Source organism: Cedecea neteri (genome assembly GCF_000758325.1).
In the GTDB taxonomy this organism is placed as follows: Bacteria; Pseudomonadota; Gammaproteobacteria; order Enterobacterales; family Enterobacteriaceae; genus Cedecea; species Cedecea neteri_B.
In genome coordinates this window covers 973,412-1,031,082 of the sequence record NZ_CP009459.1, presented here as the reverse complement: position 1 = coordinate 1,031,082, position 57,671 = coordinate 973,412, and the positions used below count along the sequence as shown (strand labels likewise).

Annotated in this window: 46 protein-coding genes (2 of these 46 running past the window's edge); 21 read left to right on the top strand and 25 right to left on the bottom strand. The window is 55.5% G+C overall.

Annotation, left to right across the window (positions count from 1 at the left end; genetic code table 11):
- Nucleotides 1-791 carry the 5' portion of an acyltransferase gene (locus tag LH86_RS04870; protein ID WP_039298898.1) on the bottom strand. The gene continues 205 nt to the left of window position 1, outside the view, so 791 of the gene's 996 nt are visible here — the first part of the coding sequence; it begins with the start codon at nucleotides 789-791; the stop codon falls past the left edge of the window.
- Between the two features lie 148 nt (nucleotides 792-939).
- On the opposite strand from LH86_RS04870, the gene LH86_RS04865 reads away from it, so the two are divergent.
- From LH86_RS04865 to tcp, 4 genes are all read left to right on the top strand, one after another.
- A complete protein-coding gene (locus LH86_RS04865) occupies nucleotides 940-1,278 on the top strand; it encodes a YsaB family lipoprotein (RefSeq protein WP_081943043.1) in 339 nt (112 codons plus the stop codon).
- A gap of 108 nt (nucleotides 1,279-1,386) precedes the next feature.
- Nucleotides 1,387-2,298, top strand: coding sequence for a glycine--tRNA ligase subunit alpha (gene glyQ, locus LH86_RS04860; RefSeq protein WP_039298895.1), 912 nt, complete (start codon nucleotides 1,387-1,389; stop codon nucleotides 2,296-2,298).
- Nucleotides 2,299-2,307: 9 nt separating this feature from the next.
- On the top strand, nucleotides 2,308-4,377 hold the full coding sequence (gene glyS / locus LH86_RS04855) for a glycine--tRNA ligase subunit beta (RefSeq protein ID WP_039298892.1): 2,070 nt from the start codon (nucleotides 2,308-2,310) through the stop codon (nucleotides 4,375-4,377).
- A 181-nt stretch (nucleotides 4,378-4,558) separates the two neighbouring features.
- Nucleotides 4,559-6,220 carry a methyl-accepting chemotaxis citrate transducer gene (gene tcp / locus LH86_RS04850; RefSeq protein WP_039298889.1) on the top strand — a complete coding sequence of 554 codons (1,662 nt, stop codon included), beginning with the start codon at nucleotides 4,559-4,561 and terminating at the stop codon, nucleotides 6,218-6,220.
- 92 nt (nucleotides 6,221-6,312) lie between these two features.
- Here tcp and LH86_RS04845 read toward each other — a convergent pair whose 3' ends face one another.
- Nucleotides 6,313-7,059 (bottom strand): helix-turn-helix domain-containing protein, encoded by a 747-nt coding sequence (locus LH86_RS04845; RefSeq protein WP_039298886.1) that lies wholly within the window; start codon nucleotides 7,057-7,059, stop codon nucleotides 6,313-6,315.
- A 92-nt stretch (nucleotides 7,060-7,151) separates the two neighbouring features.
- On the opposite strand from LH86_RS04845, the gene LH86_RS04840 reads away from it, so the two are divergent.
- Nucleotides 7,152-7,544, top strand: coding sequence for a nuclear transport factor 2 family protein (locus LH86_RS04840; RefSeq protein ID WP_039298885.1), 393 nt, complete (start codon nucleotides 7,152-7,154; stop codon nucleotides 7,542-7,544).
- A gap of 90 nt (nucleotides 7,545-7,634) precedes the next feature.
- Here the strand turns inward: LH86_RS04840 and LH86_RS04835 are convergent, their stop codons facing one another.
- Nucleotides 7,635-7,922: an HTH-type transcriptional regulator gene (locus LH86_RS04835; RefSeq protein WP_039298882.1), complete on the bottom strand. Its 288-nt coding sequence runs from the start codon at nucleotides 7,920-7,922 to the stop codon at nucleotides 7,635-7,637.
- A 525-nt stretch (nucleotides 7,923-8,447) separates the two neighbouring features.
- Between LH86_RS04835 and LH86_RS04830 the strand changes: the two genes are divergently transcribed.
- Both LH86_RS04830 and LH86_RS04825 read left to right on the top strand, forming a co-directional pair.
- Nucleotides 8,448-9,263, top strand: a complete 816-nt coding sequence (locus LH86_RS04830) for a MipA/OmpV family protein (RefSeq protein ID WP_156107009.1) — start codon at nucleotides 8,448-8,450, stop codon at nucleotides 9,261-9,263.
- 291 nt (nucleotides 9,264-9,554) lie between these two features.
- The gene (locus LH86_RS04825; protein WP_039296391.1) at nucleotides 9,555-10,265 is read left to right on the top strand and encodes a DUF3053 domain-containing protein; all 711 of its coding nucleotides are present in this window, start codon (nucleotides 9,555-9,557) and stop codon (nucleotides 10,263-10,265) included.
- 69 nt (nucleotides 10,266-10,334) lie between these two features.
- Here LH86_RS04825 and ghrB read toward each other — a convergent pair whose 3' ends face one another.
- From ghrB to LH86_RS04750, 15 genes are all read right to left on the bottom strand, one after another.
- The gene (gene ghrB / locus LH86_RS04820) at nucleotides 10,335-11,309 is read right to left on the bottom strand and encodes a glyoxylate/hydroxypyruvate reductase GhrB (RefSeq protein ID WP_039298876.1); all 975 of its coding nucleotides are present in this window, start codon (nucleotides 11,307-11,309) and stop codon (nucleotides 10,335-10,337) included.
- 56 nt (nucleotides 11,310-11,365) lie between these two features.
- Nucleotides 11,366-12,649: an MFS transporter gene (locus LH86_RS04815; RefSeq protein ID WP_039298872.1), complete on the bottom strand. Its 1,284-nt coding sequence runs from the start codon at nucleotides 12,647-12,649 to the stop codon at nucleotides 11,366-11,368.
- A 68-nt stretch (nucleotides 12,650-12,717) separates the two neighbouring features.
- A complete protein-coding gene (locus LH86_RS04810; RefSeq protein WP_039298870.1) occupies nucleotides 12,718-13,653 on the bottom strand; it encodes a sugar kinase in 936 nt (311 codons plus the stop codon).
- Nucleotides 13,654-13,655: 2 nt separating this feature from the next.
- On the bottom strand, nucleotides 13,656-14,405 hold the full coding sequence (locus tag LH86_RS04805; RefSeq protein ID WP_039298867.1) for a sugar phosphate isomerase/epimerase family protein: 750 nt from the start codon (nucleotides 14,403-14,405) through the stop codon (nucleotides 13,656-13,658).
- A gap of 113 nt (nucleotides 14,406-14,518) precedes the next feature.
- A complete protein-coding gene (locus tag LH86_RS04800; RefSeq protein WP_039298864.1) occupies nucleotides 14,519-15,538 on the bottom strand; it encodes a LacI family DNA-binding transcriptional regulator in 1,020 nt (339 codons plus the stop codon).
- A gap of 79 nt (nucleotides 15,539-15,617) precedes the next feature.
- Nucleotides 15,618-16,511, bottom strand: a complete 894-nt coding sequence (locus LH86_RS04795; RefSeq protein WP_039298861.1) for a LysR family transcriptional regulator — start codon at nucleotides 16,509-16,511, stop codon at nucleotides 15,618-15,620.
- A 58-nt stretch (nucleotides 16,512-16,569) separates the two neighbouring features.
- A complete protein-coding gene (locus LH86_RS04790; RefSeq protein WP_039288986.1) occupies nucleotides 16,570-17,757 on the bottom strand; it encodes an MFS transporter in 1,188 nt (395 codons plus the stop codon).
- 201 nt (nucleotides 17,758-17,958) lie between these two features.
- Nucleotides 17,959-18,966: a dipeptide ABC transporter ATP-binding subunit DppF gene (gene dppF, locus LH86_RS04785; RefSeq protein WP_039298858.1), complete on the bottom strand. Its 1,008-nt coding sequence runs from the start codon at nucleotides 18,964-18,966 to the stop codon at nucleotides 17,959-17,961.
- Entirely contained in the window at nucleotides 18,963-19,946 is a 984-nt protein-coding gene (dppD, locus tag LH86_RS04780; RefSeq protein WP_039298855.1) for a dipeptide ABC transporter ATP-binding protein, read from the bottom strand. The genes dppF and dppD overlap by 4 nt, the downstream gene beginning before the upstream one ends.
- 10 nt (nucleotides 19,947-19,956) lie before the next feature.
- Nucleotides 19,957-20,859, bottom strand: coding sequence for a dipeptide ABC transporter permease DppC (gene dppC / locus LH86_RS04775; protein ID WP_039288982.1), 903 nt, complete (start codon nucleotides 20,857-20,859; stop codon nucleotides 19,957-19,959).
- A 9-nt stretch (nucleotides 20,860-20,868) separates the two neighbouring features.
- Nucleotides 20,869-21,888 carry a dipeptide ABC transporter permease DppB gene (gene dppB / locus LH86_RS04770; RefSeq protein WP_008457609.1) on the bottom strand — a complete coding sequence of 340 codons (1,020 nt, stop codon included), beginning with the start codon at nucleotides 21,886-21,888 and terminating at the stop codon, nucleotides 20,869-20,871.
- Between the two features lie 174 nt (nucleotides 21,889-22,062).
- Nucleotides 22,063-23,670 (bottom strand): dipeptide ABC transporter periplasmic-binding protein DppA, encoded by a 1,608-nt coding sequence (gene dppA / locus LH86_RS04765; RefSeq protein WP_039288980.1) that lies wholly within the window; start codon nucleotides 23,668-23,670, stop codon nucleotides 22,063-22,065.
- Between the two features lie 618 nt (nucleotides 23,671-24,288).
- Nucleotides 24,289-25,971, bottom strand: a complete 1,683-nt coding sequence (eptB, locus tag LH86_RS04760) for a kdo(2)-lipid A phosphoethanolamine 7''-transferase (RefSeq protein WP_039298853.1) — start codon at nucleotides 25,969-25,971, stop codon at nucleotides 24,289-24,291.
- 186 nt (nucleotides 25,972-26,157) lie between these two features.
- Nucleotides 26,158-27,834, bottom strand: coding sequence for an LTA synthase family protein (locus LH86_RS04755; RefSeq protein WP_039298849.1), 1,677 nt, complete (start codon nucleotides 27,832-27,834; stop codon nucleotides 26,158-26,160).
- A 275-nt stretch (nucleotides 27,835-28,109) separates the two neighbouring features.
- Nucleotides 28,110-29,318: an MFS transporter gene (locus tag LH86_RS04750; protein WP_039298846.1), complete on the bottom strand. Its 1,209-nt coding sequence runs from the start codon at nucleotides 29,316-29,318 to the stop codon at nucleotides 28,110-28,112.
- 360 nt (nucleotides 29,319-29,678) lie between these two features.
- On the opposite strand from LH86_RS04750, the gene LH86_RS04745 reads away from it, so the two are divergent.
- Both LH86_RS04745 and LH86_RS04740 read left to right on the top strand, forming a co-directional pair.
- The gene (locus tag LH86_RS04745) at nucleotides 29,679-30,242 is read left to right on the top strand and encodes a DNA-3-methyladenine glycosylase I (protein WP_039298842.1); all 564 of its coding nucleotides are present in this window, start codon (nucleotides 29,679-29,681) and stop codon (nucleotides 30,240-30,242) included.
- Entirely contained in the window at nucleotides 30,239-30,700 is a 462-nt protein-coding gene (locus tag LH86_RS04740; protein ID WP_039298839.1) for an N-acetyltransferase, read from the top strand. Before LH86_RS04745 ends, LH86_RS04740 begins: the two co-directional genes overlap by 4 nt.
- Here LH86_RS04740 and LH86_RS04735 read toward each other — a convergent pair.
- Nucleotides 30,648-32,978 (bottom strand): molybdopterin guanine dinucleotide-containing S/N-oxide reductase, encoded by a 2,331-nt coding sequence (locus LH86_RS04735; protein WP_039298836.1) that lies wholly within the window; start codon nucleotides 32,976-32,978, stop codon nucleotides 30,648-30,650. The two genes, LH86_RS04740 and LH86_RS04735, sit on opposite strands and share 53 nt — an antisense overlap.
- Before the next feature lie 154 nt (nucleotides 32,979-33,132).
- On the opposite strand from LH86_RS04735, the gene LH86_RS04730 reads away from it, so the two are divergent.
- Nucleotides 33,133-33,795: an OmpA family lipoprotein gene (locus LH86_RS04730; protein ID WP_039298832.1), complete on the top strand. Its 663-nt coding sequence runs from the start codon at nucleotides 33,133-33,135 to the stop codon at nucleotides 33,793-33,795.
- Between the two features lie 51 nt (nucleotides 33,796-33,846).
- Here LH86_RS04730 and LH86_RS04725 read toward each other — a convergent pair whose 3' ends face one another.
- The 5 genes from LH86_RS04725 to bcsE all read right to left on the bottom strand — a co-directional run bounded on the left by LH86_RS04725 (nucleotide 33,847) and on the right by bcsE (nucleotide 38,029).
- Nucleotides 33,847-34,101 (bottom strand): Txe/YoeB family addiction module toxin, encoded by a 255-nt coding sequence (locus tag LH86_RS04725; protein ID WP_039298829.1) that lies wholly within the window; start codon nucleotides 34,099-34,101, stop codon nucleotides 33,847-33,849.
- A complete protein-coding gene (yefM, locus tag LH86_RS04720) occupies nucleotides 34,098-34,349 on the bottom strand; it encodes a YoeB-YefM toxin-antitoxin system antitoxin YefM (RefSeq protein WP_039298826.1) in 252 nt (83 codons plus the stop codon). Before yefM ends, LH86_RS04725 begins: the two co-directional genes overlap by 4 nt.
- A gap of 251 nt (nucleotides 34,350-34,600) precedes the next feature.
- The gene (gene bcsG, locus LH86_RS04715; RefSeq protein ID WP_039298822.1) at nucleotides 34,601-36,283 is read right to left on the bottom strand and encodes a cellulose biosynthesis protein BcsG; all 1,683 of its coding nucleotides are present in this window, start codon (nucleotides 36,281-36,283) and stop codon (nucleotides 34,601-34,603) included.
- Nucleotides 36,276-36,467, bottom strand: coding sequence for a cellulose biosynthesis protein BcsF (bcsF, locus tag LH86_RS04710; RefSeq protein ID WP_192810982.1), 192 nt, complete (start codon nucleotides 36,465-36,467; stop codon nucleotides 36,276-36,278). Before bcsF ends, bcsG begins: the two co-directional genes overlap by 8 nt.
- Entirely contained in the window at nucleotides 36,467-38,029 is a 1,563-nt protein-coding gene (gene bcsE / locus LH86_RS04705; RefSeq protein WP_039298818.1) for a cellulose biosynthesis protein BcsE, read from the bottom strand. Before bcsE ends, bcsF begins: the two co-directional genes overlap by 1 nt.
- A gap of 173 nt (nucleotides 38,030-38,202) precedes the next feature.
- On the opposite strand from bcsE, the gene bcsR reads away from it, so the two are divergent.
- From bcsR to LH86_RS04660, 9 genes are all read left to right on the top strand, one after another.
- Entirely contained in the window at nucleotides 38,203-38,388 is a 186-nt protein-coding gene (gene bcsR, locus LH86_RS04700; RefSeq protein ID WP_038483072.1) for a cellulose biosynthesis protein BcsR, read from the top strand.
- Nucleotides 38,389-38,400: 12 nt separating this feature from the next.
- The gene (bcsQ, locus tag LH86_RS04695; RefSeq protein ID WP_039298815.1) at nucleotides 38,401-39,135 is read left to right on the top strand and encodes a cellulose biosynthesis protein BcsQ; all 735 of its coding nucleotides are present in this window, start codon (nucleotides 38,401-38,403) and stop codon (nucleotides 39,133-39,135) included.
- Entirely contained in the window at nucleotides 39,132-41,741 is a 2,610-nt protein-coding gene (gene bcsA, locus LH86_RS04690; RefSeq protein ID WP_039298812.1) for a UDP-forming cellulose synthase catalytic subunit, read from the top strand. The genes bcsQ and bcsA overlap by 4 nt, the downstream gene beginning before the upstream one ends.
- Nucleotides 41,742-41,880: 139 nt before the next feature.
- Entirely contained in the window at nucleotides 41,881-44,274 is a 2,394-nt protein-coding gene (gene bcsB / locus LH86_RS04685; RefSeq protein WP_039298809.1) for a cellulose biosynthesis cyclic di-GMP-binding regulatory protein BcsB, read from the top strand.
- A gap of 5 nt (nucleotides 44,275-44,279) precedes the next feature.
- Nucleotides 44,280-45,386: a cellulose synthase complex periplasmic endoglucanase BcsZ gene (bcsZ, locus tag LH86_RS04680; protein WP_039298805.1), complete on the top strand. Its 1,107-nt coding sequence runs from the start codon at nucleotides 44,280-44,282 to the stop codon at nucleotides 45,384-45,386.
- Nucleotides 45,368-48,865: a cellulose synthase complex outer membrane protein BcsC gene (bcsC, locus tag LH86_RS04675; protein WP_039298802.1), complete on the top strand. Its 3,498-nt coding sequence runs from the start codon at nucleotides 45,368-45,370 to the stop codon at nucleotides 48,863-48,865. Before bcsZ ends, bcsC begins: the two co-directional genes overlap by 19 nt.
- 202 nt (nucleotides 48,866-49,067) lie before the next feature.
- Nucleotides 49,068-51,053 carry a biofilm formation regulator HmsP gene (hmsP, locus tag LH86_RS04670; protein WP_039298799.1) on the top strand — a complete coding sequence of 662 codons (1,986 nt, stop codon included), beginning with the start codon at nucleotides 49,068-49,070 and terminating at the stop codon, nucleotides 51,051-51,053.
- A 181-nt stretch (nucleotides 51,054-51,234) separates the two neighbouring features.
- A complete protein-coding gene (locus LH86_RS04665; protein WP_008460613.1) occupies nucleotides 51,235-52,521 on the top strand; it encodes a dicarboxylate/amino acid:cation symporter in 1,287 nt (428 codons plus the stop codon).
- A 217-nt stretch (nucleotides 52,522-52,738) separates the two neighbouring features.
- Nucleotides 52,739-54,223: a M16 family metallopeptidase gene (locus tag LH86_RS04660; protein WP_039298796.1), complete on the top strand. Its 1,485-nt coding sequence runs from the start codon at nucleotides 52,739-52,741 to the stop codon at nucleotides 54,221-54,223.
- Nucleotides 54,224-54,389: 166 nt separating this feature from the next.
- On the opposite strand, the gene LH86_RS04655 is transcribed toward LH86_RS04660, so the two are convergent.
- Nucleotides 54,390-55,322, bottom strand: a complete 933-nt coding sequence (locus LH86_RS04655; RefSeq protein ID WP_039305927.1) for a sugar kinase — start codon at nucleotides 55,320-55,322, stop codon at nucleotides 54,390-54,392.
- Nucleotides 55,323-55,564: 242 nt separating this feature from the next.
- On the opposite strand from LH86_RS04655, the gene pdeH reads away from it, so the two are divergent.
- Together pdeH and LH86_RS04645 are read left to right on the top strand one after the other, a co-directional pair.
- Nucleotides 55,565-56,338, top strand: a complete 774-nt coding sequence (gene pdeH / locus LH86_RS04650) for a cyclic-guanylate-specific phosphodiesterase (RefSeq protein ID WP_039298792.1) — start codon at nucleotides 55,565-55,567, stop codon at nucleotides 56,336-56,338.
- 65 nt (nucleotides 56,339-56,403) lie between these two features.
- Nucleotides 56,404-57,671: the 5' portion of an AsmA family protein gene (locus tag LH86_RS04645; protein ID WP_039298789.1), read on the top strand. It continues 799 nt past the right edge of the window; the window shows 1,268 of its 2,067 coding nt (coding positions 1-1,268); its start codon is at nucleotides 56,404-56,406; its stop codon lies off the right edge, out of view.

Sequence of the window (57,671 nt, the reverse complement as noted above, 5' to 3'; positions counted from 1 at the left end):
AGCGGGCGCTGGTTCAGGCAGTTTTTGGCGATGACCAGCAGGCTGATGGCGGCGATAAACACCAGCGGGCCGCAGTAGACGTAGAAGGTTTCGGCGAAGTTTTTGTTAATTTCCAACTGCCGATGCGTGCCCAGCGCAATAGAGATGACGCAAATCACAAACAGACCGCCCGCCATGCCGCTGACCCCTTTTCTTTGGGTATCTAGCATCCCAATCGCCCGGCCAAGCAGCCCGTAAAGCACGTAATAGAAGGTGTCGCCGTTGATGTAGAGGTTAACGGGCAGCCAGCGCATGTTGCCCACCGTCTGCGGTACCGTGTTGGGGTTGGCCACCACGCCGAGCAGCACCATCAGCCCCAGAATTGTCACGGCACTGACTTTCTTCACCTGTATCAGCGGTGAAAGCAGGTAAATCACCATGATCGCGAAGAAGAACCACAGGTGATAGAACACTGGCTTGACCAGAATGTAACGTAGGGCAAGGCCGGTGCTGATAGGGGTAAACAGCCAGATATACAGCAGCGCAATGGCGCTATAAAACAGCAGGCAGCTGGCTATCCGCAGAAAATGGCGCTGCTGCGCGCTGCGCTCACCAAAAAACAGGTAGCCGGAAATCATGAAAAACAGCGGGACGCTGACGCGAGAAGCCGAGTTCAGAACGTTTGAAAAGTCCCAGCTAAACGCGGTGACGGTATGTGGATTCGTGATGTACCAGGTTGTGGTGTGGATCATGACCACCATCAGGCAGGCGATGCCCCGAAGGTTGTCTATCCAGTTTATTTTTTGCTGCATTCGTCCCTCTGAACCCGCTTGCTTACCCGTGTCCGGAAATATCTGAGTTTGCCCGGCGCATCTTGCTATCCCCGTGGCGGCTTCGCAAAATGCCTGCTGCACGAGGAGTTGATATAAGAAACCGAGTTTAACGTACTGGTAGCGAATGATGATGGCAGAAAGAAAAAATAGGCTCCTCTTAAGCGCTTTTCTGGCGTTAATGCTCAGCGCCTGCAGTTCGACGCCGCAGGAAGGCCAGGCCGCGCAGAAGTTGCGCCCGGTGGTTCACACCGAAGCGATGGAGCTTGCCTGTAAAAATCAGGCCGCTTATCGCTACAACACCCAGCCGCAGCGCATTGATCTGTCAGACTTCAAGCAGTATCAGGCCAGCTACGAAATGATGGGTAGTACCGCCCGCAAAGAGGGGTTTACCTGTTCATTTGACGAAACTGGTCAATTTTCACACCTTTCCAGCCGCGAAAACTTCAACCAACGCGCAACAACCTGACGCCTTTCTCCCTCACGGCCGTTCCGTTGCCGTGTTGATACAACTCGACCGCGTTTGCGTATATACTGGCCGCTTCTCTTAAATCCACCGAACGCGTGCGAATTCAACATGCAAAAGTTTGATACCAAGACCTTTCAAGGCCTGATCCTGACTTTACAGGACTACTGGGCTCGCCAGGGCTGCACCATTGTTCAACCTTTGGACATGGAAGTGGGCGCAGGCACCTCTCACCCGATGACCTGCCTGCGTGCCTTAGGGCCGGAGCCAATGGCCACCGCTTATGTGCAGCCGTCCCGCCGTCCTACCGATGGCCGCTACGGCGAAAACCCGAACCGTTTACAGCACTACTACCAGTTCCAGGTAGTGATTAAGCCTTCTCCGGACAACATTCAGGAGCTGTACCTCGGGTCGCTGAAAGAGCTGGGTATGGATCCGGAGATCCATGACATTCGTTTCGTGGAAGATAACTGGGAAAACCCAACGCTTGGCGCGTGGGGCCTGGGCTGGGAAGTCTGGCTCAACGGCATGGAAGTAACGCAGTTCACCTACTTCCAGCAGGTTGGCGGCCTGGAGTGTAAGCCGGTAACCGGCGAAATCACCTACGGTTTAGAGCGCCTGGCCATGTACATTCAGGGCGTAGACAGCGTTTACGACCTCGTGTGGAGCGACGGCCCGCTGGGGAAAACCACCTACGGCGACGTGTTTCACCAGAACGAAGTGGAGCAGTCCACCTATAACTTCGAATACGCCGACGTGGACTTCCTGTTCACCTGCTTCGAGCAGTACGAGAAAGAAGCGCAGCAGCTGCTGGCGCTGGAAACTCCGCTGCCGCTCCCGGCCTACGAACGTATTCTGAAAGCCGCTCACAGCTTTAACCTGCTGGATGCGCGCAAGGCCATTTCCGTGACCGAGCGCCAGCGCTACATTCTGCGCATTCGCACCCTGACCAAAGCCGTGGCCGAAGCCTACTACGCTTCTCGTGAAGCGCTTGGCTTCCCGATGTGCAATAAGAAAAACTAAGAGGCCGCCATGTCTGAAAAAACTTTTCTGGTGGAGATCGGCACTGAAGAGCTGCCACCAAAAGCCCTGCGCAGCCTGGCTGAATCCTTCGCTGCCAATGTTACCGCCGAGCTGGATGCGGCCAATATCGCCCACGGCGAAGTAAAATGGTTTGCTGCCCCGCGTCGCCTGGCGCTGAAAATCGCAAATCTGGCGGCTTCACAGCCGGATCGCGAAGTTGAAAAACGCGGCCCTGCGGTGTCTGCGGCGTTCGATGCTGAAGGCAAACCAAGCAAAGCCGCCGAAGGCTGGGCTCGTGGCTGCGGGATCACCGTTGACCAGGCCGAGCGTCTGGCTACCGACAAAGGCGAGTGGCTGATGTACCGCGCCCACGTGAAGGGCGAAAGCGTGCAGGCTCTGCTGCCGAACATGATTGCCACTTCTCTGGCGAAGCTGCCGATTCCTAAGCTGATGCGCTGGGGCGCGTCCGATATCCAGTTCGTGCGCCCGATTCATACCGTGACGCTGCTGCTGGGTGACGAACTGATCCCTGCCACTATTCTGGGCATTCAGTCGGCCCGCGTCATTCGCGGCCACCGCTTTATGGGCGAGCCGGAATTCACCATCGACAATGCCGACCAGTACCCGCAGATCCTGCTGGAGCGCGGGAAGGTCATTGCTGATTACGAAGCGCGTAAAGCCGTCATCAAACGTGATGCCGAAGAAGCTGCCCGTAAAATCGGCGGTCAGGCTGACCTGAGCGAAAGCCTGCTGGAAGAAGTTACCTCGCTGGTGGAATGGCCGGTGGTGCTGACCGCGAAGTTCGAAGAGAAATTCCTGGCCGTGCCTGCCGAAGCGCTGGTTTACACCATGAAGGGTGACCAGAAGTACTTCCCGGTCTACGCGGCTGACGGCAAACTGCTGCCGAACTTCATCTTCGTAGCGAACATCGAGTCCAAAGACCCGGTGCAGATCATCTCCGGTAACGAGAAGGTGGTTCGCCCGCGCCTCGCAGATGCCGAGTTCTTCTTCAACACCGACCGCAAAAAACGTCTGGAAGATAACCTGCCGCGTCTGGAAACCGTATTGTTCCAGAAAGAACTGGGTACCCTGCGCGACAAAACCAACCGTATCGAAGCCCTTTCCGGCTGGATTGCGGGCCAGATTGGCGCCGACGTGAACCACGCGACCCGCGCTGGCCTGCTGTCCAAGTGTGACCTGATGACCAACATGGTGTTCGAGTTTACCGACACCCAGGGCGTGATGGGCATGCACTACGCGCGCCACGACGGCGAAGCGGAAGATGTTGCGGTTGCGCTGAACGAGCAGTACCAGCCACGCTTTGCGGGTGATGCTCTGCCGTCTAACCTGGTGGCCTGTGCGGTGGCGATTGCCGACAAGATGGACACCCTTGCGGGCATCTTCGGCATTGGCCAGCATCCGAAAGGCGATAAAGACCCGTTCGCACTGCGCCGTGCCGCGCTGGGCGTGCTGCGTATTATCGTTGAGAAAAACCTGCCGCTGGATCTGCAGACCCTGACCGAAGAAGCGGTTCGCCTCTACGGCAGCAAGCTGACCAACACCAACGTGGTGGATGAGGTTATCGACTTTATGCTGGGTCGCTTCCGCACCTGGTATCAGGAAGAAGGCCATGCGGTTGACACCATCCAGGCGGTACTGGCGCGTCGTCCAACCAAACCGGCTGATTTCGATGCCCGCATGAAGGCGGTTTCCCACTTCCGTACTCTGGAAGCGGCGGCGTCCCTGGCTGCGGCTAACAAGCGTGTTTCCAACATTCTTGCCAAGTCTGACGAAGTGCTGAACGACTCCGTGCAGGCCACCGTGCTGAAAGAAGCCGAAGAAATTCGCCTGGCGACTAACGTCGTCGTGCTGCGCGATAAACTGCAGCCGTACTTCGCCGAAGGCCGTTACCAGGAAGCCCTGGAAGAGCTGGCCAACCTGCGCGAGCCGGTGGATGAGTTCTTCGACAAGGTGATGGTAAACGCGGAAGACAAAGATCTGCGTATTAACCGCCTGACGCTGCTGACCAAGCTGCGTGAGCTGTTCCTGCAGGTGGCGGACATCTCCCTGCTGCAGTAATTGCGTTGTGTTGTGAAGAAATCCCAAAACCCGCTTCGGCGGGTTTTTTTATTAATTTTATTAATTTTTTTACTTTCAAATATCAATGAATTAACAAAAAGTCCCGCCAGGGGCGGTAAGGGAAATCTGCGCCGAACCGATATATCTCATATCGGCCATTACCTCAGGAACGTTGGGCGCTATGAAAAATATCAAAGTTATCACCGGAATCGTCACCACGCTGGGGATCTTCAGCGTGCTCTTGCTGGTGACCGGGGCTCTGTACTACTCCTCCGTCAGCAGCGATCGCCTGAACTTCCAGAATACCGGCCTGCTGAACTACCAGCAGCAGCAGCTGGGCGGCAGCTTCCAGACGCTGGTTGAAACTCGCGTCACCATCAACCGCGTGGCGATTCGCGTGCTGAAAAATCAGCGCGATCCTGCCTCGCTGGAGGCGATGAACAAGCTGCTGGCGAATGCCGGTGTGCTGCTGGCCGACGCGCAAAAACAATTCTCCAGCTACATGGATTCCGATGATGTGCCGGGCCAGGATAAAGCCCTCGACGACAAAGCGGCGGCCAGCTTCAAGCAAATGCACGACGTTATGGCCCAGTCCATTGAGTTTCTGAAGGCCGATAACTACCAGGCTTATGGTAATCTCGACGCCCAGCAGGCTCAGGACGATTTCAAAGCCGTTTATAGCCAGTGGCTGACGCAGAACACCCGGCTGTTGAAGGCCGCCAGCGAACACAATCAAAGTAGCTACACCGGTATGCTCTGGACGCTGGGTACCATTTTACTGATTGTCATCGCGGCGCTGGTGGTTATCTGGCTGGGCCTGCAGCGCGTGCTGCTGCGTCCGCTAAAAAACGTGATGGGGCATATTCAGGCGATCTCCGAGGGGGATTTAACCCGTGCGATCGACGCCGAAGGGCGCAGCGAAATGAGCCGCCTGTCTGCCGGGCTTAAAACCATGCAGCAGTCGCTGGCGAAGACCGTGAGCGTGGTGCGCGACAATGCGGATTCTATTTACACCGGTGCCAGCGAAATCTCTGCCGGCAGCAGCGATCTTTCTTCCCGTACTGAGCAGCAGGCGGCAGCGCTGGAAGAAACGGCGGCCAGCATGGAGCAACTGACCGCGACCGTGAAGCAGAACACCGATAACGCTCGTCAGGCCACCGGTCTGGCGAAAAACGCCTCCGAAACCGCGCAGAAAGGCGGACGCGTGGTGGATAGCGTGGTCAGCACCATGAACGAAATCGCCGAAAGCTCCGGCAAAATCGTGGATATCACCAGCGTTATCGATAGCATTGCCTTCCAGACCAATATTCTGGCGCTGAACGCTGCGGTAGAAGCTGCCAGAGCGGGTGAACAAGGGCGTGGGTTTGCCGTGGTTGCGGGAGAAGTCAGAACGCTGGCCAGCCGCAGCGCGCAGGCAGCGAAAGAAATTAAAGTGCTGATTGAAAACTCGGTGTCGCGCATTGATACAGGCTCCAGTCAGGTTCGTGAAGCGGGCGCCACTATGAAAGAGATCGTTTCGGCGGTCACCCGTGTGACTGACATCATGGGCGAAATTGCGTCGGCCTCTGAAGAGCAAAGCAAAGGCATTGAGCAGGTGGCGCAGGCGGTATCTGAGATGGATAGCGTGACCCAGCAGAACGCCTCACTGGTGGAAGAGTCCGCTTCTGCCGCTGCGGCTTTGGAAGACCAGGCGAGCGAGCTACGCCTGGCGGTGGCGGTGTTCCAGCTTCAGCAATCCGGCGGGCGTCGTGTAGAGCCGATGCAGGAAAAACTCCGTCCTCAAGCGGCTACCTTAAAACCGCAAACGGCCTCGGCCTCTGATGCAAACTGGGAAACGTTCTGAATTTTTGATTGCCAGTCCTTTGCTCGTTCACCCCTGGTGGCGGTTTTCGAAAGCATATGCCTTCAAATTCCGCCGCCGCAAATATGCATGATTCATCCTGCTGATGGCGGGCAGGATGACACCTTAAATTGCCCCGGCGTCTTGCCAAATCTCAAACGGAACGCCTCGATGTAAGCGCTGATATTGCTGTAGCCGCTTAGCTCGGCGACTTCACTGATGGGTAAACCCGCAGTTATCCATTGAAGTGAAGAGATTATTTTTGCCTGTTGCCGCCACTGGCTGAAACTCAAGCCGGTTTGCTGGTTGAACAAACGGCTAAGATTTCTGACGCTCAGCCCCCATTGTTGAGCAAGCTGTGCCTGGTCGAGGCGGGTAGCGGGGTATTTCAATAATTCCTCTGCAACGTTACGTGCCCGGCGATCGGAGGGCAAAGTGAGTTCCAGGGGCCATTGCGGGAGCTGGTTGATTTCATGGCCCAGGAGTGTGAGAAGGCTACATAAATATTCTGATGACGGAGATTGGTTAGCATTAAGTTCTAAGCGTGCCAGGAGCGCAAACACGAAATGATCCGCTCCATAAATCCCTGGCACAATGGGGAATAAGGCACTGGAGGTTGGGGAGAGATAAAGGCTGCTTCCTTTTACCCTGCCAGGGAACCAGGCGCTGTGTTCTATTCCAGAGGGAAACCACCCCAGAGTGCCGGCGGTAACGTGCCACTGCGCTTGCTGCGTTTCAATCACCATCACGCCCTGCTCAAGCCAATAAAGTTGTCCCGAGGTATGTTTGTGCCAGGGCGTTGAGTGCTGTCCTAAATAATCAATTTTTTGTGTTTTTACCATATGGCCAGTTAACCGTATAAATTGTCCAGATACGGATAATAGCCATTTATTAATACTTCGTAGACTGGTGTCTCCAACAAAAGGAGCTTTCTATGAAATCACAAAGCCAAAGCGTTATTGACGCCTTACAGGAAATAATTTGTTGCCCCGAACATGATGAAAACAAAATTGCACGGTACTTTGCTCCGGATTACCGGCAAATCGTCGATGGCAAATCACTGAGCTATGATGAGTTCATTAATCATATGAGCACGCTAAAAGCGCAGACCCAGCAAATGCACCTATTGGTCAAAGCAGTTGTTGCTGAAGGAGATACCGTATTTACGCATCACTTTGTAAAAGTCGAGAAAAATCAGGGTGAATGGAGCGAATTTGAAGTGTTTGCCCGATTTACTTTACAGGCGAGTAAAATTCATCGCTGCGAAGAGCTAACCCGGATGATTCGTGGGGTGAGTGAGGACAGTGATTTTGGCAGCAGGTGCTGATTTTCTTTAGTACCCATCACGATGTTGCCAGGGACAGAATGACAAACCCCGCATCACGGCGGGGTTGTTTTCTTTCGACACAACGGTTTTCTAGCTTATTAACTGCTTACTGAGGCCTGGGTTGGCCTGAATCAGACGCATTAATTTCAGTTCGGTGACGGAGGGCTTGAGTCGTCTGGACTCCCATTCCTGCACCATCGTCACGCTAACCCCCATCGCCTGAGCAAAATCATCGATTTTTAGTCCGGTGCTTTTACGTAGCTGCTCAAACTCCGAGAAGGCGCTGGGTTTCTGACTCAGGCTAACGGCCTGATTATCTTTAAAAACAATCTGCTCAAGACTGCTAAGCAGCTCAATTATTGGATCTTTATATTCCATTGAGAACTCCTCATAAATCACACAGCGAGAACGTGAACGCAAAGAAGCTTATTAACTGTAGCTGGATTTAAAGCGTGCGTGGGATCACGTTAGTGGCTAAACGTGCTGAGAAAAATGCTTATGCGTTTCAGCTGAATACTGAGTCGAAGTAAGCGCTTGAAAATCCGGTGGGTAGGAGGAGTTAGTATAAAAATGTAAATAGTTATGCGTTCTCCGGCGCTATGGCAGGGGCTGAGGCTGGCTGTGGCACCAACGGGAGATGAAATTTTTCTGGACTGTCTAATGAACTCATATTAATAAATAACCCGGCAATTATTATTTAAATATCCTGAATGAAAATAGATTGGCTGTTATTGATTAGATGTCTAACGAATTAATTGTGATTTTTGTTTTGCTTTCGTTTATTAATGATGCGTTTCACTGTCGTTGTTGTTCGGTCTTTTTATTAAAAGCATAAATATTTATTTTTTATATGAAAATCAATGGCTTTAATTTTCTAATACCTAAATATTTTTTAAATAAAGGATGATTATTTTGAAAAAATCTCTGGCAATCTCGACATCGATATTACTCCTTTTACTGCCTTTTGTTTCCCAGGCGGAAGACGGCAAAGCGTTTTTAACTCTGGGCGGCGGCGTTGCGTTTGCACCGGCTTATCAGGGGGCAGATAAATACCGACCAACCGCGATTTACGACATTAATGTGGGTTATGGCCACGGAGATTGGGGGAGCGTGAGTCTGGGGAATAATGGCCTGAGCTGGGCTCTGCCGTTGGATGAACCGTTTGGTGTAGCGCTTTTGCTTGATTACGACTCCGGGCGAGATGAGGTGATTAAAACACTTGATGGACGGGACAAAACGCTTAAGGGAATGGGTGATTTAGGGGGCACATTGCAGGCGGGTGTGGAGCTGAGTTACCAGCTTGACCCTTTCCGTACCTATATAAAAGCATTGCAGGCAACAAAGAAAAGGCACTATGGCGGAGAGGATTTGGGACGTACGTTACTGGCTGAGCTTGGCGTTGGTACCATCACGCCTCTTAATGATCAGTTTTCTCTACAAACCAACCTCTCCACAACATGGGCAAACAGCGGCTATCAACGCGGCTATTTTGGTGTGACGCCTGAACAGGCACAGCGCACGGCTTTTTCTACCTGGCGGCCTGGCAGCGGTTTTAAAGATGTCACATTTAGCGCGGCGCTTAATTATGAGTGGACTCAAAATATAGCGTTACAGGCTGGAGCAGGTGTCACGGCATTAGTGGGCGACGCTGCCAAAAGCCCCATTGTTGAAAAGAAAGTGGCCGGACTGAGTTTTGTGAGTGCCAGCTACAGTTTCTGATATGTATTTCAGACGCGGTTGCGTTTCACGTAGTATCCCCTTATCTACCAGACGGCCAGATTATTGGCCGCTTTATTTTTAGTTTGATCGTTATTCCATATTAAAAGCATGGCCTTTGTTCTGGCTCAACCAGCGTCTGGCTGTGACTGGGGATAATCAAGGTAAAACCCCGCTCAGTGCGGAAAGAGATTATTGCGAAAGGGTATCTTGCGAAGGGCTGTTGGACTATTCTTAGCATCGTTATTGGGTGGCAATTTGCCAGGTAGTGCATTGGTGACAGGAGTAGAAATGATGGCGACAGGTAAGTCCTGGTCTCGCTGGTTTGCGCCGCTGGCGGCGTTATTAATGGTGGTGAGCCTGAGTGGTTGCTTCGATAAAGAAGGCGATCAGCGTAAGGCGTTCATCGATTTTCTGCAAAACACGGCTATGCGTAGCGGCGACCGCCTGCCGACGCTGACGTCCGATCAGAAAAAACAGTTTGGCCCGCTGGTCTCTGACTACGCCATTCTGTACGGCTTCTCCCAGCAGGTGAGCCAGGCCATGGACGAAGGCATGAAGCCGGTTGTGGATAGTGTGAACAGCATCCGCGCTCCGCAGGATTACATGACTCAGCGCGACGCGCTGCGCCAGGCTAACGGTTCTCTGAACGTTTTAGGTCAGCAGGTTCAAAATGCCAAGATGCAGGCCGACGGTGCGCTTGCCGCGCTGAAGCAGCCTGACGATCTGAAAACCGTTTACTATCAGGTTTACCAGAAAGTCGTCACCGGCCCGGCGAACGCCATGGCGCCGCTGATCCCAGCCGCGCAGACCCTGACCCAGCAGCTGGTGCAGGTGGGTGATTTTATCGCGCAGCAGGGAACTCAGGTTGGTTTTGCTAACGGTGGGATTCAGTTCCCGACTTCTCAGCAGGCAAGTCAGTACAACTCGCTGATTGGCCCGTTGTCCGCTCAGCACCAGGCATTTACTCAGGCCTGGGCCGCAGCGCAGACTGCTACGCAGTAAGTTTTATGCACTAAGAAAAAGCGGAGCGCTTCACGGCGACTCCGCTTTTTTATGGGTGTTGACGCAGAGCTATTTCAGCACCTGCGGATTCACGCAGTTCACTTCCACTTTACCGGTCAGCGCGGTAATCAGGTTTTCCACTGCGCATTCCGCCATGCCGTAGCGGGTTTCATGGGTGGCGGAACCGATGTGCGGCAGGGCCACCACATTTGGCATGCCGAGCAGCGGGGAGTCCAGCGGCAGAGGCTCCTGTTCGAAGACATCCAGCCCGGCGCCGTGAATTTTTCCCTCTTCCAGCGCCTGAATCAGCGCTTTCTCGTCCACCACCGGACCGCGCCCGACGTTGATTAAAATGGCTGAAGATTTCATTTTCGCCATTTGCTCTGCGCCAATCAGGTGACGGGTTTCGTCGCTTAGCGGCAGCAGAATACAAACGAAATCGGACTCGGCCAGCAGGGTGTCCAGGTCACAATAGCGGGCGTTGAAACGCTCTTCCGCTTCTTTATGCTGGCGGCGGGCGTTGTACAGAATTGGCATACTGAAGCCGAAGTGCGCCCGCTGCGCAAGGGCAAGGCCGATGCGTCCCATGCCCAGAATACCGAGCGTTTTATGATGCACGTCGATACCAAACCAGTCAGCGCCAATACTGCTTTGCCATTCGCCCACCTTCACGCGCTCGGCGACTTCCACCACGCGGCGTGCGCTGGACAGGATCAGCGCCATGGCGGTGTCGGCGACGGTTTCGGTCAGCACCGTTGGGGTGTGCATCAGAACAACGCCGCGTTCGTTCAGGGCGTCCACATTGAAGTTATCGTAGCCGACAGAGACGGTAGAAGCCGCACGCAGCTTTGGCGTATTCGCGAGAAACGCAGCGTCAACTTTGCCGCCGGAGCCCAGGATACCTTCCGCATTGGCAAACAGCGCTGCGTTCGCTTGCACGGTTTCCGGGCTGATATCTCCAAGCTGGGTGACGGTAAAGTGGCTTTCAAGGCGGGACAGCAGGTTGTCAGGCAGCGCCTTGTAGAGGATGACGGACGGCTTCATGAGATTCTCCGTTTTCGGTTAAACGCGAACCGGGCGACAGAGCGCCCGGCGCGGGGTCAGGCGTGATGTGCGCCGGACGGGATTTGTTGATGATTAGCAGGCTTCACAATCAGAGTAAGCCATACCGAGGCGAGCAGCGCCAGCCCCATAAAGACATAGGACGCCGCCGGGCTGCCGGTGGCGCCGTTCAGGTAGCCCACAAACCAGGAGCCGACGAAGGAGCCCAGCGCGCCCATGCTGTTAATTAAGGCCATCGCGCCGCCGGCAACGTTCTTCGGCAGCATCTCCGGGATAATGGCGAAGAAGGGACCATAAGGGGCGTACATCGCGGCTCCGGCAATCACCAGTAGCGTATAGGACACCCAGAAATGGTTGGCGCCAACCAGCCACGAGCCGAGGAACGCCAGGGCGCCAATCAGCAGTAGCGGCCAGACAAACAGCTTTCGGTTTTGCATTTTGTCCGATGCCCAGGAGACGGCGATCATCGCGATGGTCGCGGCCAGATAAGGCACGGAAGAGAGCCAGCCCACCTCCACCATTCCCATGCCTGCCGCGCCCGCACTGCGGATAATCGACGGCAGCCACAGCACGAAACCATACACGCCGATGCTCCAGGCAAAATACTGCATGCACAGAATAACCACATTACGTGACCGGAAGGCTTCACTGTAGTTACGCACGGCTTTGATGCCTTCCTGCTCTTTTTGTAGCTGTGCCTGCAAAGCGGATTTTTCACTGTCGGACAGCCAGCCCACCTGAGCCGGTTTATCTTTTACCAGCATCCACCAGGCAAACGCCCAGATAACCGCCGGGATCCCTTCGATGATAAACATTTCACGCCAGCCGAACGCTTGAATCAGGTAGCCGGAAACGACCGACATCCACAGCACGGTGACCGGGTTGCCGAGGATCAGGAAGGTATTGGCGCGGGAGCGTTCGGATTTGGTAAACCAGTTGCTGATATAAATCAGCATCGCTGGCATCACCGCCGCTTCAACCACGCCGAGGACAAAGCGGATGGCGGCCAGCATTGGAATGTTGCTCACCACGCCGGTCAGCGAGGCGCAGCCGCCCCACAGAATCAGGCAGACGAAGATAAGCTTACGCACGCTGCGGCGCTCGGCGTACATCGCCCCTGGGATCTGGAAGAAGAAGTAGCCGAGGAAAAACAGCGCCCCCAGCAGCGATGAAATGCCTTTGGTGATGCCGAGATCGTCGTTGATGCCTGCGGCGGAAGCGAAGCTGAAATTGGCGCGGTCGAGGTAAGCCAGGCTATACGTGATAAACACGATAGGCATGATGTACCACCAGCGCTTTGGCGCGATTGTCGGGGTTTTCATAAGAGTGCCTCTATCTTGAGGTTAACCGTATCGCTTTGTTTGTAGGGGACAGAGCGATGGATTTGGCGTTATTCGCCCAGTGCGCTTCGGGTCGGTAGCCCTTCGCTGTCACCGATGACCTGTATCGCCAGTGAGCCGATTTTGTTGCCCCGGCTGACGGCCTGATGCAAAGATTTCCCTTCCAGCAGGGCGCTGATCACCCCGACCGCAAAGCCGTCTCCGGCTCCCACGGTGTCCACAACGTTTTCGACTTTTACCGCCACGACGGCGCCTTTCTCGCCGTCTGCGGTTTTATACCAGGCGCCGTCTGCGCCGGTTTTTAGCACCACGACTTTTACGCCCTGATGCAGATAAAAATCGGCGATCCCCTCAGGCGTGTTTTGCCCGGTCAGCACAATGCCTTCTTTTACGCCGGGCAGCACCCAGTCGGCCTGGAATGCCAGCTGATTAAGCTGTTTCACCATTTCGGCTTCGCTACGCCACAGTACCGGGCGTAGATTCGGATCGAATGAAAGCGTTTTGCCCTGCTGTTTCATGGTCCGGGCCGCGTGGTTCAGCAGCGCCAGAGATGTATCTGAGAGTGCCGCCGCCACGCCGCTCAGATGCAGATGGCGTGCCGAGAGGAAGTACTCCTCGTTGAAATCGGCCACCGACAGGTGGCTGGCGGCGGAGTCTTTGCGGAAATACTCCACGATGGGATCGGTTCCATCTTCGACTTTGGATTTGAGCTGAAAACCGGTGCGGTACTGCTCGTCGACGGTAACACCGCGGCTGTCGATGTTTTCTTTCGCCAGCTGTTGCAGTACGTAGCGGCCAAAGGTGTCGTTGCCTACGCGGCTGACCCAGCCCACGTTCAGGCCCAGACGAGCCAGCCCCGTGGCGACATTTAACTCTGCGCCAGCCGCGCGTTTCACAAAATGCTCGGCGGCGGCAAGATCGCCAGTTTCGCTGGCGACAAACATCGCCATCGCTTCACCAATCGTGATGACATCGAGCTGATGCATGATTATTCCTCGCGTAAAAGATTGACGTAATGCCGGGTAACCGCGACCAGATTTCGCCCTTCCAGCGGAAACTCAATACCGCGCGGGGCATCGGGTGGCAGCATATTCAGCAGCCCTTTCCAGTCTGAACTGGCGTCATCCAGCGCCACAGCGCGGTAGCGGTTATGTTGGGCGACCGCTGTTTTGACGTGGATATAGCTCACGGAAGGCGCCAGCGCGCGGGCGGCCTGCTGCGGAGAGTCGTCCACCCACAGCCAGTTGGCCATATCGAAGGTGAGCGTCACCGGCAGGTTGTGAACGCCGCAGGCGGCCTGGAAGCGCTGCATCGGCGCGAGTTTGCCGCTGTCGGTTTGGTCGTTTTCCACCACAAGCGCTACGGTGCTTTCGCTGAGCCACCGTTTTAGCGTGTCGAATGCCCGGACAGTGTTGAACTGCCCGAGAGAGAGCTTCAGCCAGTGGGCGTTTAGCTGGTGGGCTTCCTGCAGAAGCGAAGGGATCAGCGGGTTTAGCTTGCCGTCGCCCGTGAACAGCGGCTCCGGCGCGGAGTAACAGGCCTCAAGCCCGTGCTGGGTAATTTCTCCGGCCACGGTCGACAGAAAATCCAGCTGTGTGGCGGTGAACAGTTCACGGCGGATTTCGACGCCGTCGGCCCCTGCCTCAGCAATGATCGGCAGCACCGCCTGCTGGCCACCGAGGGCGGCAAGGCGTTCGTGGCCGTAGGCAGCAGTGACGACGATAATTTTTCGCGGCATGGTGGTCTCCGGGCGATAACAACGAACAGTTGATGTTATTTACGCTAGATGGAACCGGTTCCAAAGAAAAGACCCTGCTTGCCAATTTATGAGCGCCATCACGAACAAAAGATTTAGCGGGAGGTGGAGCCGCGCACGATAAGATCGCCGGAGAATAGCTGTTCACGTACGGTTTCAGCTGTGCCTTCAATGCGCCTCACGACCTGCTCCAGCGCGGCGTAGCCTATCTGCCAGGTCGGTTGTTTCAGGGTGGTAATACCGACGCCGGCAAGTTCCGCCCACTCAAGCTCATCAAACCCCAGCAGGCCGATATCGCAGCCCCAGCTCAGGCCGAGGCGGCGCATTGCGCGGGCAACCTGCAGCGTGAGCGCGCCGTTGGCGGAGATCACTGCTTTGCGCATCCCGCGGTGACGGGTGTGGAACTGGCGTAGTGTGTTGTCGATTAACTGTGCATCATGCAGCGGCGTTTCGGCATTTTCGGCGATCACGCCGGGATAGCGCTCCAGCGTGCTGCGAAATGCTCGCAACCGTTCATGACGGGTGTTCACCATACCAAGCGGTTCGCTCAGGAAAAGGAGAGCTTCGAAGCCCTGTTCGATGAGGTGTTCGGTGGCGGTTGTTGCGGCCTGAATGTTATCCAGCCCGACCATATCGCAGGCAAAGTCCGGGATTTTACGGTCGATAAGCACCATCGGCAGGGCGGACTGCTGCAGGCGGTTGAGCCCCTCTTCACGCATCCCGACCGCATTGACCACAATCCCCTCCACCTGGTAGCTGCGCAGCAGGTCGAGGTAATGCAGCTCCTGGTCAACTTCGTTGTTGGTGTTACACACCAGCGGCGTAAAGCCCTTCTCGCGACAGGCGGCTTCTATGCCGCTCAGCACGTCAACGGAATAGGGGTTGGTGATGTCGGCAATGATCAGCCCGATGAGGCGGGTGCGGCCTCTTTTCAGGCCTCGCGCCATCTGGCTTGGGCGGTAGTCGAGTTCGGCAATAGCGCGCTCAATGCGGCCACGAAGATCGTCAGACAGCGCGTTCTGCTCGCCGTTAAGGTAGCGGGAAATGCTGGTCTTCCCGGTCTTCGCCGCTTTTGCGACATCGCTTATCGTAGGGCGCGCTGCCTTGCCGTTCATAGCCGTCTCCAGAGGGGTAACCCTGCGGAGAGTAACATATTTTTATGCGGGGGAAAGTGAGGCGGTGCCCTTGCATTCGTCAGGCAAATCGAGCCACAGCCCATTCAATAAACACCCGCAGCCTGGCGCTAAGGTGGCGGTTGGACGGGTAAACCAGGTACATCTGTTCTGGCGGCGGCTGATAGGCATCCAGCACGCTGACCAGCTTCCCGCTGTCGAGATACGGCTGTGCCGCAAAACGGACGACTTGAGTTAAGGCGGCCCCGGAAAGTGCAATGCCAAGATGGGCGTTACTTTCGTTGACACTTATCTGGTAGCGGTGTTGTACCTCGATGTTTTTTCCCCGGTCGATAAAGCGTAGCGGGTAGATGCGGTCGTTGCGTGCGTGGCGGTAATGCGCCAGCGGATACCCCTGCTCAAGTTCTTCAGGGCGGGCTGGCGTGCCGTAGCGCTGAAAGTAGCCCGGCGTCGCGCAGGTAACCCAGTCCATGGTAAACAGGCGGCGGGCAATCAAAGTGGAGTCGACCAGCGGGCCGCTGCGTATAACGCAGTCTGCGTTGTCGTTGATTAAATCCACCAGCCGATCGCTGACGCCAAGATCAATGGAGATATCCGGGTAGCGTTCAAGAAATTCCGGCAGGGCGGGGATCAGCACCTGGCGCGCTAACGATCCCCCGGCATCCACACGCAGCACGCCCTGAGGTTCGCTTTGTGATTCGGTCATGCTGCCTTCCATCTGCTCCAGGTCAGCCAGCCATTTTACGGTACGGCGGTAATAGCATTCACCCTCTTTGGTGACCGATACGCTGCGGGTGGTGCGCTGGAACAGCTTGGTTTGCAGGTGGTTTTCAAGATTCTGAATCAACTTGGTGACGGTAGCTTTTGGCATGCGCAGCGAGTCAGCGGCGCGGGTAAATCCGCCAGTTTCAACCACGCGATTGAACACCCGAATAGCCAGCAAATGGTGATCCATAACACTCTCCAACGAAAAACCCTGTCTCAGACAGGGTTTTGTTTATCCACGTAAACAATTATCCGCATTGTTTAGCGCTAATCATCCGGGTGCGCAAGGAGAGGCCGAAAACTAGCGTGGCCGAGAGCATCAGCGCCCCGCCAAACAGCATCGCGCTGCTTACACCATGCCAGTCCACCACTTCACCGCCGAGCAGAGCGCCTGACGCCAGCGCAATCTGAATCACCGTGACCAGCAACGACTGGCCGGCTTCTGGCGCATCTGGCACCGCTTCAAACATCCAGTTTGTGGCGCAAACCGGAACGGCCCCAAAAGCCAGGCCCCACACCAGCACCATGACCGTAGCGCCGGCCAGGCCGCTGAGTAACGGAGAAACGATCAGGATGATGGCCAGCATTGCCGTCACCAGAATAAAGGTCGCGCGCAGGCTGTGTTCCGCCAGGCGCTCACCGATAAAGGTTCCCAGCAGGCCAACCGCGCCGTAGGCCAGCAGTTGGAAGGTGATCACCGATGGGCTGAGGACAAAGACCTGTTGCAGCAGTGGACGCAGGTAGGTGTAAGCCGAGAAGTGGCCCACAAACAACAGCACGATGGCGATAAGGCCAATGCGGGCCATCGGCAGGCGCAGTGGAGACAGTAAATCCTGAACGGTAACCGGGCGGCCTGGCGGCACGGAAGTCAACAGGCGAAGCTGGGCGAGCAGCGTGATGGCGGCTAACCCGGCGCTGGCAAAGAATGCTGAACGCCAGCCGAACAGGTCGCCAATTAATGCTCCGGCCGGGACGCCGCAAACTGCACCAATGGACACGCCGCTGACAATCAATGCCACTGCGCGTCCCTGGCTCGCTTCCGGCACAAGGTGGCGGCCATAGTTCATTGAGAATGACCAGAACCCACCGACGCAGATCCCCAGCAGCACGCGACCCGTTAGCATCATTGGAAAGTTCACGGCCAGCGCGGACACAAGGTTTGAGACGACCAACAGCAGCGACAGGCCAAGCATCAGCAGGCGGCGGTCGAGGCTACCTGAAGCCAGGCTCAAAACTGGCGCGGCGACGGCGGCAACAATGCCTGGCATGGTGACCATCAGCCCGGCGGTACCGGTGGAGACATTGAGGGAGGGTGCGATGTTGGTCAGTAAACCGATGGGTAAGAACTCGGTAGTAACCATGACAAAACAGGCCACAGTCAGGGAAAAGACCGCGATCCACGGGGATGTTGCAGGTTTATCTTTATTATCAGGCATAAAAGTGTGCTTCCGCAGAGGCTACATGAGTGACAAGGATCACAATTTACGCAGTCAGCGGCGACGAATAAATGCAGGATTTATGATTTCACTGTTTCTGTGGAGGAATAATGTGGGTGAGATTTACGTTTTGAATAAAATGTATATTTAATCAAGTGGATAGTTGAATACCCTCCCCCAAAAGGGAGAGGGTAAAAACGATTAACGCAGTTCCCCGTTCACATCCTGGTCAACCGCGAAACACGCCACCAGCTGGCCGTTGCCGTAGTCTTTCAACTGCGGCTGGAGCTGGGTGCAAGGCCCGAAGCGACGGCTGCAGCGGGCATTAAAGGCGCAGCCCGGCGGCGGGTTCAGCGGGCTTGGCAGCTCGCCGGTCAGCTTGATGCGTTCGCGACGTTCGTCCGGGTTCAGGCGCGGCGTGGCGGACAGCAGCGCCTGGGTATACGGGTGGCGAGGATTGGAGAAGATCTGCTCTTTGCTGCCTTTTTCCACGCATCGGCCCAGGTACATCACCATCACTTCATCGGCGATGTGCTCCACCACCGACAGGTCGTGGGAGATGAACACGTAGGACAGCCCCAGATCCTGCTGCAAATCCATCATCAGGTTCAGTACCTGAGCACGCACCGACACGTCCAGCGCGGAGACCGGCTCATCGGCAATCACCACGTCCGGGTCAAGCATCAGACCGCGGGCGATAGCGATACGCTGGCGCTGGCCACCGGAGAACATATGCGGATAGCGGTCGTAGTGCTCGGTTTTCAGACCCACTTTCGCCATCATCTCCAGCGCTTTTTCGCGGCGCTCGGCTTTGCTCAGGTTGGTGTTGATTTGCAGCGGTTCTTCCAGGATCTGCCCCACTTTTTTACGTGGGTTCAGCGAGCCGTACGGGTTCTGGAAAACGATCTGGATTTTCTGCCGGCGCAGCTTTTCCGCCGAGGCGTCCGGGATCAGCAGATCCTGGCCCTGGTAGTAAAGCTCCCCGCCGGTCGGGACTTCGATCATGGTCAGCAGGCGACCGAGGGTCGATTTCCCGCAGCCGGATTCACCGACGACCGCCAGCGTTTTGCCACGCTCGAGGGTGAAGCTCACGCCGTCCAGCGCTTTTACCAGGCGTTCAGGAGCGAAAAAGCCCTTTTTCACCGGGTAGTGTTTTTTCAGGTCGATGGCCTGCAACAGCGGTTGCGCGGCGGCCTGTTGGGTACTCATAGGGTTGGCCTCCCGGCATCATCGAGTGGGTAGTGGCATTTGGACTGACGCCCGTCTGCCAGCAGAGTTAATTCCGGCTCTTCGCTGCGGCATTTGTCGGTCGCATACGGGCAACGCGGGTTCAGCAGGCAGCCGTTCGGGCGGTCGTATTTGCCCGGCACTACGCCCGGCAGCGAAGCCAGACGCGCTTTATCCTGAGCAAATTCCGGCAGCGCGCGGAGCAGAGCCTGGGTGTACGGGTGGCGCGGCGCGCGGAAGATATCGTGGGACGAACCCGCTTCCACAACCTGGCCTGCGTACATCACGATGATTTTATGGGCGGCTTCGGCAACCAGCGCGAGGTCATGGGTGATCAGGATCAGCGCCATGTTCTCTTTTTGCTGTAGCTCCAGCAACAGCTCGATGATCTGCGCCTGAATGGTCACGTCGAGCGCGGTGGTTGGCTCGTCGGCAATCAGCAGCTTAGGACGGCAGGCGATCGCCATGGCGATCATCACGCGCTGGCTCATCCCGCCAGAAAGCTGGTGCGGGTAAACGTCGAGACGTGAAGCCGGGTCAGGAATCCCCACCTGGGTCAGCAGGTCGATTGCGCGCTGACGACGGGTTTTCTTGTTGCCGCCCTGATGCACCTTAATGGCTTCCATAATCTGGAAACCGACGGTATAGCATGGGTTCAGGCTGGTCATCGGGTCCTGGAAGATCATCGCCACTTCGGCGCCCACCAGGTTGCGGCGCTCTTTCTCAGAAATGCGCTTCAGATCCCGGCCGTTGAATTCCAGTTTTTCCGGCATCACGCGGCCAGGGAAGTCGATAAGCCCCATAATCGCCAGCGAACTGACGGATTTACCGGAGCCGGACTCGCCCACGATGCCGACAACTTGCCCCTGATCCACACTATAGCTAATGCGGTCCACGGCACGGAACGGTGCGTCTTCGTCGCCGAAGTGCACCGATAATTTATCTACATTTAATAACGCCATCTCGAACCTCTTACTGCTTCAGTTTGGGATCGAGCGCGTCACGCAGACCGTCACCCATCAGGTTAAATGCCAGCACCGTTAGCAGGATTGCCAGACCCGGGAAGGTCACAACCCACCAGGCACTCTGCGCGAACTGCAACACGTCGGCGAGCATGGTGCCCCACTCCGGTGTTGGCGGCTGCGCACCCATGCCGAGGAAGCCAAGAGCGGCCATATCGAGAATGGCGTTTGAGAAGCCGAGCGACGCCTGAACGATCAGCGGCGCAAGGGTATTCGGGAAGATATTCACAAACATCTGGCGAACCGGGCCAGCACCCGCCACTCGGGAGGCGGTTACGTAGTCGCGGTTAACTTCCACCAGCACCGCCGCGCGGGTCAAACGCACATAGTGCGGCAGAGCCACGAAGGTCAACGCCAGCGCGGCGTTACCGATGGACGGGCCGAAGATAGCCACCAGCACCAGCGCCAGCAGCAGGCTTGGCAGCGCCAGCATGATATCGACCACGCGCATGATAATGTTGTCGACCACGCCGCCGAAGTAACCGGCGACCAGGCCCAGCACAATCCCCATCACCAGCGACAGGACGACCACCAGGCAGCCGACCAGCAGCGACAGGCGAGCGCCATACATCAGGCGGGAAAGCACATCGCGGCCGACGTCGTCGGTGCCGAGGATGTAGCTCCAGCTCCCGCCTTCCTGCCACACCGGCGGATGCAGCAGCGCGTCGCGGAACTGCTCGGCTGGCGCGTGGGGCGCGAGGAAGTTAGCGAAGATGGCGATGAAGATCATGATGGCGACGTACACCAGGCCGATCACCGCCCCTTTATTGCGTTTGAAGTAGTGCCAGAACTCCTGGAAAGGCGTCATCGGCTTGGGTGCTGCCACCACTTTATTTTCAGTCAGTTGCGTCATGATGGCCCCTTATTTCTTATGGCGTATACGCGGGTTCACCACGCCGTACAGCAGGTCTACCAGCAGGTTGACGAGGATAATCATCGTCGCCACCAGCAGCACGCCGCCCTGGACTACCGGGTAGTCACGACGCTGCAGGGCGTCGATGAGCCAGCGGCCAAGGCCCGGCCAGGAGAAGATAGTTTCCGTCAGGATGGCGCCTGCCAGCAGAGTACCGACCTGCAGGCCGATAACCGTGACGACAGGCAGCATCGCGTTGCGCAGGGCATGAACCACGATCACGCGCATACGAGTCAGGCCCTTGGCGCGAGCGGTACGGATGTAGTCTTCGCCCAGCACTTCCAGCATGGAAGAGCGGGTCATACGCACGATAACCGCCAGCGGAATAGTGCCCAGCACAATGGCAGGCAAAATCATGTGGGCGACGGCGTCAATAAAATCACCCGGCTGGCCCCAGATAGCAGTATCTATCAGCGCAAACCCGGTGAGCGGCAGGGAATCATCCAGGAACACGGTGTCGCTGATGCGCCCGGACACCGGCGTCAGGTTCCAGTGCACCGACACCAGCATGATGAGCATCATGCCCCACCAGAAAATTGGCATGGAATAGCCGGTCAGCGCCAGGCCAACGGCGGTGTGGTCGAAGATTGAACCACGCTTCACGGCGGCCAGAACGCCCACCGGGATGCCGACGGCAACGGCGAAAATCATCGCGCAGATGCCGAGTTCCAGCGTTGCTTTAAAGCGTGGCACGAACTCGTCCCAAACCGGGAGACGGCTCTTTAATGAAATGCCCAGATCGCCATGCATTACGCCCCAGATGTAATGGAGGTACTGCTGCCACATTGGCTTGTCGAGACCCATCTCGGCCAGCAGTTGGGCGTGACGCTCAGGAGAAATACCGCGCTCTCCGGCCATGATCATCACCGGGTCTCCGGGGATCATATGCACGAAAGCGAAGGTGAGTAGGGTAATACCTATAAACGTGGGGATGACTAACCCCAGTCGTCGGAGGATGAACTGCAGCATATCCCGGATTCTCTGTAGTGACGGAAAGCCTGGTAACTGTTCCGTCTGTATTGCTCACAAATGTTTCCCCCTCTCCCTTTGAGGGAGAGGGTCGGGGTGAGGGTGGACAACGCCAATACCCCTCACCCTAACCCTCTCCCCACGGGGGAGAGGGAATAAAGCACGTTACTTTTATTATTCGACGGACACGTTTTCGAAGTGGTGTTTGCCCAGTGGATCAACCACGTAGCCTTTAACTTCTTTACGCACTGGCTCGAACACGGTGGAGTGAGCGATGATCAGCGCTGGCGCCTGATCGTGCATCACAACCTGAGCCTGTTTGTACAGTTCAACACGCTTGTTGTGGTCGTCGGTGGCGCGAGCCGGCTGAATCAGATCTTCAAACGGCTTGTAGCACCAGCGAGAGTAGTTGGAACCGTCTTTCGCTGCGGCACAGCTGAACAGGGTGGCGAAGAAGTTATCCGGATCCCCATTGTCGCCGGTCCAGCCCATCATTACGGCCTGGTGTTCACCGGCTTTAGCGCGCTTCAGGTACTCGCCCCACTCGTAGGTCACGATTTTAGCGGTCACGCCAACTTTCGCCCAGTCAGCCTGAATCATCTCAGCCATGCGGCGAGCGTTCGGGTTGTACGGACGCTGTACCGGCATTGCCCACAGGTCAACGGTGAAGCCTTTATCCTGGCCCGCTTCTTTCAGCAGCGCTTTCGCTTTTTCAGGATCGTAGGTGTAGTCCTTCACGTCATCGTTGTAGCCCCACATGGTTGGTGGGATCAGGTTTTTAGCCGCGGTGCCCGCGCCCTGATAAACGGCTTTGATGATCGCTTCTTTGTTCACCGCGTAGGTCAGCGCCTGACGCACTTTCACGTCGTCAAACGGCTTCTTCTCGGTGTTGAAGGAGAGGTAACCCACGTTCAGGCCAGCCTGTTCCATCAGATTGATGTTCTTGTCTTCTTTCATGCGGGCGATGTCGGCCGGGTTCGGGAACGGCATCACCTGACATTCGTTTTTCTGCAGTTTGGCGTAACGCACGGAAGCGTCTGGCGTGATGGAGAAGACCAGGCGATCGATCTGCGGCTTGGTACCCCAGTAGCCCGGGAAGGCTTTATACAGAATACGGGAGTCTTTCTGGTACTGCAGCAGCTGGAAAGGACCGGTACCGATTGGGTTCAGGTCGGTTTTTTCCGGGGTGCCGGCTTTCATCATGTTGTCCGCATATTCTTTAGAAAGAATAGAGGCGAAGTCCATGGCCATGTCCGCGAGGAACGGCGCTTCTGGACGAGCCAGCACGAACTGCACGGTATTATCGTCGACTTTCTTGATGTCGGTAATCAGGTCAGGCAGGCCCATACCTTCGAAGTATTCGTAGCTGCCGCCGGAGACTTTGTGATACGGGTTGTCTTTGTTTTTCTGACGGTCGAAGGAGAACACAACGTCGTCGGCGTTGAAATCACGAGTCGGTTTGAAGTCTTTATTGTCCTGCCACTTCACGCCTTTACGCAGGTGGAAGGTGTAGGTTTTACCGTCCGGGCTAACGTCCCATTTCTCAGCCAGGCCTGGGATGATTTCGGTGGTACCGGTTTTAAATTCCACCAGACGGTTATAAATCGGTACGGAGCTGGCATCGTAAGTCGTGCCGGAAGTGAACAGCTGTGGGTTAAAGCCCTCTGGGGAACCTTCTGAACAGTAAACCAGGGTTTTGGCTTGTACGCTTGCTGCAACGGTCATGGCAACCAGGCTCAGACCAAATTTCAGCATCCCTGACTTCTTCAAGGAAATACTCATTATTCTGCTCCAATTATGTGTCGTGTTGTGTTTTGTAACCGTCTGACCATTGTTATTTGTGGGTGGTCGGTACGGTGTGCCCGGAGGCGGTGGTGAGGCTAGCAGTTCCTTTCGCGAGTCATGCATGGAGGTAGCACAGACGGTCCGTAAATAGCCCCTCTCGTCCTACAATCTGTCAACAGATTAAGGAAACGTCAATACAGGTCACGGGGATTTACAAGCAAGGTGGGATTCGGCGGGCAAAGATTAAAAAAACCTTCCGGGGACATTTCCAGCAGGGAAATTTATGCTACAGGCTTGTTACCAGAATATTGCACTGCTTAATTTGCAACCTATAGCGCGAACCGATTGTCCTGAATAGGTAAAATTTTGTGTTAAACGATGAATTGTTGCACGATTTATTTTGTGATCTGCATCGCTCACAGCGGAAAATGCTGTCCCTCATCATAAGCGGCCGCGCAAAAAACCACGCTTTTCCATAACCAAATACGATGAATTAATCTGGCCTTGCAGAAGCAAAAATGGCAGAAAATGATGCGAATAAACGGCGAGGCTGAAAATAGAAAAACACCCCGTAATACGGAGTGTTTTATTTAATTGTCGGATGCGGCGTGAATATTAATTCACGGCTTTATCCGGTACATGGCACCAGTTGTTATTCTGATTAATTCCCCCGTTGGGTGAGGTATAGCCCAGGCAGCCGAGGATGGTGTCGAACAGCTCAACGTGGCGATGAGGTACCTTCATGGCTGCCTGCTCTTGCAGATGCTTAAAGGCGTCGGCAGCCGTTGGATTTTCCAGGTATTTATCCGAGGCCCAAACCAGCAGCGGGACGCGGAATTGTTCCGGCGGTGCCATTTTACGCGGAGTGCCGTGCAGGTGCATGGAATCGCTGATAGACTCGCCGTGGTCGGCGGCGTAGAAGACAATCGCTTTCTTATCGCGAAGCTGGTCGAGCACGCTGTCTATCATCGTATCGACATAAAGTACCGAATTATCAAAAGCGTTAATCAGCATCTCCTTTGAACAGCCTTTGCCAATATCAATGCATTCTGGGGTCCATTTCGCAAAGCTGCGAGGGTAGCGCTGGGCATAGGAGAAGTGGGAGCCTTTGGTATGCAGAATCATCAGATGTTTGCCGTCAGGATTCTGCTCAAGGGATTGCTTCATCTCGTCTACCAGCAGCATGTCGTCCACGGTTCTGCCGCGGTTGCGGGGCTCTGCGGCGATTTGTTCGCGGAAGGCAAGGGTGTCAGGCATGGCATTTTTGTAGAACCAAATTTCGCTCTGCATGGCGTAAAGGTCGGTACTAAACCCCAGCTGCTTTAAGACCGCGAATATGTTTTGCTCTTTCAGCGTACGCTGAGGGTTATCTTCTGCCCCGCCTTCGCGGACGAACATACAGCGCAGCGAGAGTTTGGTGGCCGTGTCGCAGGACTCCCCGCGGAAGGCGACCAGGTTTTTTTCTTTAGCGAGGTTTGGCGTGGTGTCGCGGCCATAGCCAAATATCCCCATATGATCCCAGCGTGTGGTTTCGCCAATAATAAAAACCACATTGACATCGTCCAGACCCGGAGGCGTAACGTAGGTGAACTTTTTTGTGGGATTCATCAGCGAGCCGTTGCCGGTGGATTCGTCGGCATTTGCCCAGGCAAAAAGCCCCAGGGAAGAGACCCAATTGACCGGGACATAGGAGCTTGCCACGACGCCGCCGTAGCTTGCCATATCCGTCGTTGAACCCTGCTCATCGTCGGACTGCATTTCACCCAGCATGCGCAGCGGGGCCCAAACCAGCAGGCCCGCACATAGCAGGATAGCGATGTTTTTGATGCGCTGGCCGGGGGTTTTCAAGTGTTGAAGCAGCGTGTCTTGTGATGTGTTCACCCAGATAAGGAACAGCGGGATGGCGCTGACCAGCCCCATCCAGATCGCAAAGTGGTAGCCAACAACCTCTTTAGAGAGGTCGATATCGGTGGTCATCACTGAAGCGATGATGCCGTAGCCGATGACCACGTTGAAGAAGGTCATGTAGTAGCTGGCGGCCACGGAACACAGCACCACGAAGGAAGCCAGTACTCGCCAGAGATGACGACCAAAAATCGACAGCAGGCGTAACAGGAAAAACGTCACCAACAGGCAGGCCAAAAACTCGGCAGCTGCAGCCATGCCTTTCCAGGCAATGAAGACCTGGGCGCGGCTATCAAAACGTTGGTAGAAAACAGAGATATTCAAAAACCAGCCGATGTATACCCCAAGCAAAAGACACAGTTTTTGCTGAGAGAGTGTTTTTATGTAATTCATTCAGGCGTCCAGGCGATATAAAAAATTAGCGCTATTCAGACCGTAGAGTCGCCAGCTAGTTCTGAATGGCTAGTGAAACGAAGAGGAATCCTGGCGATGCATCAAAATTTGAAGGGCATGGCCGTTTTTTAACAAAAAAAGACCCCGCTTAGGTGGGGTCTTTTACGGTCTGTTTAGCAAAGAGGATCAGGGCTTCGAGGCTGCATGCAGTTCATCGTAGACATAATGCCGGTAACTATTAAACAGCGTTGTGTCCGGGCAATCATTCAGTCTGCCCTGGCATAAATAGCGCATATCGATATTGGCCTGGTAGAACGGCGACACTTTAAGCTGGGCCTGTTCGAGTAGCATTCCGCCAAGGAAAGCGATATCGGTGATGGCGCCGAGGCCCGCCACCGGCGGCGCATTAAAATTGTCACGCAGGCTAAATTGGGTGAAGAGGGACGGTTTTTGCTGTGCTGTGGTGTAGCCGTTCTCCCAGTCGATGCCGGGCTGATGATCGCCAAAGTACATAAACATGGTTGGTCGTTGGCGTTGATCAACGAACTGGAAAAAGTCAGCCAGCGCGGTTTCAGAGTTTTTAATCTTCTCGACATAATGGCTATATTTACCGGCTGAATCTTCATTTTTCACTACTGAAGCCAGCTGGTAATCATCAGAATGCCCTGAGTCATAGGGGCCGTGCTCATACATCGTTAACGCATAAATAAACAATGGCTTATTGGTTTGGCCGGCAAGGATCTTTTTCACATAGCCCAGGACGTCACCGGTCGTAATGTGCCAAAGGTTGTCCGACAAATCACCAGGGTAGCCCAACTCCTGCGGCTGAATGATTTTATCCACGCCCATCATGGTGTAGGCATGTCCGGCGTTATAGGCCGATTTATTGAATGGTGTCAGCACTACGGTGTAGTAACCGTTGTCTTTCATCTGCTTAAACAGACTGTCATTGACGTGATCGATAGCTGAATAAAAGACGGAGTTTTTCAGCGCCCCAAAATCATCGCTGCGCATTCCGGTTAAGACCGCGAATTCAGACAGCCATGTGCCGCCCCCAAAGGTTTGTACGCGCATCAGAGTGTGGGCTTTCACCTTACTGTCCTGCTCAAACATAGAAAAGTGAGGCAGTAATTTAGGGTCTGGTACCTTATACAGGCGGGGATCCACCGTCGATTCCTGCAGCAGCAGAACGATATCAGGCTTTACGCTGGCTGAGGCAGTTGTCTTGTTATTCAGCGCCGCTGCGCGAGAGGCAAATTCCAAAGACGTTGCCTGAGGGAACGTTGGCGCGTCGTACTGAGTCTGGATGCCGGACAACGCCAGGTTCGACAGTACACCGGTACCGCCAGGCAACTGGGTTGCCCAGTTGCGCTGATTTTTTAGCACGCTATGGCTAAGCGTAGATGCAGAGCCCAGCATCACGGCGAGGGCTATCAGCGGGGCGAGCATCCCTTTGCGGCGCGGTGCGACACGCCAACTGATGATAATTGTCAGGATGAGCAGCGCTATCATTGCCGCAACTGCGAGCCCCGCAGAGGGATAGTGCAGCAGCGTGCCCGCATTGGCGGGATCGGCCATCAGGAAAAAATCACTGAACAGCAGCTGGTCTTTGTAATAGTGGACCTTAAGCTGGTTGCAAAATTGCAGCAGAATGACCAGCAGGCTGCTGGTGGCAACGGCAAAAATGACTCTGGCGGAAAATAAATAAAATAAACCGCAGGTAAAAATGAAGGCACTTGCAGCGATAACAACGGGATAGACATCAAGCGGTGAGTTACCCGCAATCATAATTAGGGCTGCAATCAGTAGCAATGAGACATAAATATATGTCCAGAGCGATTTTCGGCTGGTTTTTTTTACCATGATGCTCGTTTTCTCTGTGGAACTGTTCTGGATAGCAAATGCTGTCTTAGGAGAGACATCCCTCTGCTAGCCTGACGAGTGAAAAGAGGATAAGGCGATTACAAGGGAGATTTATCCTGGCCGGGATAATACAGATTGTGGCGAAAAAGTCTTGCCAAAGACTGTTATTTCATTGCTGAGCTTGTGTTTTAGTTTGAAGAGAGCAAGAGATGTGATGATGGGTTACGCCAAAGCCGCCCTATTTGGCGGCCTTAACGTAGGGATTGCGAAGACTGTCAGGCGTGGGCGTGCTTGTGATTGAGTACGGCACGTACCGGCTGGCGAATCGTGGTGGAAATTGCCAGCGACAGAATCAGCAGGGCGAAGATAACGCAGAAGGTCACGTAGAAGCCGCCGAACAGCGAGGCGATGATGGAGCCGCAGATACTGCCGATGCCGAAGCCCAGGTATATCACGCCGTAGTTTTTGGTCAGGTTGTTCAGACCAAAGAATTCGCTGACCAGCGAAGGGTAAACGGTGATGGTGCCGCCAAAGTTAAAGGCTACACAGGCGATGGCCGCAAAGAAGGTGACTTCGTTCAGCGGGGCAAACAGCAGGGCCGCCATTCCGACCAGAGAAATCACCTGACCAATCGTAATTACGCGAATGCGGGCAATTTTATCTGACAGGATGCCGAGTACCAGGCGGCCGCTCAGATTAGCAATGGAGATAATGGTGACCGCGTTGGCGGCGGACATAGCATCCAGGTGAACCATGCCCTGAGCGATATCTTTTGCGACGCCGATAACGTACAGGCCGCTCATGCAGGCGGTGAGGAACATCAGAGCCAGCATCCAGTATTGTGGCTGACGCATAGATTCAGCGAGAGTGAAATCGGTTTTTGCTTTGCCGTTTGTCGATTTAGTTTCCTGCAGCGGAGCATCTTTCATCATGGTGGCACCGAACAGCACCATCACCATCGCCAGGCCACCCCAAATCATAAAGGTGTTTTCCAGGCCGTAGGCCGCTAGCAGGTGGGTATCAATGTATTTAAAACCGAGGCTGCCGAGGCCATAGGCGCCGATGGAGAAGGCAGAGATCAGGCCTTTACGCTCCGGGAACCACTTCACGCAGTTCGACAGCGTCAGCAGGTAGCCAGCGCCATCTGCCAGGCCAACCAGCACGCCCGCCGTGAGCCACAGCATCATCAGGTTGTTGGCATGTGCGGTGAAGAACAGTCCGGCCCCGAGCAGCACGCCCGCCGCCATTGTTACTTTACGCACGCCAAAGCGGTCCTGCAGTTTGCCCGCCACAGAAGAAGAGATGGCGAGGCCAAGGCTCAGCAGGCCGAAGGAGAAGGCGACCTGGCTGATTGGCGCGTCCAGCTTTTGGGACAGTGCGCTGTTGAACAGGCTCCAGGTATAAACGGAACCCAGCGCGAACTGGGTAATGATGGTTCCGATGAGGGTTAACCAGCGAGTACGGTTGTAGGTGGCAGTATTCATGGCAGATGTCCTGCGAATCTAAGGGAAGTTATCTGCCGCCTACGATAGCGAAGCGCCGTTTATTCCAGGAAAAAACGGCATGAAATGCATGAAGAACGGAATGAAGTGCCTCTGAGACGGTATGAATGACCTTTACGCTGCACTTTATGTTTTGTTTGTTAGTGCTCGCTATCATTGTGGTGTGCGTCTTTGCTGTATATTAAATGTTAAATCATAAATGAGAGATGGTTAACAGTTTGCAAATTTACGGGGGTTAAGTGCCCTTTCTTTGATCTCATTCAGGGTTGCGAAATATCCCGGATTCACTATTGTCAGAAAGTAAAATTTGCCCACGCTCGGCAGATAATCAGGGAGAGCTAAATGGAACGTTGTGGCTGGGTTACTCAGGATCCGCTGTATCAGGAGTATCACGATAAAGAATGGGGAGTGCCGGTTACCGACGGGCAAAAGCTCTTTGAGATGATTTGTCTGGAAGGTCAGCAGGCCGGGCTGTCGTGGATCACCGTGTTGAAAAAACGCGAAAACTACCGCCAGCGTTTCAGGCATTTTGACCCCTATGCCGTGGCGCTCATTCAGCCGGAAGAAGTGGATCAACTGATGCTGGATACCGGCATTATTCGCCACCGAGGGAAAATCGAGGCGATTATCATCAACGCTAAAGCTTTCCTCGCGATGGAAGCCAGCGGTGAGAACTTCCCTGATTTTGTCTGGGGATTTGTCGACCATAAACCTCAGATATCGCATCGCGCTTCACTCAGCGAAGTTCCGGCTTTTACGCCGACGTCAGATGCGCTGTCTAAGGCGCTAAAAAAGCGTGGGTTTAAGTTTGTGGGGTCGACAATCTGCTATTCGTTTATGCAAGCCTGCGGCCTGGTCAATGACCATGTGACGGGCTGCTTCTGCCACCCTGATTTTCGCCAATGATCCAGCTGTTTAACATTGAGCAAATGGATGCGCTCATGGCGCTCTGGCTGGAAAGTACTATCGGCGGCCATCCGTTTATCCCGGAAAGCTACTGGTACGAAAGCCTCAACCTGGTGCGCAATGTCTATATTCCTCAGTCAAAAACGTGGGTTTATCTGCACCAGCAGCAGATGGTGGGGTTTATCAGCGTGATGGACCGGCAGTTTATCGGCGCGCTGTTCGTCGCCCCTTCGTTTGCCGGGCAAGGGATCGGCGGCGAATTGTTGGAGAAGGTGAAGGCGGAATACCCGGCCTTAAGTCTTGAGGTGTATCAGAAAAACCGCCGGGCGGTGCATTTCTATCACCGCCACGGCTTTCATATTGAAGAGAGTGCGTGGCAGGCAGAAACGCAGCACCCGACGTGGATTATGAGCTGGCAGGCGGATCGAACGCCGTCACGTCAGGGGCCGGGCCGGTAAATTTCTCCGCCCAGACGAGGGAGTTATTGGCCGCGCAGCCGTTGGCCAGCCGCGAAGACGGGATATCCATGGTAAGTACGTTAACCGCCCCGTTTTTACACAGCCTGTCTTCATCCAGATCGGGCCATGCGCCCTGGTGGATGCAAACCACGCCAGGCCTGATCCCGTCGGTTACCTGAGCGCCAACCAGCACTTGTCCACGAGCGTTCCAGACCCGCACTAAATCTCCGTGAACAATGCCGCGTGCTTTAGCGTCAATCGGGTGCAGCGTAATTGGCTCTCTTCCGGCAATGGCGTACTGGTCGCGCAGTCCGGCATAGTTCAGCTGGCTGTGCAGGCGATGAGCCGGATGGGATGAAAGCAGCTGTAGCTGGCCGGAGGCGGCATTGCCCTGCCATTCGTCCGGTGCCAGCCAGCTTGGATGCGGCGGGCAGTCGGCATAGCCAAAGCTGGCGATGCGCTCAGAGTAGATCTCGATTTTACCGCTTGGCGTTTTGAGTGGGTTTGCCTCAGGATCGGCCCGAAAAGCGGCAAAGCGAATAAATTCGGCATTTTTCGCATTTTCTGGCATTTCTATCAGTTGGTTAGCTGCCCAGAACTCACTGAAATCCGGGAGCTCGATCTGCTGCGTAGCGCCACGCTGACGGGCGATATCATAGAAAGACTCCAGCCATTCAAGCTCGCTTTTCCCTTCGCTGAACCGTGCCTCACCACCGGCTTCCCATCGTTCGCTTAGCTCTGCAAAAATATCAAAGTCGTTTCTCGCTTCTCCCTGCGGAGCGACGACCTGTTTCATGGGGACCAGATGCTGATTGCTGTAATCACCGGTCATCGTCATGTCGTTCCGCTCGAACGAGGTGGTCACCGGTAAAACGATATCGGCGTGTTTTGCCGCCGCCGTCCAGAAGCATTCGGAGATAACGATCAGCTCAGGCTTTTGCCAGGCTGCGGCAAGGCGGTTGGTGTCCTGATGATGGGTGAAGTTACTGCCGCCAGCCCACCACAGCATACGAATGTCCGGGAAAGTGTGCCGTTGCCCGTTGTGCTGGTAATCCTTGCCAGGGTTTTCCAGCGCTTCGACGATGCGCGCCACGGGAATTTTTTCCACGGCATCGGTGCCGCCTTTTAGAGAGCCCTGCAGGGAACCAGGAACCGCTGCGCTGCGGGTCGGGTTACCGCCGTTGGCGAAGTGGTAGGAAAGGCCAAAGCCGCCGCCCGGGGTGCCAATCTGGCCCAGCATGGCGGCCAGCGTGACCAGCATCCAGTGTTTCTGTTCACCGTACTGCTGGCGCTGCATACCCCAACCCGCCATCAGCATGGTGCGCTTGCGGCTGAAAAGATCGGCCAGACTTTCGATGGTGACCGCGGGGATGCCGCAGATCTCAGCCGCCCAGGCCGCACTTTTGGGCGTCCCGTCAGTGTTGCCGAGCAGGTAAGCTTCAAATTTGTCATAGCCATAGGTGCAGCGGGCGAGGAAAGCGGTATCGTGCCTGTCGCGAATGACCAGCGTGTGGGCAATGCCGAGCATCAGCGCTACGTCGGTCCCCATATGCGGCGCGATCCATTCGGCACGCTCCCCGAAGAAATCCACCGTTTCAGAGCGCATCGGGTCGATGGCGATGATTGTTTTGCCGCTGTTTTTTAGCTGTTCGAAGAACTTCATGCCCTGTTCGTCACTGGCATTCCAGGCAATTTTCAGCGTGTTGAGCGGGTTAGCGCTCCACAGCACCACGACTTCGCTGTTCTCAAGCAGCAGCGGCCAGCTGGTTTGCTGCTGGTAAACCTCGTTAGAGCCCACCACGTAGGGCATGATCACCTGCGCGGCACCGGTGGAGTAGTCGCCGGAATGCCCGGTATAGCCACCCGCGAGGCTCATGTAGCGCTGAAGCAGCGTGGAGGCTTTGTGCAGCACGCCGTTGGAGCGCCAGCCGTAGGAGCCAGAGAAAATGGCTGCCGGGCCGTGCTTCTCGCGAATGCGTTTGTGCTGCTGGTGAATCAGCGTCAGGGCGTCATCCCAACTGATGCGGACATAGTCATCTTTACCGCGAATTCCCTGTGGCTTATCCGGGGAGGCCAGAAACCCTTTCCGGGCCATAGGAAACGCCACGCGAGCTTTGCTGTGAACCTGATCGGGCACGGCGCTTTGTAGCGAGTTTTGATGACCGGTTTCAAGCGCGCCGCGAGAGTGGTAAACCCGCTGCCCGTCGGTTTCGACCAGCATGGGGCCCCAGTGTGCGGCGGTGAGGATTTGTTTTCGTGCAGGCGATGTATTGGCCAATTTGGGCTCCGTGATGGCAGGTGCTGGGCTCTACGGCCGCGTATTTATGTTCACTATTCAGAATTCTTACCGGAATTTTCTACACGATTTGCCGTCATAATCAATCGCCGGGCGCATATCCGGCAAAGGATGAATAAGGATAGAAGGAAATAAGATGAAAAAACGCGTCATGATTATTGCCGCCGTCGTGTGTGGCACCTTAGCGGTTTCCGGCTGCACCACCAATCCGTACACCGGCGAAAGCCAGGCCGGAAAATCTGGCATAGGCGCCGGGATTGGCTCGCTGGTTGGGGCGGGCGTGGGGGCACTTTCGTCATCGAAGAAAGATCGCGGCAAGGGCGCGCTGATTGGCGCTGCGGCTGGGGCAGCCCTCGGAGGCGGCGTCGGTTACTATATGGATGTGCAGGAAGCTAAGCTGCGCGACAAAATGCGCGGAACCGGCGTGAGCGTGACCCGCAGCGGCGATAACATCGTGCTGAATATGCCGAACAATGTCACCTTCGACAGCAGCAGTGCCACCCTGAAACCGGCGGGTGCCAATACCCTGACCGGCGTGGCGATGGTGTTGAAAGAATACCCCAAAACGGCGGTTAACGTGGTCGGCTACACCGACAGCACCGGCAGTAACGAACTGAATATGCGCCTGTCACAGCAGCGTGCAGACGGCGTAGGAAGCGCGCTGATTACCCAGGGCGTTGAGGCCAGCCGTATTCGCACCACCGGCGCAGGCCCGGCGAACCCTATCGCCAGCAACAGCACCGCGGACGGTAAAGCACAGAATCGCCGCGTAGAAATTACCCTGAGTCCTTTGGGTTAACGTCATGTCCGGCAGTGGGCTTAGCAGCATCGGGGCCACTGCCGTGAGCCATCAATAGTGATAGCGGCAGACGACGATAATAATTTTCTCGTCCTTCGTCGTATAAACCAGACGATGTTCTTCATCTATGCGTCGTGACCAGTATCCTGACCAGTTGAACTTGAGTGGCTCTGGCTTGCCTATGCCCTGAAACGGCGTTCGACGGATTTCTTTAATCAGGTCGTTGATACGTTTCACCATCTTTTTATCCGTGCGCTGGAAATAAAGGTAGTCTTCCCAGGCCTGATGGTGCCAGCAAAGCATCATTCAATAATGTCTCTTTCGTTGTAGAGATCGTTATTGATGTCTTCGATTGCCTGACTCAGTCTGGCCGCATTTGCCGGAGAGCGTAAAAGATAGGCTGTTTCTTCCAGTGAGTTGTAATGCTCTTCACTCAGCAGCACGCAGTTGCCTCCGTTTTGCCGGGTAATCAAAATTGGGTCCCGATCGTCAATGACCTTTTGCATGGTATCTGCCAGCTCCTGCCGTGCTTTACTGTATGTAATGGTGCGCATGGTTTTCTCTGATTGGACAATTTCCTGCTGAGTATAAAATACATACAGTTATTGTACAGCTTTAAGTACAATGCGTCTGAGAGAAAAACTCTATCTGAGGAGGATACTTTTCGATATGACGTCTTTTTCTTTCAGGAATCCATCTCGCTGAAAATTTAGACTTATTGCAGCTGTTGCACAGTCTTTTCGATTTTCGCCATAAAAAAAACCGGCACACAAGGCACCGGTTTTTGGTCGTCTAAACACAAATATTATTGCGGATAAGGCACCCAGTCGCCGCCGCTCAGGCGAACATAAGGCTTATCCTGATACTTCAGCACCACCGCCGTTGAGTTTTCAGAAACCGGGGCGGTTTGCGGCAAGTTGCTGGTCAGTGCGTTCCAGTCCACCTGGTCGGCGACAAAGTTTTTGCCGTCCACCGAGCGGGAAACCAGTTCTGAAATCGCCAGATAGCTGCTTGGCTGGTTGATTTCAATGGCGTCGCCGCTGTGTGGCGCTTTCATGCCGATGAATTTCACGCCCGCCGGTACGTGGGTGATGTCAGGACTTGGAATGTCACGCAGCCCGGAAACCTGCATTTTATCGCCTTTCAACGCCGCACCGTGCTCCGGCACAATCACCACCATGACCTTGCGGTTCGACTTCTCAAGCTCGGTCAGGAAGGAATCCAGCTCATCGAACAGCTTCTGCGCCCGCGCCTTATAGTCGGCTGTTTTGCTGTTGCCCGGATAATGGTTACCGTCGTGCAGTGGTACCAGGTTGTAGAAGGTAGCCGTGCGCGGGTTCGCGCCGTCATTTTGCTCACCCTGCAGCCAGCGCTGTAGCACGGCGGTGTCGTCGTAGATTGGCGAATTATCAAATGCCAGCAGATTGCTCGGCAGTCCGCTTTGATCCATCAGCGGGACCTGAATCCCGCCGTTTTCACGCACTTCTTTCAGGAAGTTACCGAATACGCCGTTGTGGTCCATCATCAGTTGCTGCTTGAAGCCGAGGCGGGCTAAGTCATCAAACAGATAGCATTGGTTGCCCGCAGGCTCATAAAGCCCTTTGTGGGACGACTGCCCGCAGCTCGCGCGGAGCAGGCGGATGGCGGCCGGGCCGCTGTAGGAGGTCGCCGAGTTGAAGTTTTTGAACAGAATATCAAAGTGTTTCCACAGCGGGTGCGAACTGAGGCCAACAGCCTCGATGTCGGACCATGAGAGGGAGCAAATATTGATGATCAGCAGCTCAAAAGGCTGTGCGTCAGCGGGCAGTGCATCCGGGAATTTGGTCTGCCGTTTGGCTTCGCTGGCGTAGAAGTTGTTCAGCCAGGCGGTAATATTGTCGCTTGTCGGCGGTGCCGTTTGTGCCGGAATATCACCGGAAACCGGTGCTGCCGTACTGGCGGCGGCCGTTGACCCGGCGGTACCGCTGGCGCTGGCGGAGGCCGTTGTTTGTGATGCGGATGGCAGTAAAGAGATAGCCGGGCCGGCCACCGTCAACACGTTGAGCCAGACCAGGATAGCCACGACAAACACCGTGACGCGCAGCCACTGGGAGACAAACAGCCAGGCAACCAGCAGGACAAACGCTGCGCCGATCATTTGCCAGTTAATAAAGCGGGTCACCAGGTCGAGAAGATAGTCCGCACTGAAGCCCACGACCTGGCTACCCTGGCTCATCATGCTGTCGAAGCCGGGCAGCCAGGTATCGTGCCAGAAAAGACCGATCCCTACGGGAAGGGCTATCCAGTTACGCAGTTTGTGCAGCTTCAGCGGCGGCAGCGGGAATAACAAAAAGGCAAGAAAGACCAGGTTCGCCAGTGGGTGAAAATTCAGGTAACCGGTCCATAGCAGACCGAACTTCAACAGGAAGTAGTAGTTCCAGCCGCCCAGACCACGCCAGTACTGCAGAAAATGAGCCGGCGATTTTGCCGTTTGAGTGTGATTAGTCATGTTGATGGTCTGCCCTGGCGGAAGGTCGGCGCAGCGTCCCGGCCGGTTTAACGTAGCGTGGTTTTAAAAACATCAGCCGCACCGCGGCGGTAAAGCGGGGCAGCCAGCGGTGAGCGGTGTAGCCCAGCGGAAAAAAAACTATCGCGCAAAGCACGACGAGCTGAATGATGTCGGTGATGTTCATCATTGTGTTTGTTCCCTCGGGGTGTCATCCAGCAGCGTTACAGGCGTTGGCTGTCTGCGCCAGCTATGCCCTTCGTGGCTGGCATGGCGAACGCTGTTCAGGTCGAGCGTGGCGGCCAGCGGTTTTACCCATTTTTCCGGGCGCATGACCTGCATTTGGAGTATTTCGGCGGCGATTTGGCTGTCTTCAAACCACACCATGCGGTTGGTGAAAAGGTCGTTCACCGGCAGCGGGAAAATGTGGTTCAGGGCGGTATCGAGATCGTTAATGCGGCAGAAGGAGAGGAACAGCATCAGCCGGTTTTCCCCGATAGTCACGATATCACCCATGCGGTTTGGACGGCATAACGTCAGCGCTTGTTCAACACGCAGCCCAGGCACCGGGCGCAGTGCGACCATCACGCCTTTGCCATCTTCCGGCAGCAGGGCGTTGTTCATCAGCGCCCCGATACCGTTGCAGAAAACGTCCCATTTCTGATAACCGCGCAGTTTAAGCGGCTGCATCTGGTCGATCAGCACGGTAATGTCTTCCGGGACATGGCGGGTAAACTTCGCACCCTGCACGCTTTCGATCATCGTCAGACAGCGTGAAAGCGGGGCATTCCACGGAATAATTAGCGTTGCCCCGCAGCCCAGCAGAAGCCGTTCATCGGTGGCTCGCAGGCTGGCCTGGTTTTCCCGCACGATCAGCTTCAGCGCGCTGCCGCGCTGGCGGCGAAGGGCGTGAATCTGGCGGGCGATGCTGTTGATTTGGCTATTCTGGGTGAGCGAGAAAATAATTGTGGCGGCCTGCGCAGTTCGCGCGGCATCAAACAGTTGCTCATTGTTTTCGAAGAGCTGCCAGTTTTCCGACAGGGCAGGAGCGCCTTCCAGGACAGCAATATGGCTGAGAACGCTTTTTTCATCGCTGCGCGGCTGCGGTGAGCTTTCAGAATTTTCCTGCACCTGCCATGCTTTGTTTTGCCATTGAATATTTAGTTGTTGATCGGCCGTGACGCCTTTCTCGTTACACCAAAAGGCGATGTCATAGCGATGGATATCGCTTTGCGCCCGCAGGCTGGCAAGCCCGGACAGGCTGCGATGCTCGCTGACTAATAACGAGAATTGTTTATCATTGTTATTTCCGACATTAACAAAAAGCAGACTGCACTTATTGCGTTTAGTCCATTTTCCCATTGCGGCGAGCCAATGACGTAAGTCCGCTGGGGGGATATTTTCCCAGACGTTATCAGAACTTAAGAGTATAAAAAAGTAGTGTTCAGGATTAATACTGCACATCAGATCGCGGCGTAGCGCATTGAGTCCATTGAGGGATGAGGGCATGGTAAAAAGGCGTAGTTTTTCTGGCCCTTTGCCCGGATCTAGCTTTATCGCTTGCCCGGACTTTGCCGACATTGAAATGACGGCAGCCTTTGTCGTCGACTCTTGGGCGGCAACTGTCTGATTAACAATACTTATTGCATCATCCTGACTTTCTACGTTCAGCCACCAGACGCCCCCTGCGGGCATATGATTCAATTCGTTCCATAACGAACGGATGCCAAGCGAAAATATGGGTTCCATGCCGTCCCCTGGAGATAAATTAGTATGTATGTCAGTTTACTAGCGTAAGCTGAGAAAGAAACCTACCATTGAAAATAAACAGCATCAGTTTTAGCATTGTAAAACATTTTTTGTTTTCCAGGCATTTGCAGTTATCACTGCTGACCAAACCTGACCGAGGGATGACAACTAAAATGCAAGATGAAGAGACTGGCAATGCTCAGGAAAACAAGCTTGTTTATGCCTTCCAAAATGATTTTCTGGCGCTAAGTAAAGCATTTTCACTGCCCGAAATAGATTACACCGATATATCGCAGCAGGAACAACTGGCGGCGGCAATTAAACGTTGGCCGCTGCTGGCTGAATTAACGCAACAATAGGGAGTAGGCCTGATGGCTGTCATTGGGTTGCAAGGGCTGCGTGGTGGCGTAGGGACGACGTCTATTACCGCGGCGCTTGGTTGGTCGTTGCAGCAACTTGGGGAATCGGTACTGGTGGTGGATATCTCGCCAGATAACCTGCTGCGTCTGTTTTATAATATTGATTTCGCAGAGCCTAAGGGCTGGGCGCGAGCCATGCTGGATAACGAAGACTGGCGCAAATGCGCGTGGCGCTATACCAGCCATCTCGACGTGCTGCCGTTCGGCCAGCTTAGCCCGGCTGAGCATGAAACGTTCGACACGGTGGAAAAAGCCCTTGGCAAGTTCAGCCATTTTCTTGCCGACCTGAAGGCGAGCCAGCGTTACCAGTGGATCTTGCTGGATTTACCCTACGGTTTTAATGCCTTAACCCGCCAGATTCTGGCACAAACCGACAGCGTGGTGACGGTGGTTAAACCAGACACCAACTGCCATATTCGTTTGCATCAGCAGGCCTTGCCGCAAGGGGCGCATATCCTGGTGAACTATCTGCAGGTGGCCAGTCAGCTGCAGGATGATATCTACCAAATTTGGCTGCAAAGCCAGCGCACGATGATCCCCATTATTCTTCACCGGGATGAGGCGATGGCCGAAAGTGCGGCGGTAAAACAGCCGCTTGGCGAATACCGTCCGGATTCATTGATTGCCGAGGAAATTATGACGCTTGCCAACTGGTTCCTGTTGAACCTTGCTGGGAAGAAGGCATGAGTCAGTTGGCCTCCTGGCTGTTACTCCCCGCTGCCAGCCAGCGGCTGGGTGAGCGTTATCGTACTTTTCGCCGCAACGGTGCCCCGATGTTCAGTGCGATGCTGGGCTGCATTGTCTTGATTCTTGCCTGGGTTTTTCTGCCGCTTGAAGGCCCCCGCTGGCAGCGCATACGCGCCGGGCATGACCAGTTCTACCCGCATATCAATCCAGACAGGCCACGCCCGCTGGACGTGGTGCGTTATAGTATCCAAAGCCTGTGGCTGTTGCTCCGCGCCAGTAAGCAAACCGGGCGCCCGCGGGTACGCTCTTTTGGCCGGATGCAGGCCTGGCGTGAAAGTTGGCACGGCTGGCTGGATAAACTGCCGGAAAACTTTAGCAACCGAACGCAGCATCTCGATGAAAAGAAAGAACTGAGCCATATCAACCACACTGCCCGGCGGATCATTCTTGGCGTGATTGTTGTATTTTCGGCCATTCTTGCGCTGCTTTGTATTACTCAGCCGTTTAACCCATTGTCACAGTTTATCTTCCTGATGCTGCTGTGGGGCGTGGCGCTGATCGTTCGGCGTTTACCGGGGCGTTTCTCTGCCTTGATGCTGATTGTGCTGTCGCTCACCGTTTCCTGCCGCTACATCTGGTGGCGCTACACCTCGACCCTGAACTGGAACGATCCAGTCAGCCTCGTCTTCGGTCTGGGGCTGCTGTTTGCCGAGACCTACGCCTGGCTGGTGCTGGTGATGGGGTATTTCCAGGTGGTGTGGCCGCTTAACCGCCAGCCGGTACCGATGCCAAAAGACATGAATACCTGGCCGGTGGTGGATATTTTTGTGCCGACTTACAACGAAGAGTTGCACGTCGTGAAGGGGACAATTTATGCCTCGCTCGGCATTGATTGGCCGAAAGACAAGCTGAATATCTGGATTCTGGATGATGGCGGGCGCGACGAGTTTAAGCAGTTTGCCGATATGGTCGGGGTCAACTATATCGCCCGTTCGACGCACGAACACGCCAAGGCGGGGAACATCAACAACGCGCTGAAGCATGCGAAGGGCGATTTCGTCGCTATCTTCGACTGCGACCACGTGCCCACACGTTCCTTCCTGCAGCTCACCATGGGCTGGTTCTTCAAAGAGAAGTCGCTGGCGATGATGCAGACCCCGCACCATTTCTTCTCGCCTGACCCATTCGAGCGTAACCTGGGGCGTTTCCGTAAAACGCCTAACGAAGGGACGCTATTCTACGGGCTGGTGCAGGACGGGAACGATATGTGGGATGCCACGTTCTTCTGCGGCTCTTGTGCGGTGATTCGCCGTGGCCCGCTGGATGAAATTGGCGGTATTGCCGTTGAAACCGTGACCGAAGATGCCCACACATCGCTGCGTCTGCACCGCCGGGGCTATACCTCGGCTTACCTGCGTATTCCGCAGGCTGCAGGGCTGGCAACGGAAAGCCTTTCCGCGCACATCGGGCAGCGTATTCGCTGGGCGCGAGGGATGACGCAGATATTCCGTCTCGATAACCCGTTCTTCGGTAAAGGGCTGAAGTTTGCCCAACGGCTCTGTTATGCCAACGCCATGTTCCATTTTCTGTCGGGGATCCCGCGGCTTATCTTCCTGACGGCGCCGCTGGCGTTCCTGTTGTTACACGCCTATATCATTTACGCCCCGGCCATCATGATTGCGCTGTTTGTTCTGCCGCACATGATCCACGCCAGCCTGACTAACTCCAAAATTCAGGGCAAATATCGCCACTCTTTCTGGAGTGAAATTTACGAAACGGTGCTGGCCTGGTACATCGCCCAACCGACGCTGGTGGCCTTGTTTAATCCGCACAAAGGGAAGTTCAACGTGACCGCGAAGGGCGGGCTGGTTGAAAACGAATATGTGGATTGGGTCATCACGCGTCCGTACCTGATTTTAGTGCTGATTAACCTGCTGGGCGTTGCCTTTGGGGCATGGCGCTTCTTCTACGGCCCGGAAAATGAAGCGCTAACGGTGGTGGTGAGTCTGCTGTGGGTGTTCTACAACTTGATAATACTGGGCGGTGCGGTGGCCGTTTCCGTGGAGAGTAAGCAGGTCCGGCGAGCGCACCGCGTTGAAATTGCCATGCCGGCTGCGCTGGCGCGTGAAGATGGTCACCTCTTCCCGTGTACCGTGCATGACTACTCAGACGGCGGGGTAGGGATCAAGATTCATGGCCCGACCCAGGTGCTGGAAGGGCAGAAAGTGAACCTGCTGTTGAAACGTGGAGCACAGGAGTTCTTCTTCCCGGCTCAGGTGATGCGTGTCTTTGGCGATGAAGTCGGCCTGCAGCTGGCGCAGATGACCACCAAACAGCATATCGATTTTATTCAGTGTACTTTTGCCCGCGCCGATACCTGGGCGCTGTGGCAGGACAGTTTCCCTGAGGATAAACCGCTGGAAAGTCTGGTGGATATTCTCAAGCTTGGCTTCCGGGGTTACCGGCACCTTGCGGAGTTCGCTCCACCGTCATTGAAGTTTGTTTTCCACGCGATCACCACGCTGGTGGACTGGGTTGTGTCGTTTATTCCACACAGCCCAACGGCCGAACCAGCAAAACGGCGGACTTTGTCTGCCCTGGCTTAACGAAATTGCTCACCGAAAGGGAAAAAGCGTGGTTTTTCCCTCTTTGTAGCCGGCAACTGAAATCACGAATTGATGTTCTCTGGTGTTTCTTCTTTCGCCTGAGGTTTGTCAACAGCTTGATTAATTTGATGATAACGCGATGAAAAGAAAAATATCCTGGTTTTATGCAGCGGCGGTAGGCATCAGCGCCCTGCCTGTTACAGTGGCAAATTCGGCTGATTCGACGCCGGCTCCGACGGTTCCTGCCGTGGCGACGGCAAATCAGGCGGTGGTTACGCCTGCGCCGGGTTCAACCGAGGCGATCGTTCCCGCTACGCCCGCTGACAGCGCCCCTACGGTTGGGCAAGTCTTACCGGGTGTACCTGGCGCAAATGCGCCCATCGTCGCCGAAAATGTGCCCTCCCGCGATGTGAAACTGAATTTTGCGCAAATTGCGCCGCCGCCGGGCAGCATGGTATTGACCGGCGTGAACCCGAATGGCGGGGTAGAGTTTGGGATGCGTCGGGATGAAATCGTCTCGAAAGCGCTGCTGAACCTCGAATATACCCCTTCACCTTCGCTGCTGCCGGTGCAGTCGCAGCTCAAAGTCTATCTTAACGACGAGCTGATGGGTGTCCTGCCGGTGACCAAAGAGCAACTGGGCAAAAAGACCTTCGCTCAGGTGCCGGTTGACCCGCTGTATATCACCGACTTTAACCGCGTGAGGCTGGAGTTTGTCGGCCACTACCGCGACATCTGCGAGAACCCGGCCAGCACCACGCTGTGGATGGATGTCGGTCGCAGCAGCTCGTTGGCACTGACCTACCAGCGCCTGCCGGCTCAAAACGATCTGTCGCATTTCCCGGTGCCTTTCTTCGACTCGCGTGACGATCGCCCGCTGACGTTGCCTGTCGTTTTTGCTGCCAGCCCGGATATTGAACAGCAGCGTGCCGCCGGGATTGTCGCCTCATGGTTTGGTTCCCGTACCGCATGGCGTGGGCAGAACTTCCCGGTGCTCTTCAATCAGTTGCCGACCAGCAACGGGATCGTGTTTGCGACCAACGACAAGCGCCCGGACTTCCTGCGCGACCATCCTGCCGTGCAGGCACCAACCGTTGAGATGATGAGCCACCCGGATAACCCGTACGTCAAACTGCTGGTGGTGATGGGCCGTGATGATAAAGACCTGGTGCAGGCGGCAAAAGGCATTGCCCAGGGGAATATCCTGTTCCGCGGCAGCAGCGTGACCGTGGATGACGTGAAGCCCTTGCAGCCACGCGAACCTTACGATGCGCCAAACTGGGTAAGAACAGACCGGCCGGTAACGCTGGGCGAGATGAAAACTTACCAGGAGCAGCTGCAGTCCAGCGGCCAGGAGCCGAGCGCCATTAGCGTAACGATGAATCTGCCGCCCGATCTCTATCTGCTGCGCAGTAACGGCATCGATCTCAATCTGAAGTATCGCTACACCGCACCGGCGATGAAAGACAGCTCGCGCATGGACATTAGCCTGAACAACCAGTTCCTGCAGTCGTTTAACCTGACGCCGAACGAAGAGAACAATAAGCTGCTGCTGCGCCTGCCGGTGCTGCAGGGCCTGCTGGACGGCAAAACGGATGTGTCGATTCCCGCTCTGCGTCTGGGAGCCGCCAACCAGCTGCGCTTTGACTTCTCTTATATGAACCCGATGCCAGGTGGATCACTTGAGAACTGTATTACGTTCCAGCCGGTCCAAAACCACGTCGTGGTGGAAGATGAGTCAACCATCGACTTCTCTAACTATCACCACTTTATTGCCATGCCGGATCTGCGCACCTTTGCTAATGCGGGCTTCCCGTTCAGCCGTATGGCCGATCTTTCGCAAACCATTGTGGTGGTCAGCAAAGCGCCTAACCCGGCCCAGGTAACCGCGCTGCTGGATGCGCTCGGCACCATTGGCTCACAAACTGGCTTCCCGGCGCTGAGCGTAAACCTGACTGATGATGGCAGCACCATACAGGGCAAAGATGCGGACATCATGATCATCGGCACGATTCCACCGACGATGAAAGATGACAAACGTATCGACCTCCTGGTTGATGCGGCCCAAAGCTGGGTGAAAACCCCGGTACGCCAGACTCCACTGCTGAACGGCGTTTCCGATCCAAAAGATCGCGCGGCGGATACACAAACGGCGGTGACCTCCCAGGGCGCAATGGCCGCCATCGTGGGCTTCCAGTCGCCGTATAACGACCAGCGTAGCGTCCTTGCTTTGCTCGCCGACAGCCCTCGAGGTTATGAGCTGCTGAACAATGCGCTCAACGACAGCGGCAAACGGGCGGCGATTTCCGGCTCGGTAGCGGTGATTCGTGAATCCGGCGTGGATAGCCTGCGCGTCGGCGATATTTACTATGTGGGCCACCTGCCGTGGTTCGAGCGCATCTGGTACGCGCTGTCGAACCACCCGGTTCTGCTGGCTATCTTCGCCGCGATAAGCGTCGTGCTGTTGGCCTGGGTGCTGTGGCGTATCCTGCGCATTCTTAGCCGCCGCCGTATCGATCCGGAAGACGAGTAATTACGATGAAAATCGGCGCCGCACTGCTGATGGTCGGGCTGATGCTGACAACCGTTTCCGGGCAGGCCGCCTGTAGCTGGCCTGCCTGGGAGCAGTTTAAAGCCAGCTATGTCAGCGACCAGGGGCGGGTGATCGATCCCAGCGATGAGCGCAAAATCACCACTTCTGAAGGGCAGAGCTACGCGCTTTTCTTTGCCCTGGCGGCTAACGATCGGGTGATGTTCGACAAGCTGCTGCGCTGGACGGAAAACAACCTCGCTCAGGGGGCGCTGAAAGACCACCTTCCTTCCTGGCTGTGGGGCAAAAACGACAAAGATGCGTGGACGGTTTTAGACAGTAACTCCGCCTCCGATGCCGATATGTGGATTGTCTGGAGCCTGCTCGAAGCGGGGCGCCTTTGGCATGAGCCTGCCTATAGCCGCCTCGGTGAAAAGCTGCTGAAGCGTGTGGCGAAAGAAGAAGTGATTAAAATCCCAGGGCTGGGATTTTCGCTGTTGCCGGGGCGAGTGGGGTTTAATCATTCTCCTGACTGGCGACTGAATCCAAGCTATCTCCCGCCGCAGGTACTGCAGCGAATGGTGCGTTACCGCGGCCCGTGGTCGGCCATGCAGGTGGCAAACCAAAGATTACTGCTTGAAACCGCACCCAAAGGATTTTCACCCAACTGGGCCGACTGGCGTGAAGGCAAAGGCTGGCAGTTCCAGACCGACGATGCCCGCAGCGGCAGCTATGACTCAATACGCGTCTACATGTGGATTGGCATGATGGCCGACGACGCGCCAAATAAAGCCGCGCTGCTGAAGGCCTTCCAGCCCATGGCGGATATCACCATCAAACAAGGTTTGCCGCCGGAAAAAGTCGATGTGCAAACCGGCAACGTTCAGGGCAATGGCCCAGTGGGATTCTCCGCTGCCATGCTGCCTTTTTTACAGGATAGCGAAGCACGGGACGTGCAGCGTCAGCGGGTGAAAGACAATTTCCCCCAGGCTGATGCCTATTACAGCTATGTTTTAACGCTCTTTGGTCAGGGATGGGATCAAAATCGTTTTCGCTTCAATTCTCGGGGTGAGTTAATCCCGAGCTGGGGTCAGGTATGCGCAAGTTCTCATTAAGTTTCGTCACTCTCTCATTGGGCATGGCGCTGATGCCGATGGCTCAGGCCGCGTTGACGCCTCAGCAGCAGCTGCTGGAGCAAGTGAGGATGGGTGAGGCCAGCAAACGCGAAGATATTGTGCGGCAGTCGCTGTCCAGGCTGGAGCTGATGGCACCGGACGATCCGGACGTGATTGCGGCCCGAATGCGCTACCTGCTGCGCCAGGGCGATAACGCCGGGGCGAAAGCACAGCTTGAGCGTCTGGCAAAACTGGCCCCCGGCTCCGCCGAATATAAACAGTCGCAGGTCACGATGATGCTGACCGGCGCGGATGGCCGCCAGCAGCTGCAGCAGGCCCGTTTATTAGCGACCAGCGGGCATACCGAACAGGCTATTGCCGCCTATGAAAAGCTGTTTGACGGCAATCCGCCCGCAGGGGATTTAGCGATTGAATACTGGATGCTGATGGCGAAGCGCCCGGCAACCACCAACCAGGCGATCGATAAACTGAAAGCGCTGGATGCCGCTGCGCCGGGGAACGGCGAACTGCGTGGCAATCTGGCGCGACTGATGTTTGCCAACGGCCGCAGCGCCGAGGCTTATCAGGTGCTTGAGCAAATGGCGAAATCCAACGGCAGCCGGGAAGACGCGGCGGCTTTATGGTACGGCCAAATCAGTAATTTACCGACAGGGCCACAAAGCGTCGCAGCCCTGCAGCGTTTTCTTAATGTCTTCACCGAAGGCGATACGGTGGCCACCGCGCGTGACAGGCTCGCGCAGCAGCAAAAACAGTTGTCTGATCCGGCTTTCCTCGCTCGGGCAAAAGGTCTGGAAGATGTGGGCGGTGGGCGTGGGAATCAGGCCATTCCGCAGTTGAAAGAGGCGTTAAGCTCGAAGCAAAACGACAGCGAAGTGGTTGGCGCCCTGGGGCAGGCTTATTCTCAGCAGGGAAAACGCGCCCTCGCGGTACAGCAGTTCGAGAAAGCCATTCAGATGGACCCACAAAGCGACAACCGGGGCAAGTGGGACAGCTTGTTAAAAACCAATCGCTACTGGCTGTTGATTGAACAAGGCGATGCTCTGCTCAAAGCCAACAACCCGGATGCCGCGCTGCAGAAGTACCAGCAGGCGCAGAGAGTGGATAATACCGACAGCTACGCGGTGCTGGGCTTTGGTGATGTGGCCGTTGCCAAAAAAGATGATGCCAGCGCGGAGCGTTATTATCTGCAGGCGCTGCGCATGGATCGCGGGAACAGCAACGCGATTCGTGGCCTGGCGAACGTGTACCGTCGCCAGTCGCCGGAGCGTGCAACGGCGTATATTCAGAGTCTTTCAGCCAGCCAGCGAAAAAGTATTGATGATATTGAACGTAGCCTGACCGGTGAGCGGCTGGAGCAGCAGGCCACTGCGCTGGAAAGCCAGGGCCAGTGGGCAAAAGCGGCAGAGATCCAGCGCCAGCGGCTCAAACTCGACCCGGACAGCGTGTGGATAACCTACCGACTGTCGAACGATCTCTATGCCGCCGGAAAACACAGCGAGGCAGACAGCCTGATGCGCGGCCTGGCCCAACACAAGCCCGGCGACCCGGAGCAGGTCTTCGCTTACGGCCTTTATCTCTCAGGTAATAACCACGATGCGGCGGCGCTAAGCCACCTCAATACGCTGCCCAAAGCGCAGTGGACTGACAATATTCATGAGCTTGCAGACCGGTTGCAGTTTAACGAAGTCATGCAAACGGCTAACCGGCTACGGGATAGCGGCAAAGAAAAAGACGCCATTGCGCTGCTTCAGCAGCAGACGCCGTCCGATCGCGTCGACTTAACGCTTGCCGACTGGGCCGCCGAACGTGGCGATCGTCCCACCGCGAAAGCGCAGTATCAGAAAGTCCTGCAGCGTTCACCGGGCAACGAAGATGCGCTGTTAGGCTTAACCGAGGTGCTGATTGCCGAAGGGGATAAACCTCAGGCCCGCGATCTGCTGGCGAAGCTGCAGAAAGCGCCGGCGGGTGAAGCTCCGTCCACCAATACGCAACGCCGCGTGGCGAACGCCTGGTCTGCCCTGGGCGATAACGAAAAAGCCGCACAAACCTACGCGCCGATTCTGGTCGCGGCGAAAAGCCAGCCGCCATCGATGGAAAGTGCGCTGGTGATGCGTGATGCCGCGCGTTTCCAGGCCGCTAGCGGCCAGCCGCAGCAGGCCCTGGAGACTTACAAAGACGCTATGGTCTCCTCGGGGATTACCCGGCAGCGCCCGCAGGATAACGACACCTTCACTCGCCTGACCCGCAACGATGAGAAAGACGACTGGCTGAAGCGGGGCGTGCGCAGCGATGCCGCCGATCTTTACCGACAGCAGGATGTGAACGTGACGCTGGACCACGAATACTGGGGCTCAAGCGGTACGCCGGGGTACTCCGATCTGAAAGCACACACCACGATGCTGCAGGTGGACGCTCCGCTTAGCGACGGGCGGATGTGGTTCCGTACCGATATGGTGAATATGGATGCTGGCTCGTTCAAAGATAACGGGGCGGGCTACAACGAGCGCTGGGGTACCTGTGCGGAGCACAACTGTTTCGGCAACCGAAACCAGAGTGGCAACGGCGCAAGCCTGGCTGTTGGCTGGAAAAACAATACCTGGCAAACGGACATTGGCACCACGCCGTTGGGCTTTGACGTCGTGGATGTTGTCGGCGGCGTCAGCTACAGCAACGATCTGGGGCCGATTGGCTACACGGTCAATGCGCATCGTCGGCCTATCTCCAGCTCGCTGCTCTCCTTTGGCGGACAACGGGATCCGAATACCAATACCGTGTGGGGAGGCGTTCGCGCGACCGGCGGTGGCGTTAGCCTGAGCTACGATAAGGGCGAAGCCAACGGCGTCTGGTCCAGCCTGAGTGCAGACACGCTGACCGGTAAAAACGTGGCCGATAACTGGCGCGTGCGCTGGATGACGGGCTACTACTACAAACTGATTAACGAGAATAATCAGCGGCTAACCGTGGGCCTGACCAACATGGTCTGGCACTACGAAAAAGACCTCAGCGACTACTTCCTCGGCCAGGGTGGCTATTACAGCCCGCAAAAATACGTGTCGTTTGCCGTGCCGGTCATCTGGCGTAAACGCACCGAGAACTGGTCCTGGGAATTGGGCGCCTCCGGCTCCTGGTCCTACTCCCACAGCAATGCGGGCCAGCGTTATCCGCTGCGTAACCTCGTGCCAAATAACACTAACGACTACCCGGATGACCCGGGCGGCTATCCGGACCGCAATGACACCTTCTCGGGAAGCAGCAGCAACGGCTTCGGCTATACGGCGAGAGCACTGGTAGAACGCCGGATCAGCTCGCACTGGTCAATCGGTGCCGGGATTGATATTCAGCAGGCCAAGGACTACACCCCAAGCCATGCGCTGATTTTCGTTCGCTACTCCTTGGCAGGCTGGCAGGGCGATATGGATATGCCGCCGCAGCCGCTGGTGCCATACGCGGACTTCTGATTAGCTGTGACGCAGAGCGGCGGGTTAGCCCGCCGTTTGCGGTTTTTTACTCAGAATTCGGCGCAAAGTTGCCCATAAAAGCAGAATTACCCGATTCTCCTGGGGCGAGGATTCAAAAGGGTGGCAATGCAGTATACTCTGCGGGCGTAAGAATATCCTGAGGCCGGGCGTGGCGCAGGTTAAGCAAAAGCGGAGAGTCAGTTTGCGAGTCAGTCGTTCCCTAACGATAAAACAGATGGCGATGGTGTCAGCCGTGGCCCTGGCGTTTATTTTCATTTTTATCGTCATTCAGCTGTTCCATTTTGTGCAGCAAAATCGCTACGACACCGCCACGCAAATGGAGAAAATCGCCCACTCAGTGCGTCTTCCGCTGTCTGAGGCCATTTTGCGTGCCGACATTCCGCAGGCTGAGGCCATTCTTCACCAGATCCAACCCTCGGGCATTATCAGCCGCGCTGATGTCGTACTGCCAAACCAGTTCCAGGCACTTCGCATTAGCTTTATGCCAGAGCATCAAATCCCGATGCTCATCACCCGCGTGTTTGAACTGCCGGTGCAAATTTCTCTGCCGCTTTACTCTCTTGAGCGCCCGGCCAACCCGCAGCCGCTGGCTTATCTGGTGTTACAGGCTGATTCCTGGCGTATGTACCGCATTATCATCAGCACTATTTCTACCCTGCTGACCACCTACTTGCTGCTGGCGTTGATTCTGACCGTGGCGATCAGCTGGTGTATTAATCGGCTGGTGGTGCATCCGATTCGTAAGATTAGCCGCGAGCTGGAAGGCCTTAATCCTCAACAAGCGGGCGAGCATCAGCTTACGCTGCCGCCGCTGCATCATGACGATGAGATTGGCATGCTGGTACGCAGCTATAACCGCAATCAGCAGGTTACCCAGCGTCTTCAGCAGCAAATGAATTCGTTGAGCACCCACAACCCGATCTCCGAGCTGCCAAATAAGGCGCTGCTGATGGCGCTGATTGAACAGATGGTGACGAACGAGAAGCATGGCGCGTTGATGTTAATTGGTAGCGAAACGCTGCAGGATGCGGCCGGTGTGCTGAACGAAGAGCAGCGCGAGATGCTGCTGTTGACGCTGGTCGAGAAAATTAAACCCGTGCTGCCGACCAACGCGGTGCTGGCCCAGCTTAGCCAGAATGATTTCGGGCTGCTGCTCTATGGCGTCAGCGACCCGTGGAATGCTATGACGCTGGCACAGAAAATCATGGAAACGCTCAACGCTCGTTTGCCAATCCAGGCGCTACAGTTGAAACCTACCGCCAGCATTGGCATAGCGATGTTCAGGGGAGGCCTGGGTGCAGAGCAGCTTTATCGTCGGGCGGCTTCGGCAACGCTTGCGGCTCGCCGCTTCGGGAAAAACCAAATTCAGTTCTTCGACCCCGATCAAATGGAAAAAGCCCAGCGCCGTCTGACCGAAGAGCACGATATTTTGAACGCGCTCGAGAAGCATCATTTTGCCATCTGGCTACAGCCGCAGGTGGATATGCGTGACGGGAGCGTGGTCAGCGCCGAAGTCCTGCTGCGCCAGCGCCAGGCTGATGGTAGCTGGAGCCTGCCGGAAGGGCTGATTGAGCGTATTGAAGCCTGCGGGCTGATGATTACCGTCGGCAACTGGATCCTTGAAGAGTCCTGTCGCACCCTGTCAGCCTGGCAAAGCCGGGGGATTACGCTGCCGCTGTGCGTCAACCTTTCCGCGCTCCAGTTGCTGCATGAAGCCATGGTGCCTTCACTGTTAGAGTTACTCAGACGTTACAGAATCCAACCCGGCACGCTGATTCTTGAAGTGACCGAGAGTCGCCGCATTGAAGATCCTCAGGCGGCAGTAAACATTCTGCGACCGCTTCGTCAGGCCGGGGTGCGCATTGCACTGGATGATTTCGGCATGGGCTACGCCAGCCTTCACCACCTGCATCATATGAAAGCGTTGCCGATTGACGTGTTGAAGATAGACAAAAGCTTCATCGAAGGACTGCCGGAAGATAACTCGATGGTGGGCGTAATTATCGCGATGGCTAAAGCTTTGGATCTGAAAGTGGTGGCTGAAGGCGTGGAACAAGAAGCCCAGCGCGAGTGGCTGGTACAGCAGGGGGTTATCTACGCGCAGGGGTTCCTGTATGCCAAAGCGCGTACCCTTGAGCAGTTTGAACGTGAATTTCTTACCGCGTAAATGAAAAACAATAGTTACAAATGTTACGAGCTGGATCGGTTCAGTTCAAGCTTTTAACAATCCTGCTACCAAAATCGATCCACACCACTTCTGCGTTTTTTTTAGGGTGCTATGTTGAGTGCCGCAGTCATACCGGTTCCTGAGCCGGGGCTGCGGTTACTCTCCGTCCAAGGATACTCTAATGAAAACCTCACTCTTCAAAAGTCTGTATTTTCAGGTGCTGACCGCAATTGCCATCGGTATTTTGCTGGGTCACTTTTACCCGGAATTGGGTGCCCAAATGAAACCGTTTGGCGACGCGTTCGTCAAACTGATTAAAATGATTATTGCGCCCGTCATCTTCTGTACCGTGGTGACCGGGATCGCAGGCATGGAAAGCATGAAAGCCGTCGGCCGTACCGGCGCGGTAGCGTTACTTTATTTTGAAATTGTCAGCACGATTGCGCTGATTATCGGGCTGGTTGTGGTTAACGTACTGCAGCCGGGCGCCGGCATGAACGTGGACCCGGCGACGCTGGATGCCAAAGCGGTAGCGGTTTACGCTGAACAAGCTCAGCAGCAGGGCGTTATTGCCTTCTTGCTGGACGTGATCCCTGGTAGCGTGATTGGTGCGTTTGCCAGCGGTAACATCCTGCAGGTGCTGCTGTTTGCCGTTCTGTTTGGCTTTGCGCTGCATCGCCTGGGCCACAAAGGTCAGATGATCTTTAACGTCATCGAAAGCTTCTCTCAGGTGATTTTCGGCATCATCAACATGATCATGCGTCTGGCGCCTATCGGGGCGTTTGGGGCCATGGCGTTCACCATCGGTAAATACGGGGTAGGTTCTCTGGTGCAGCTGGGCCAGCTGATCGTCTGCTTCTACATTACCTGCCTGCTGTTTGTGATTCTGGTCCTGGGTTCCATCGCCCGCGCTACGGGCTTCAGCATCTTCAAGTTCATCCGCTATATCAAAGAAGAGCTGCTGATTGTGCTGGGGACATCGTCTTCCGAGTCTGTTCTGCCGCGTATGCTTGATAAGATGGAGAAGCTGGGCTGCCGTAAATCCGTTGTGGGCCTGGTCATTCCAACCGGTTACTCCTTCAATCTGGACGGCACCTCGATTTACCTGACAATGGCGGCAGTGTTTATCGCCCAGGCGACCAACAGCCACATGGATATCTTCCACCAGATCACGCTGCTGGTTGTGCTGTTGCTCTCCTCTAAAGGGGCCGCAGGTGTGACGGGAAGCGGCTTTATCGTGCTGGCGGCGACCATCTCTGCGGTTGGCCATCTGCCGGTTGCGGGTCTGGCGCTGATTCTGGGTATCGACCGTTTCATGTCCGAAGCACGCGCGCTGACCAACCTGGTCGGTAACGGCGTGGCAACCGTCGTTGTCGCTAAATGGGTAAAACAGCTGGACGAAAAGCAACTTCATCAGCAGCTGGATAATCCAAAATCTGACAAAAAAGTGACCGAAGTCTCTCACTAATCCGACCAATTGCCCGCAGCGACTTGCCCTCGCTGTGGGCGACTCTGCATAATTACCTTCCTAAACATTCAACATTCTCTATTTTTCACTTTCTTACGTGACGTTTTCGCAGAAATGCGGTCAAACGGATTGGTGAAACGTCACCTATGTCGGTCTGCGGACGTCGAATGCCGCGCCGATGTGCTAATTTTAACCAGGATTGTTTTTAGGGGTTCACATGCAGGGCACCAAGATTCGACTTTTAGCTGGCGGGTTGCTATTAGCCGCAACGGCCAGCAACGTGCAGGCAGAAGCGCTCCAGCCGGACCCGGCCTGGCAACAGGGAACGCTCTCTAACGGCTTCCAGTGGCAGGTTTTGGCCACCCCTCAGCGCCCAAGCGATCGCGTTGAAATTCGCCTGATGGTGAATAACGGTTCGCTCACCGAAACCGCCCAGCAAAGCGGTTACAGCCACTTTTTACCGCGCATGCTGCTGACGCAGACCGGCGGTCTGCCGACGAGCCAGGCGCGTTCGTTATGGCACCAAAGCAGCGATCCAGAGCGTCCACTTCCTCCGGCTATCGTCTCCTATGATTTCACGCTTTTTAACTTAAGCCTGCCTAACAACCGCAATGATTTGCTGAAAGAAGCGCTGGCATTTATGTCGACCAATATCGGGTCCTTGGACGTGACGCCGGCAACCGTGACTGCGGCACTGCATGTGCCGGATATGGTTGCGACCTGGCCGATGAATACCAAAGACAGCTGGTGGCGCTACCGTCTGAAAGGTTCCACGCTGCTTGGCCACGATCCCGCTGAGAATCTCAAGCGCCCTGTCGATGCCGCGCAGCTGAAAGCGTTTTACGACAAGTGGTACACCCCGGATGCTATGACCCTTATTGTGGTCGGCAACGTGGACAGCCGCAGCGTGGCGGAGCAAATCAACAAAACCTTCGGCGAGCTGAAAGGTAAGCGTGATACCCCTGCACCGGTGCCGACGCTTTCCCCGCTTAACCCTGAGCCGGTGAGCCTGATGACCGACAGCGTGCGCCAGGACAGGTTATCGCTGATGTGGGACAACACCTGGCAGCCAATTCGTGAATCCGCGGCGTTGCTGCGCTACTGGCGCGCCGATCTGGCTCGTGAAGCGCTGTTCTGGAATGTGCAGCAAAGCCTGAGTAAAAACGGCGTTAAAGACCTCAATCTGAGCTTTGACTGCCGCGTACTTTATCTGCGCGCTCAGTGCGGGATCAACATTGAATCCCCGAACGATAAGCTGAACGCCAGCCTTACCAGCGTAGGGCGTGAACTGCTGCGAGTGCGCGATAAGGGCCTGTCTCAGGAGGAATTTGACGCGCTGATAGCGCAGAAAAAGAATGAGCTGACGAAGCTGTTTGCCACCTACGCGCGCACCGACACCGACGTGCTGATCAGCCAGCGTTTGCGTTCCCTGCAAAATCAGGTTGTTGATATTGCGCCGGAGCAGTACCAGAAGCTGCGGCAGGATTTCCTCGACAGCCTGACCGTGTCGATGCTCAATCAGGATCTGCGTCAGCAGCTGTCTCAGGAGATGTCGATGGTGCTGCTGCAGCCCAAAGGCGAGCCTGAGTACAACATGAAGGAGCTGAAAGAGACGTGGGATAAGGTGATGGTGCCAGCCGCTGTGCCGCCTGCGACCGACGATCCTAAGCAGGATGTTTCGGATATTCCACCGGCTTCGTAGTGCTGGAACTGCCCCTCACCCCGACCCTCTCCCCACAGGGGAGAGGGGGAATTCGTGGAGACGTCTTCTTTTCGTTCCCTCTCCTTTAGCACGAGGGGGAATTCGTAGAGACGTTTTCTTTTCGTCCCCTCTCCCTTTCAGGGAGAGGGTTAGGGTGAAAGTCAGCTTATTTGGGCATTGCATCCAGCGGAATAATCGCCCCGCGATATTGAATCACAGTGCCTGCCGTCAAATGACCGCGCTTCGCGGCTTCTTCCGCCGTACCCCCGATTAAACGCACCGCCAAATAGCCCGCGCTAAAGGAATCTCCTGCCGCGGTGGTGTCCACGATTTTTTCTTTTGCCAGACGAAGCGCCGGGACGTCGAGTAGATCCTCGCCGCTGACCGAGACCAGGCAAGACTCAGCGCCTCGTTTGATAACCACTTCTTCTACGCCAGCAGCATGCGTCCGGCGAATCACTTCCTCTGCCGGGACTACGCCCCATAGCGCGTCTTCGTCGTCCAGCGTCAGGAACGCAATATCCGTGCAGGCCAGCATTTGCCGGTAAACGCGCTGTGTCTCTTCCGGGCTGGCCCATAAGCGCGGCCGATAGTTATTGTCGAAAATGACTTTGCAGCCGTTTGCTCTGGCCTGCTTCAGCATTGCGAAAAGCTTCTCCCGGCTGGCGTCATTGAGGATGGCCAGGCTAATGCCGCTCAGGTAGAGGTAATCAAACTGGGCCAGCTCCGCACATATTTCGTATGAACGCTCGCTCTCCAGCCAGAACCGCGCCGCTGCTTCGTTACGCCAGTAGTAGAACGTTCGCTCGCCGTGGCTATCGGTCTCGATGTAATACAGGCCCGGAAGGCGGTGTTCCAGGCGCTGAATCAATGCCATGTGCAGGTGTTCCCGTTGCCAGGTGTCCAGCATTTGCTGGCTAAAGCTGTCCTCGCCGAGTGCGGTGACATAATGCACTTCCAGCGCGCCTTCGCTGACCTGGCGGGCGAGGTAAACAGAGGTATTTAAGGTATCGCCCCCGAAGCCGCGTTGCAGCTGGGCCCCACTTTGAGACAGTTCGATCATGCATTCGCCGATCACGGCAATTTTCTGAGTGAGCATAAGAGACCTGGTGGTTAAATGAACAAAAACGCTGTTTTTCGCATTCTCCGTCGTGGTGAAAAGTGAGTCAAACATTTTAAAACAGCGTTTTGAAAATATTTGATGTACGCCAGGTTATTGTGATTGTGACAAAAATCGCTCTGGCGCATTTTGCTGCGAAAGCGAGCATAAAGTTCTCTATTCCGACGCCGATAACCTTTCGACGAGCCATGTAGAGTTATCAGGGCAAACAGGATGTACAGATGAAGTTGAAGCAGATCACTCACCGGCTGCATACGCTTGAGGCGAGCGTTGAAAGTTTGCAGGAACGACGATTTTGGCTGCAATGCCAGCGGCGCTACACCTTTCAGCCGATTTACAGAACAGACGGGAAATTGATGGCAGTTGAACTGCTCACGGTTGTCACGCATCCGGCAGAAGCAGACGTGCGCATCCCTCCCGACCGCTATTTTTCTTCGATCCCCAGCCGTCAGCGACTTTCGGTGGTGGAAGAGCAACTGCGTCTGCTGGAGGCGTGGGAGCAGACTTTTATCGGTCACGACATCCTGGCGTCGGTCAACGTTGATGGCCCCACTTTGATTGCCATGAAGCAGCATCAACCGATTCTTGATCTGATCGCCAAACTGCCGTGGGTACGTTTTGAACTTGTGGAGCACATTAACTTGCCGCAGGCGGCAACGCTGGCCGGTATGCATGAGTTTGGCCCGCTCTGGCTTGATGATTTTGGCACTGGCCTGGCTAACTTCTCCGCGTTGAGCGAAGTCCGCTATGACTATATCAAAGTGGCGCGCGAGCTTTTCATCATGCTGCGAAAAAGCGATGAAGGGCGTAATTTGTTTACCATGCTGCTGCAATTAATGAACCGCTACTGCAAGGGCGTGATTGTAGAAGGCATTGAAACGGTTGAAGAATGGCGAGATGTTCAGTCTTCACCTGCATATGCGGCGCAAGGTTATTTCCTGTCGCGCCCTGTCCCATTCGAAAACCTGGAAAACGTTCTGATTCGCCTCCCCTGATGTCGTTTCGGTCACGCTGAACTATCTTTTAGTCAGGCAGACCGGCATCAGGAGAGGTAAGAGGGATGACAAAAACGGGTAAAATTAGCAGCGCAGTCGCCGGGATTTTCTTGTTGTTGGTTGTCGTAGCGATCGTGGCGATCGCCACGTTTGACTGGAACCGGCTGAAACCAACCATCAACCAAAAAGTCTCGACAGAGCTGAACCGCCCCTTTGCTATTCGCGGCGATTTAGGGGTGGTTTGGGAACGAAATAAAGACGAGCCCGGCTGGCGCAGCTGGGTGCCGTGGCCACACGTTCATGCCGAAGATATTCTGCTTGGCAACCCACCTGATATCCCCGAAGTCACCATGGTTCATCTGCCCAGTGTCGAGGCAACGCTCGCCCCGCTCTCGCTGTTAACCAAAACGGTTTATATCCCCTGGCTTCGACTGGTTGAGCCGGATGTTCGTATTATCCGGCTGTCGGAAAAAAACAATAACTGGACCTTTAACCTTGGCAGCGCTGGCGACAGCGAGCCCAATCAAAAACCGTCCGGCTGGTCCTTCCGGCTCGACAATATCCTATTCGATAAAGGCCGGATCGCCGTGGACGATCGAGTGACCAGGGCGGCGCTGACGATCCTGGTTGATCCTTTAGGTAAACCGCTGCCTTTCAGCGAAGTGTCCGGCCAGAAGCCACAGGGCAAAGATGCGGCGAAAGCGGCAGATTACGTTTTCGGCCTGAAAGTGAATGGCCGCTACAACGGCCAGCCTGTGGAGGGCAGCGGTAAAATTGGCGGTATGCTGGCGCTGCGTAGCGAAGGCGATAGCGCATTCCCGGTGCAGGCCGACGTGCGTTCAGGGACATCGCGAGTGGCCTTCGTTGGCACCGTTTACGACCCAATGAAAATGGGTGGCGTCGATCTCAGGCTCAAGTTCTCCGGCGATTCCCTCGGTAATCTTTACGTGCTGACCGGCGTGCTGCTGCCGGATACGCCCCCGTTTGAAACGGATGGCCATCTGCTGGCGAAAATCGACACGGATAAAGGCTCAGTCTTCCGCTATGAGGATTTTAACGGGCGCATTGGCGACAGTGATATTCACGGTTCCCTGATCTACAGCCAGGGGAAACCCCGACCTAAACTCGAGGGCGATTTAGTCTCTAAACAGCTGCGGCTGGCCGATTTAGGGCCGCTGATTGGCGTTGATTCCGGGAAAGATGCCGAAAAGACGAAAAAAGCCAGACAGCAGCGGGGCGACAGGACGGTGCAGCCCGCCGATAAAGTGCTGCCTTACGATCGCTTTGAAACGGACAAATGGAACGTGATGGACGCCGATGTGCGCTTTAAAGG

Excerpts from the sequence above, each read along its gene's own strand:
- bcsA (WP_039298812.1), top strand. The coding sequence starts at position 39,132 with ATGAGTCAGTTGGCCTCCTGGCTGTTACTCCCCGCTGCCAGCCAGCGG.
- dppD (WP_039298855.1), bottom strand. The coding sequence starts at position 19,946 with ATGGCGTTATTAAATGTAGATAAATTATCGGTGCACTTCGGCGACGAA.
- LH86_RS04845 (WP_039298886.1), bottom strand. The coding sequence starts at position 7,059 with ATGGTAAAAACACAAAAAATTGATTATTTAGGACAGCACTCAACGCCC.
- bcsQ (WP_039298815.1), top strand. The coding sequence starts at position 38,401 with ATGGCTGTCATTGGGTTGCAAGGGCTGCGTGGTGGCGTAGGGACGACG.
- LH86_RS04730 (WP_039298832.1), top strand. The coding sequence starts at position 33,133 with ATGAAAAAACGCGTCATGATTATTGCCGCCGTCGTGTGTGGCACCTTA.
- LH86_RS04800 (WP_039298864.1), bottom strand. The coding sequence starts at position 15,538 with ATGAACGGCAAGGCAGCGCGCCCTACGATAAGCGATGTCGCAAAAGCG.
- LH86_RS04755 (WP_039298849.1), bottom strand. The coding sequence starts at position 27,834 with ATGGTAAAAAAAACCAGCCGAAAATCGCTCTGGACATATATTTATGTC.
- LH86_RS04790 (WP_039288986.1), bottom strand. The coding sequence starts at position 17,757 with ATGCCTGATAATAAAGATAAACCTGCAACATCCCCGTGGATCGCGGTC.
- bcsG (WP_039298822.1), bottom strand. The coding sequence starts at position 36,283 with ATGACTAATCACACTCAAACGGCAAAATCGCCGGCTCATTTTCTGCAG.
- LH86_RS04795 (WP_039298861.1), bottom strand. The coding sequence starts at position 16,511 with ATGGATCACCATTTGCTGGCTATTCGGGTGTTCAATCGCGTGGTTGAA.
- glyS (WP_039298892.1), top strand. The coding sequence starts at position 2,308 with ATGTCTGAAAAAACTTTTCTGGTGGAGATCGGCACTGAAGAGCTGCCA.
- bcsE (WP_039298818.1), bottom strand. The coding sequence starts at position 38,029 with ATGGAACCCATATTTTCGCTTGGCATCCGTTCGTTATGGAACGAATTG.
- LH86_RS04835 (WP_039298882.1), bottom strand. The coding sequence starts at position 7,922 with ATGGAATATAAAGATCCAATAATTGAGCTGCTTAGCAGTCTTGAGCAG.
- tcp (WP_039298889.1), top strand. The coding sequence starts at position 4,559 with ATGAAAAATATCAAAGTTATCACCGGAATCGTCACCACGCTGGGGATC.
- bcsC (WP_039298802.1), top strand. The coding sequence starts at position 45,368 with ATGCGCAAGTTCTCATTAAGTTTCGTCACTCTCTCATTGGGCATGGCG.
- LH86_RS04825 (WP_039296391.1), top strand. The coding sequence starts at position 9,555 with ATGGCGACAGGTAAGTCCTGGTCTCGCTGGTTTGCGCCGCTGGCGGCG.
- LH86_RS04665 (WP_008460613.1), top strand. The coding sequence starts at position 51,235 with ATGAAAACCTCACTCTTCAAAAGTCTGTATTTTCAGGTGCTGACCGCA.
- LH86_RS04725 (WP_039298829.1), bottom strand. The coding sequence starts at position 34,101 with ATGATGCTTTGCTGGCACCATCAGGCCTGGGAAGACTACCTTTATTTC.
- LH86_RS04865 (WP_081943043.1), top strand. The coding sequence starts at position 940 with ATGATGGCAGAAAGAAAAAATAGGCTCCTCTTAAGCGCTTTTCTGGCG.
- LH86_RS04660 (WP_039298796.1), top strand. The coding sequence starts at position 52,739 with ATGCAGGGCACCAAGATTCGACTTTTAGCTGGCGGGTTGCTATTAGCC.
- glyQ (WP_039298895.1), top strand. The coding sequence starts at position 1,387 with ATGCAAAAGTTTGATACCAAGACCTTTCAAGGCCTGATCCTGACTTTA.
- LH86_RS04830 (WP_156107009.1), top strand. The coding sequence starts at position 8,448 with ATGATTATTTTGAAAAAATCTCTGGCAATCTCGACATCGATATTACTC.
- bcsB (WP_039298809.1), top strand. The coding sequence starts at position 41,881 with ATGAAAAGAAAAATATCCTGGTTTTATGCAGCGGCGGTAGGCATCAGC.
- eptB (WP_039298853.1), bottom strand. The coding sequence starts at position 25,971 with ATGAATTACATAAAAACACTCTCTCAGCAAAAACTGTGTCTTTTGCTT.
- dppA (WP_039288980.1), bottom strand. The coding sequence starts at position 23,670 with ATGAGTATTTCCTTGAAGAAGTCAGGGATGCTGAAATTTGGTCTGAGC.
- pdeH (WP_039298792.1), top strand. The coding sequence starts at position 55,565 with ATGAAGTTGAAGCAGATCACTCACCGGCTGCATACGCTTGAGGCGAGC.
- LH86_RS04750 (WP_039298846.1), bottom strand. The coding sequence starts at position 29,318 with ATGAATACTGCCACCTACAACCGTACTCGCTGGTTAACCCTCATCGGA.
- LH86_RS04805 (WP_039298867.1), bottom strand. The coding sequence starts at position 14,405 with ATGCCGCGAAAAATTATCGTCGTCACTGCTGCCTACGGCCACGAACGC.
- LH86_RS04655 (WP_039305927.1), bottom strand. The coding sequence starts at position 55,322 with ATGCTCACTCAGAAAATTGCCGTGATCGGCGAATGCATGATCGAACTG.
- LH86_RS04815 (WP_039298872.1), bottom strand. The coding sequence starts at position 12,649 with ATGAAAACCCCGACAATCGCGCCAAAGCGCTGGTGGTACATCATGCCT.
- bcsF (WP_192810982.1), bottom strand. The coding sequence starts at position 36,467 with ATGAACATCACCGACATCATTCAGCTCGTCGTGCTTTGCGCGATAGTT.
- ghrB (WP_039298876.1), bottom strand. The coding sequence starts at position 11,309 with ATGAAGCCGTCCGTCATCCTCTACAAGGCGCTGCCTGACAACCTGCTG.
- bcsZ (WP_039298805.1), top strand. The coding sequence starts at position 44,280 with ATGAAAATCGGCGCCGCACTGCTGATGGTCGGGCTGATGCTGACAACC.
- LH86_RS04740 (WP_039298839.1), top strand. The coding sequence starts at position 30,239 with ATGATCCAGCTGTTTAACATTGAGCAAATGGATGCGCTCATGGCGCTC.
- LH86_RS04810 (WP_039298870.1), bottom strand. The coding sequence starts at position 13,653 with ATGCATCAGCTCGATGTCATCACGATTGGTGAAGCGATGGCGATGTTT.
- yefM (WP_039298826.1), bottom strand. The coding sequence starts at position 34,349 with ATGCGCACCATTACATACAGTAAAGCACGGCAGGAGCTGGCAGATACC.
- dppC (WP_039288982.1), bottom strand. The coding sequence starts at position 20,859 with ATGACGCAACTGACTGAAAATAAAGTGGTGGCAGCACCCAAGCCGATG.
- dppF (WP_039298858.1), bottom strand. The coding sequence starts at position 18,966 with ATGAGTACCCAACAGGCCGCCGCGCAACCGCTGTTGCAGGCCATCGAC.
- dppB (WP_008457609.1), bottom strand. The coding sequence starts at position 21,888 with ATGCTGCAGTTCATCCTCCGACGACTGGGGTTAGTCATCCCCACGTTT.
- LH86_RS04840 (WP_039298885.1), top strand. The coding sequence starts at position 7,152 with ATGAAATCACAAAGCCAAAGCGTTATTGACGCCTTACAGGAAATAATT.
- LH86_RS04745 (WP_039298842.1), top strand. The coding sequence starts at position 29,679 with ATGGAACGTTGTGGCTGGGTTACTCAGGATCCGCTGTATCAGGAGTAT.
- bcsR (WP_038483072.1), top strand. The coding sequence starts at position 38,203 with ATGCAAGATGAAGAGACTGGCAATGCTCAGGAAAACAAGCTTGTTTAT.